General features: G+C 71.5%; 43 protein-coding genes, 1 tRNA gene and 2 pseudogenes (2 of these 46 cut by a window edge). 15 read left to right on the plus strand and 31 right to left on the minus strand.

The features are described 5' to 3' along the window. The 8 genes from AAFN69_RS06710 to AAFN69_RS06745 form a co-directional block, all read right to left on the minus strand. A protein-coding gene (locus AAFN69_RS06710) for a siderophore-interacting protein (protein ID WP_347727376.1) crosses the window boundary here: on the minus strand, positions 1 to 422 show its 5' portion. The gene continues 469 nt to the left of window position 1, outside the view; the window shows 422 of its 891 coding nt (coding positions 1-422); the start codon lies at positions 420 to 422; the stop codon falls past the left edge of the window. 3 nt (positions 423 to 425) lie between these two features. After that, entirely contained in the window at positions 426 to 2,312 is a 1,887-nt protein-coding gene (locus AAFN69_RS06715; protein ID WP_347727377.1) for an ABC transporter ATP-binding protein, read from the minus strand. Then, positions 2,309 to 4,009, minus strand: coding sequence for an ABC transporter ATP-binding protein (locus AAFN69_RS06720; RefSeq protein ID WP_347727378.1), 1,701 nt, complete (start codon positions 4,007 to 4,009; stop codon positions 2,309 to 2,311). The genes AAFN69_RS06715 and AAFN69_RS06720 overlap by 4 nt, the downstream gene beginning before the upstream one ends. Then, a complete protein-coding gene (locus AAFN69_RS06725; protein ID WP_347727379.1) occupies positions 4,006 to 4,848 on the minus strand; it encodes an ABC transporter ATP-binding protein in 843 nt (280 codons plus the stop codon). The genes AAFN69_RS06720 and AAFN69_RS06725 overlap by 4 nt, the downstream gene beginning before the upstream one ends. 38 nt (positions 4,849 to 4,886) lie before the next feature. Then, positions 4,887 to 5,966, minus strand: a complete 1,080-nt coding sequence (locus AAFN69_RS06730; RefSeq protein WP_347727380.1) for an iron chelate uptake ABC transporter family permease subunit — start codon at positions 5,964 to 5,966, stop codon at positions 4,887 to 4,889. 32 nt (positions 5,967 to 5,998) lie between these two features. Continuing rightward, positions 5,999 to 7,081 (minus strand): iron chelate uptake ABC transporter family permease subunit, encoded by a 1,083-nt coding sequence (locus tag AAFN69_RS06735; RefSeq protein WP_347727381.1) that lies wholly within the window; start codon positions 7,079 to 7,081, stop codon positions 5,999 to 6,001. Positions 7,082 to 7,127: 46 nt separating this feature from the next. Next, complete coding sequence (locus tag AAFN69_RS06740) at positions 7,128 to 8,234, minus strand: iron-siderophore ABC transporter substrate-binding protein (protein ID WP_347727382.1); 1,107 nt, start codon at positions 8,232 to 8,234, stop codon at positions 7,128 to 7,130. A 149-nt stretch (positions 8,235 to 8,383) separates the two neighbouring features. Continuing rightward, entirely contained in the window at positions 8,384 to 9,352 is a 969-nt protein-coding gene (locus AAFN69_RS06745; RefSeq protein WP_347727383.1) for an AraC family transcriptional regulator, read from the minus strand. A gap of 436 nt (positions 9,353 to 9,788) precedes the next feature. Here AAFN69_RS06745 and AAFN69_RS06750 point away from each other — a divergent pair, with 436 nt between their 5' ends. Then, a complete protein-coding gene (locus AAFN69_RS06750; RefSeq protein WP_347727384.1) occupies positions 9,789 to 11,048 on the plus strand; it encodes an SGNH/GDSL hydrolase family protein in 1,260 nt (419 codons plus the stop codon). A 301-nt stretch (positions 11,049 to 11,349) separates the two neighbouring features. Continuing rightward, positions 11,350 to 13,065, plus strand: coding sequence for an ABC-F family ATP-binding cassette domain-containing protein (locus AAFN69_RS06755; protein WP_347727385.1), 1,716 nt, complete (start codon positions 11,350 to 11,352; stop codon positions 13,063 to 13,065). Positions 13,066 to 13,117: 52 nt separating this feature from the next. Here the strand turns inward: AAFN69_RS06755 and AAFN69_RS06760 are convergent, their stop codons facing one another. The 4 genes from AAFN69_RS06760 to AAFN69_RS06775 all read right to left on the minus strand — a co-directional run bounded on the left by AAFN69_RS06760 (position 13,118) and on the right by AAFN69_RS06775 (position 19,192). Next, positions 13,118 to 14,452, minus strand: a complete 1,335-nt coding sequence (locus AAFN69_RS06760; RefSeq protein WP_347727386.1) for a UDP-glucose/GDP-mannose dehydrogenase family protein — start codon at positions 14,450 to 14,452, stop codon at positions 13,118 to 13,120. 178 nt (positions 14,453 to 14,630) lie between these two features. Then, positions 14,631 to 15,863 carry a right-handed parallel beta-helix repeat-containing protein gene (locus AAFN69_RS06765; RefSeq protein ID WP_347727387.1) on the minus strand — a complete coding sequence of 411 codons (1,233 nt, stop codon included), beginning with the start codon at positions 15,861 to 15,863 and terminating at the stop codon, positions 14,631 to 14,633. A 90-nt stretch (positions 15,864 to 15,953) separates the two neighbouring features. Beyond that, positions 15,954 to 17,948, minus strand: a complete 1,995-nt coding sequence (locus AAFN69_RS06770) for a right-handed parallel beta-helix repeat-containing protein (protein ID WP_347727388.1) — start codon at positions 17,946 to 17,948, stop codon at positions 15,954 to 15,956. After that, the gene (locus tag AAFN69_RS06775; protein ID WP_347727389.1) at positions 17,945 to 19,192 is read right to left on the minus strand and encodes a glycosyltransferase family 2 protein; all 1,248 of its coding nucleotides are present in this window, start codon (positions 19,190 to 19,192) and stop codon (positions 17,945 to 17,947) included. Before AAFN69_RS06775 ends, AAFN69_RS06770 begins: the two co-directional genes overlap by 4 nt. A gap of 759 nt (positions 19,193 to 19,951) precedes the next feature. Between AAFN69_RS06775 and AAFN69_RS06780 the strand changes: the two genes are divergently transcribed. Next, complete coding sequence (locus tag AAFN69_RS06780; protein ID WP_347727693.1) at positions 19,952 to 20,635, plus strand: response regulator transcription factor; 684 nt, start codon at positions 19,952 to 19,954, stop codon at positions 20,633 to 20,635. A gap of 40 nt (positions 20,636 to 20,675) precedes the next feature. Then, entirely contained in the window at positions 20,676 to 22,073 is a 1,398-nt protein-coding gene (locus AAFN69_RS06785) for a HAMP domain-containing sensor histidine kinase (RefSeq protein ID WP_347727390.1), read from the plus strand. Here the strand turns inward: AAFN69_RS06785 and AAFN69_RS06790 are convergent. After that, positions 22,036 to 22,539: an SgcJ/EcaC family oxidoreductase gene (locus AAFN69_RS06790; RefSeq protein WP_347727391.1), complete on the minus strand. Its 504-nt coding sequence runs from the start codon at positions 22,537 to 22,539 to the stop codon at positions 22,036 to 22,038. The two genes, AAFN69_RS06785 and AAFN69_RS06790, sit on opposite strands and share 38 nt — an antisense overlap. A 390-nt stretch (positions 22,540 to 22,929) precedes the next feature. Between AAFN69_RS06790 and AAFN69_RS06795 the strand changes: the two genes are divergently transcribed. Together AAFN69_RS06795 and AAFN69_RS06800 are read left to right on the plus strand one after the other, a co-directional pair. After that, a complete protein-coding gene (locus tag AAFN69_RS06795; protein ID WP_347727392.1) occupies positions 22,930 to 24,060 on the plus strand; it encodes a serine hydrolase domain-containing protein in 1,131 nt (376 codons plus the stop codon). A 169-nt stretch (positions 24,061 to 24,229) separates the two neighbouring features. Further along, positions 24,230 to 25,744, plus strand: coding sequence for an alpha/beta hydrolase (locus tag AAFN69_RS06800; protein WP_347727393.1), 1,515 nt, complete (start codon positions 24,230 to 24,232; stop codon positions 25,742 to 25,744). Positions 25,745 to 25,993: 249 nt separating this feature from the next. Here the strand turns inward: AAFN69_RS06800 and AAFN69_RS06805 are convergent, their stop codons facing one another. From AAFN69_RS06805 to AAFN69_RS06815, 3 genes are all read right to left on the minus strand, one after another. Then, positions 25,994 to 26,167, minus strand: a complete 174-nt coding sequence (locus AAFN69_RS06805) for a CsbD family protein (RefSeq protein WP_347727394.1) — start codon at positions 26,165 to 26,167, stop codon at positions 25,994 to 25,996. A gap of 177 nt (positions 26,168 to 26,344) precedes the next feature. After that, positions 26,345 to 27,586: a cytochrome P450 gene (locus AAFN69_RS06810; protein ID WP_347727395.1), complete on the minus strand. Its 1,242-nt coding sequence runs from the start codon at positions 27,584 to 27,586 to the stop codon at positions 26,345 to 26,347. Between the two features lie 205 nt (positions 27,587 to 27,791). Continuing rightward, positions 27,792 to 28,286 (minus strand): ATP-binding protein, encoded by a 495-nt coding sequence (locus AAFN69_RS06815; protein WP_347727396.1) that lies wholly within the window; start codon positions 28,284 to 28,286, stop codon positions 27,792 to 27,794. Between the two features lie 388 nt (positions 28,287 to 28,674). Between AAFN69_RS06815 and AAFN69_RS06820 the strand changes: the two genes are divergently transcribed. The 3 genes from AAFN69_RS06820 (at position 28,675) to AAFN69_RS06830 (ending at position 31,981) form a co-directional block, all read left to right on the plus strand. Beyond that, complete coding sequence (locus tag AAFN69_RS06820; protein WP_347727397.1) at positions 28,675 to 29,304, plus strand: class I SAM-dependent methyltransferase; 630 nt, start codon at positions 28,675 to 28,677, stop codon at positions 29,302 to 29,304. Positions 29,305 to 29,543: 239 nt separating this feature from the next. Continuing rightward, positions 29,544 to 30,935 (plus strand): PAS domain-containing protein, encoded by a 1,392-nt coding sequence (locus AAFN69_RS06825; RefSeq protein WP_347727398.1) that lies wholly within the window; start codon positions 29,544 to 29,546, stop codon positions 30,933 to 30,935. 266 nt (positions 30,936 to 31,201) lie between these two features. Further along, complete coding sequence (locus AAFN69_RS06830; RefSeq protein ID WP_347727399.1) at positions 31,202 to 31,981, plus strand: sulfite exporter TauE/SafE family protein; 780 nt, start codon at positions 31,202 to 31,204, stop codon at positions 31,979 to 31,981. 15 nt (positions 31,982 to 31,996) lie between these two features. Here the strand turns inward: AAFN69_RS06830 and cobF are convergent, their stop codons facing one another. After that, positions 31,997 to 32,752: a precorrin-6A synthase (deacetylating) gene (cobF, locus tag AAFN69_RS06835; protein WP_347727400.1), complete on the minus strand. Its 756-nt coding sequence runs from the start codon at positions 32,750 to 32,752 to the stop codon at positions 31,997 to 31,999. A 71-nt stretch (positions 32,753 to 32,823) separates the two neighbouring features. On the opposite strand from cobF, the gene AAFN69_RS06840 reads away from it, so the two are divergent. Genes AAFN69_RS06840 through AAFN69_RS06850 form a run of 3 tightly spaced genes read left to right on the plus strand, consistent with a single transcriptional unit; the run spans position 32,824 to position 35,662 of the window. Next, positions 32,824 to 33,549, plus strand: a complete 726-nt coding sequence (locus AAFN69_RS06840) for a (Fe-S)-binding protein (protein ID WP_347727401.1) — start codon at positions 32,824 to 32,826, stop codon at positions 33,547 to 33,549. Further along, positions 33,546 to 34,973 carry a lactate utilization protein B gene (locus AAFN69_RS06845; protein WP_347727402.1) on the plus strand — a complete coding sequence of 476 codons (1,428 nt, stop codon included), beginning with the start codon at positions 33,546 to 33,548 and terminating at the stop codon, positions 34,971 to 34,973. Before AAFN69_RS06840 ends, AAFN69_RS06845 begins: the two co-directional genes overlap by 4 nt. Further along, positions 34,970 to 35,662, plus strand: a complete 693-nt coding sequence (locus AAFN69_RS06850) for an LUD domain-containing protein (RefSeq protein WP_347727403.1) — start codon at positions 34,970 to 34,972, stop codon at positions 35,660 to 35,662. Before AAFN69_RS06845 ends, AAFN69_RS06850 begins: the two co-directional genes overlap by 4 nt. Here AAFN69_RS06850 and AAFN69_RS06855 read toward each other — a convergent pair. Beyond that, a complete protein-coding gene (locus tag AAFN69_RS06855; RefSeq protein WP_347727404.1) occupies positions 35,659 to 36,177 on the minus strand; it encodes a DUF309 domain-containing protein in 519 nt (172 codons plus the stop codon). The two genes, AAFN69_RS06850 and AAFN69_RS06855, sit on opposite strands and share 4 nt — an antisense overlap. A gap of 126 nt (positions 36,178 to 36,303) precedes the next feature. Here AAFN69_RS06855 and AAFN69_RS06860 point away from each other — a divergent pair. Further along, positions 36,304 to 36,377, plus strand: a tRNA-Pro gene (locus AAFN69_RS06860). Positions 36,378 to 36,465: 88 nt separating this feature from the next. Here AAFN69_RS06860 and AAFN69_RS06865 read toward each other — a convergent pair. Both AAFN69_RS06865 and AAFN69_RS06870 read right to left on the minus strand, forming a co-directional pair. Beyond that, complete coding sequence (locus AAFN69_RS06865) at positions 36,466 to 36,633, minus strand: hypothetical protein (RefSeq protein WP_347727405.1); 168 nt, start codon at positions 36,631 to 36,633, stop codon at positions 36,466 to 36,468. Between the two features lie 486 nt (positions 36,634 to 37,119). Next, on the minus strand, positions 37,120 to 37,311 hold the full coding sequence (locus AAFN69_RS06870) for a hypothetical protein (protein WP_347727406.1): 192 nt from the start codon (positions 37,309 to 37,311) through the stop codon (positions 37,120 to 37,122). A 537-nt stretch (positions 37,312 to 37,848) separates the two neighbouring features. On the opposite strand from AAFN69_RS06870, the pseudogene AAFN69_RS06875 reads away from it, so the two are divergent. After that, a pseudogene (locus AAFN69_RS06875) lies at positions 37,849 to 38,103 on the plus strand (winged helix-turn-helix domain-containing protein); the annotation flags it as partial. Between the two features lie 329 nt (positions 38,104 to 38,432). Here AAFN69_RS06875 and AAFN69_RS06880 read toward each other — a convergent pair. After that, entirely contained in the window at positions 38,433 to 38,945 is a 513-nt protein-coding gene (locus tag AAFN69_RS06880) for an FBP domain-containing protein (protein WP_347727407.1), read from the minus strand. A 705-nt stretch (positions 38,946 to 39,650) separates the two neighbouring features. Between AAFN69_RS06880 and AAFN69_RS06885 the strand changes: the two genes are divergently transcribed. Then, a complete protein-coding gene (locus AAFN69_RS06885; RefSeq protein WP_347727408.1) occupies positions 39,651 to 39,962 on the plus strand; it encodes a hypothetical protein in 312 nt (103 codons plus the stop codon). 684 nt (positions 39,963 to 40,646) lie between these two features. On the opposite strand, the gene AAFN69_RS06890 is transcribed toward AAFN69_RS06885, so the two are convergent. From AAFN69_RS06890 to AAFN69_RS06935, 10 genes and pseudogenes are all read right to left on the minus strand, one after another. Then, positions 40,647 to 41,357, minus strand: coding sequence for a ribonuclease H (locus AAFN69_RS06890; RefSeq protein WP_347727409.1), 711 nt, complete (start codon positions 41,355 to 41,357; stop codon positions 40,647 to 40,649). Between the two features lie 191 nt (positions 41,358 to 41,548). Further along, on the minus strand, positions 41,549 to 41,710 hold the full coding sequence (locus AAFN69_RS06895) for an FBP domain-containing protein (RefSeq protein WP_347727410.1): 162 nt from the start codon (positions 41,708 to 41,710) through the stop codon (positions 41,549 to 41,551). A gap of 318 nt (positions 41,711 to 42,028) precedes the next feature. Then, positions 42,029 to 42,505 (minus strand): hypothetical protein, encoded by a 477-nt coding sequence (locus AAFN69_RS06900; RefSeq protein ID WP_347727411.1) that lies wholly within the window; start codon positions 42,503 to 42,505, stop codon positions 42,029 to 42,031. A gap of 53 nt (positions 42,506 to 42,558) precedes the next feature. Continuing rightward, positions 42,559 to 43,095 (minus strand): sporulation protein, encoded by a 537-nt coding sequence (locus AAFN69_RS06905; RefSeq protein ID WP_347727412.1) that lies wholly within the window; start codon positions 43,093 to 43,095, stop codon positions 42,559 to 42,561. 55 nt (positions 43,096 to 43,150) lie between these two features. Next, a pseudogene (locus AAFN69_RS06910) lies at positions 43,151 to 43,432 on the minus strand (transposase); the annotation flags it as partial. 606 nt (positions 43,433 to 44,038) lie between these two features. Continuing rightward, positions 44,039 to 44,869, minus strand: coding sequence for a phytanoyl-CoA dioxygenase family protein (locus tag AAFN69_RS06915; RefSeq protein WP_347727413.1), 831 nt, complete (start codon positions 44,867 to 44,869; stop codon positions 44,039 to 44,041). 11 nt (positions 44,870 to 44,880) lie between these two features. Further along, positions 44,881 to 49,941, minus strand: a complete 5,061-nt coding sequence (locus AAFN69_RS06920) for an amino acid adenylation domain-containing protein (RefSeq protein WP_347727414.1) — start codon at positions 49,939 to 49,941, stop codon at positions 44,881 to 44,883. A gap of 131 nt (positions 49,942 to 50,072) precedes the next feature. Beyond that, positions 50,073 to 54,074: an amino acid adenylation domain-containing protein gene (locus AAFN69_RS06925; RefSeq protein ID WP_347727415.1), complete on the minus strand. Its 4,002-nt coding sequence runs from the start codon at positions 54,072 to 54,074 to the stop codon at positions 50,073 to 50,075. Between the two features lie 43 nt (positions 54,075 to 54,117). Next, positions 54,118 to 55,893, minus strand: coding sequence for an ABC transporter ATP-binding protein (locus AAFN69_RS06930; RefSeq protein ID WP_347727416.1), 1,776 nt, complete (start codon positions 55,891 to 55,893; stop codon positions 54,118 to 54,120). After that, on the minus strand, positions 55,890 to 57,671 hold the 3' portion of the coding sequence (locus tag AAFN69_RS06935) for an ATP-binding cassette domain-containing protein (RefSeq protein WP_347727417.1). Its footprint extends 63 nt past the window's final position; only the last 1,782 of its 1,845 coding nucleotides appear in the window; its start codon lies off the right edge, out of view; its stop codon occupies positions 55,890 to 55,892. The genes AAFN69_RS06930 and AAFN69_RS06935 overlap by 4 nt, the downstream gene beginning before the upstream one ends.

Consider the following 57,671-nt stretch of genomic DNA (forward strand, 5'->3'; position numbering starts at 1 on the left):
CCCGTCAGATCCGCCACCAGAATCTGGCGGACGACGTCCTCGGGCGGGTCGTAGAGCCCGGTGGGGGCGTTGAGGCCGATCGGGTCACCCGGCTGCGCCGCCGCCGCCCAGCCGGCGGCCACCCCGTGCTCGTGCACCACGAAGTCGATGTCGATCTCGCCGGGTTCGGGCCGCACCGCGCGGATCGTATAGGTGCGCATGGGCGCGGTGGGACGCCCCTCGGGGGTCTCCCAGCCCGACTCGGTCGGGACCGGCAGGGACAGGTCGTGACGGTCGGGGCCGTGCGGGAAGAACAGCCGTACGTACTCGTCGCCCACCCCCGTCGAGGTGAACGCCGGCAGGTCGCCGCCGGTCAGCGTGACACGGATCATGGACGCGGTGAGGGGCCGCACCCGGGCGACGACTGCTCGGTAGATCTCCACGGTTCAGTGCTCCTTGTCGGTTCCGGCGGCCGTGTCCGGCGCCGGTGCGGTGCTGTCTGACGTGCTGTCCGCGTTCGTGTCCGTGCGCGCGCCGGCCGCGGCCGGCTCCCCGGACCCGCCGGTGTACGCCCGCCACAGCGACGCGTACTCGCCCCCCGAGGCCAGCAGGGCGTCATGGGTGCCCTGTTCGGCCACCCGGCCGTCCTTCAGGAGCACGACGCGGTCGCACTCCCGGGCCTGTTCCAGCCGGTGGGCGACGATCACGCTCGTCCGGCCCCGGGTGACGCGTTCGAGCGCCGCGCCGAGGAGAGCGCGGTTCGCGGGGCCCGACTCCGCGGTCGGTTCGTCGAGGACGAGGACGGGCGGATCGGCCAGCAGCACCCGGGCCAGCGCCAGATGCTGGACCGAACCGTCGTCCAGGGCCGCGCCGTCCGGGCCGCCGAGTACCGCGTCGAGCCCGCGTCCCGGTTCCAGCGCCCAGTCCGCCCCGGTCTCCCGCAGCGCCGAGGTGAGTTCGGCGTCCCCGGCCCCCGGCCCGGCCAGCCGGAGATTGTCGGCGAGCGTGCCGCCGAAGAGATGGACCTCCTGGGTGACGAGATACCGGGGACCGTGCTCCGGCCCGGATCCGACGCCGATCACCCCGCTGTCCGGGATCCCGGACCCCGCGATGAGCCGCGCCAGCGTGCTCTTGCCCGAACCGCTGGCGCCCACCAGGGCGACCGTCGCGCCGGCCGGGATTGTCAGGGTGATGTCGCGCAGCGCCTCGCGGGCGGCACCGGGATAGGTGTAATGGACCCCGGTCACCGCGATGGCCGGCGGCCCGGCGGAACCCGCCGCGGGCGCCGGATCCGCCGTGCGCGGCGGCGCCGCGTCCGTGACGCCCACCAGCCGGGCCAGGCCCACCGTCGCCCGCTGGATGTCGTCCAGACTGGTGAGCAGCAGACCGATCGGGCCGAAGAGCCGGTGGAAGTAGAGCGCCGCCGCCGTGGCCGTCCCCAGGGTGATGGCGCCTCGGCCGAGCAGTACGTACCCGGTCGCCAGCAGCGCCGCCAGGCCCACGAACTCGGCCGTGTTCAGCAGACCGTAGAAGCTGTTCCGCAGCTTCGCCCCGTCCCGCTGCCGGTCGATGGCCCGCTCGCCCCGGTCCGCGAGCTCCGCCAGATGGGTGTCCTGGGTGCGGTACGCGCGGATCGTCTCCGCGCCCCGTACCGCTTCGATGACGGTCTGCCCGCGGCCGGCCTCCAGCAGCCGGATGTCCGCGTACACCCGGTGCGAGCGGGTGAGGAAGCGGCGGGTGGCGTACCAGTGGAGCGGTACGCAGGACAGCCCGGCGAGTGCCAGCCGGGGATCGAGGACGGCGAGGCCGGCCACGGTGAGGACCACGGTGAGGCCCGCCCCCGTGATGTCCGGCAGCACGCCGGAGGCCGCCTCGGAGACCGCCTCGACATCGCCCGTGACCCGGGAGACCACATCGGAGCTCCCCGATGACTCCAGGGTGTCGGCGGGCAGCCGCATCGCCGCCTCGAACACGTCCTCGCGGAGTCCGGCCAGGGTGTCCTGGACCAGGCCGACCAGCATCCGGCCGCCGGCGTAGGTGAGCACGGCGCTCACCAGGGAGGCGCCCGCCAGGGCCGCCCCGAGGGCGATCACCCGGCCGCGCCCCGACTGGCCGGCGACCGCGTCGACCACCGCGCCGAGCAGCGGCGGGGTGGTGAGGGCCGCCGCGGCCCCCGCCAGCAGTACGAGCAGGGTGAGCGCCAGCCGTCCGCGCCGCAGGGCGAGCCGGCGGACGATCTCCCGCCGGGTGCGGGCCGGGCTCGCGACGGGGAGCCGGGCCGGGTCCGGGGCGCTGGTGGTGTCCGTGATTGGCACGGTCGCGGGCGGGGTCACCGGAGGGATCCGTTCGGCTCGTTGTCTCGTGTGGTGTCGTCCCCGGGGGTGTCCGTGAGGTCGACCACCCGGTCGCAGGCGGAGAGCAGGATGCGGCTCGCGGTGATCAACACGGTGGTGCCGGGGAGTTCCCCGAGCCCCCGCGCGATCCGCGCCTCGGTCACCGGGTCGACCGCCGTGGTCGGTTCGTCCAGGACGAGTACGGCGGAATCGGTGTGCAGCGCCCGCGCGAGCAGCAGCCGCTGGCGCTGGCCGCCGGAGAGCCTGCGGCCGTGTTCGCCGATCTCGGTGTCCGCGCCGCCGATGTGCTCCAGCACGTCGTCCAGCATCGCCGCCCGGATCACCGCGGGGTCCGGGGTGCCGTCCCGCGCGGTGAGATTGGCGCGCAGGGTGCCGGTGAAGAGGGTGCCCTGGTGGGGCGGGGCCGTCAGATGGGCGCGGACCGCCTCGGGGCCGAGGTCGACGGCGTCCGCACCGTCGATCAGGAGCTCTCCCCGCTCCGGCGGGACCCGCCCGGCCAGCCGGTCGCTGAGCCCGCGCGCATGCGCGGGATTCCGCGGCACCACCCCGATCAGCGCGCCGGCCGGCAGCTCCACCGGCTTCCCGTGCCCGGGCGGATGCCAGACGACCGGGACGGTGCGGGAGTGGCCGCGGGGGCCGGGAACCGGCGGTGCGGGGGAAGCCGGCGCCGGCGGGGTGACCAGGGGCGGTTCGGCCAGCATGGCGCCGATCCGCCGGGCCGATGCCCGCTTGTGCGCCCAGTTGGAGGCGAAGGTGCCGACATGGGCGAGGGAGCCCTGGAGGAACTGGGCGAGGCCCAGCACGGTCACCAGCTGGCCGATGGTCAGCCGGCCGTCGAGGGCCAGCAGACCGGACGCCCCGGCCAGCACGGCGAGGAAGACACCGGAGAGCAGCAGGCTGAGGGAGGAGTACGCGAGGACGGCGCGCGACGCGGCGACGGTGCCCCGCTTCGACTCGTCGCTCGCGGCCCGGTACCGGGCCGCCGCCTCCGCCCGGGCGTTCATCCCGGTCAGCACCCGCAGCCCGGTGATCATGTCGGTGGCGACCTCCCCGGCGCGTGCGGCGGAGCCCTGTTCGGCCAGCCCCCGCGCCTCCAGCGGCGCCGCGAGCCGGCGCATCAGCAGCAGGAAGAGCACCGTGCCGACGATCACCCCGAGGCCGAGCGGGACGGAGATGAGCAGCAGCGCCGCCGACGCCGTGAGGATCGCGGTGACGGTGGCCGCCTGCTGGGTGACGCTCCAGGAGACGCCCGCGACACGGTAGGTGTCGGAGGTGACCAGGGACAGGGCCTCGCCCGGTCCCGGGCGGCGGCGCATCCCCCAGGGGTCGAGCAGCCGGGTCACGGCCATCCGGCGCAGCTCCTGCTCGGCGTAGCCGTAGACACCGACCATCGCCGCCGCGGCCCGCTGATACGACAGCGACAGGGTGAGGAACACCCCGGCGAGCACCCCGAGCCACAGGAACAGGGCGGCGGAGTCGCCCGGCTCCAGCGCCCGGTCGATGACGACGCCGATGAGGATGGGGACCAGCGCCTCGCAGAGCTGGTGGAGCATGAACGCGAGGGTGGTGAGACCCAGCCGCAGCCCCCGCCCGCCCCGCAGCAGCGCGATCCTGAAGAGCTCCCCGGTGGGTATCCCGGGCTCCCGGCCGCCGCCGCCCTTCTCCGTCCGGCTCACGCGGTGTCCCGCCGGCGCGCCAGCGGTACGACCATGGGGGTCCCGGTCTCCGGGTCGGGGACCACCCGGCACGGCAGCTCGAACACCTCGCGCACCAGGTCGGCCGTCATCACCTCGGACGGCGGGCCCTCCGCGACGACCCGGCCGTCGCGCATGGCGATCAGATGGGTCGCGTAACGGGCGGCGTGGTTCAGATCGTGCAGCACCGCGACGAGGGTGCGCCCGGAGCGGTGCAGATCGGTGAAGAGCTCCAGCAGCTCGATCTGGTGGGCGATGTCGAGAAAGGTCGTCGGCTCGTCCAGCAGCAGGACGGGGGTCTGCTGCGCGAGCACCATGGCGACCCAGACGCGCTGGCGCTGCCCGCCGGAGAGCTCGTCGACCAGACGGCCGGAGAGACCGGTGACGGCGGTCGCGGCCATCGCCTCCGCCACGGCCCGCTCGTCCTCGGCCGTCCACTGGCGGGTGAGCGTCTGATGCGGATAACGGCCCCGGGCGACCAGCTCCGCGACGGTGATCCCGTCGGGGGCGAGAGAGGTCTGCGGCAGCAGACCCAGCCGCCGCGCGACCTCCTTGGAGCGGTACTCGGCGATCGGCCGGCCGTCGAGCAGCACCTGCCCGGCGCTGGGGGCCAGCAGCCGGGCCACCGCACGCAGCAGGGTCGACTTGCCGCAGGCGTTGGGGCCGATGATCGCGGTGAAGGAGCCGTCCGGGATCCGGAGGTCCAGATGCTCGGATATGGGGCGGCGGGCGTAGCCGAAGGTGGCGTCCCGCACCTCCAGCCGGGCGGGCGCCGGCTCGGGCGCGGTGTGCGGCCCGGGGTGGTCGGTCTTCGGGGGCATGAGAGGTCCTCGGGAACGGGAGGGCGGCGGGGCGGGGTTCATCGGCGGGCCGTGTACTGACGGGCGAGCAGCCAGGCGAGATAGGCACCGCCCACACAGACGGTCACCACCCCCACCGGCAGCTCCAGCCGCTGGGCGGCGAAGTCCGCGGCGACCAGCACGGCCGCGCCGGTGAGCGCGGCGGGCACGATCCGCAGCGTGGTGGAACTCCTGGTCAGCCGCTGGGCGATCTGCGGGGCGGCCAGGGCGATGAAGGCGATCGGGCCGACCGCGGCGGTCACCAGGGCGGTGAGCGCCACCCCGACGACGGTCCCGGCGAGCCGCGCGCGGTTCGCCCGTACCCCGAGGGCCGCCGCCATGTCGTCGCCCATCTCCAGGTGGACCAGCGGACGGACGGCGGCGACCGCGAGGAGCAGCAGCACGGCGAGAACGACGGCGGTGGGCGCCAGCTGCTCGAACCCGAGCCCGCCGAGCGAACCGGCCGCCCAGGTGGCCGCCAGCATCGCCTGCTGGGGATTGACCGAGAGCAGCATCATCGACGTCAGTGAACTGAGCCCGGCGCCGACCGCGATACCCACGATGATCAGCCGGAACGGATGCAGTCCGTTCCGGTAGGCCAGCAGATAGACCAGCAGCGCGGTGACGGCCCCGCCGATCAGCGAGCCGGCCCCGACCGCCGCATAGTTGGCGGTGCCGAGGAACAGCATCACCACGGTGGCCCCGGCATAGGAGCCGGACGAGAAACCGATGACGTCCGGGGAGCCGAGCGGATTCTTGGTGAGCGACTGGAAGAGCGCCCCGCTGATCGCCAGCGCGGCGCCGCAGACCAGCGCGAAGAGCAGTCTCGGCAGCCGCCAGTCCACGACGACCAGCCGCGCCCGGCGGTCGGATTCCGGGTCCAGGAGCGCGGTCACCACCTGCGCGGGGGAGAGCGAGATGGACCCGGTGCCCAGGGTCACCACACCGAGTACGAGGATGACCGCGGCGAGCGCGCCGCAGACCAGCACGGAGCGGCGGTCCACGCGCAGCGCGGCGCCCGCCCGCCGCCAGGTCCAGACGGTGCGTCCGAAATCGACACGGGCCTTCCCGGCGGCGGGCGCGGTGCGAACGGAGGTCATGACGGGTCCGGGCTCCCGGGTGGGGTGGCTGCTCACAGTCCGCTCACATTCCGCCGCCGGACCAGGGCGACCAGGACAGGGGCGCCGATCAGCGCGGTGACGAGGCCGACCCGCAGCTCCCCGGAGGGCAGGACCACCCGGCCGGTGATGTCGGCGGCCAGCAGGAAGGCGGGGGCGACGATCAGGGTCAGCGGGAGGATCCAGCGCTGATCCGGGCCGGTGAACCAGCGCACCACATGCGGCACCATCAGCCCGACGAAGGCGATGGGACCCGCGACGGCGACACCGGTCCCGGCCAGCAGGGTGACGGCGAGGACCACCGCGGCCCGGGTGGTGCCGAGGCGGACACCCAGCGAGCGGGCGCTGTCGTCACCGAGCGCGAGAGCGTTGAGCGAGTGGGCGCTGAGCAGGCCGAGGATGATTCCGGTCCCGATCAGGGGAAGGGCGACCGGGAGGATGTCGAGCGAGCGCCCGCCGATCGAGCCCACACCCCAGAACCGCATGAGGTCCAGGGTCTGGAGGCTCTTGAGGGTGAGCGCCGAGGTCAGCCCGCTGAAGACGGCGGTGAGCGCGACACCGGCGAGGGTGAGTTTCACCGGGGTCGCGCGGTCGGCGCCGAGCGAGCCGAGGACGTACACCAGGATGGTCAGCACGAAGGCCCCGGCGAGCGCGAACCAGACGAACTGCGCCGGGTCGGTCAGACCGAGCACCGCCACCGCGAAGGTCACGGCGAAGCCCGCGCCCGCGTTGACCCCGAGGACTCCGGGATCGGCCAGCGGGTTGCGGGTGAACGCCTGGATGAGGGCACCGCACAGCCCGAGCGCCGCGCCCACCAGGAGTCCGATCACCGTGCGCGGCAGCCGCAGCTCGCGGACCATCACATGCTCGTCGGCGCTGCCGTCGTAGTGGAACAGGGCGTCCCACACGGTGCCCGGAGGGATCGCGCGGGCGCCGACCATGACACTGAGGACGGTCATGGCGAGCAGCAGCGCGACAGCGGCGATGAGCACCAGGGAGCGGTGCCGGTGACGCGGGACCGGGCCCGTACCGGAGTACGGGCCCGGCGCGTCACGCCGTGCGGTGGTGGTCTCACCGGGGGGTGGAGCGGTCGTCACGGGTGATTCCTCGCGAGTGGGGCGGTGGGCCGGGCGTTCGGGTGGGTCAGGAGCCGGCGGAGCTGACCGCGCCCTTGCCGGCGACCGCGTCGGCGAGCAGCGGCACGTACCGCTCCATGGCCCACGGGATCGACAGCACGCTCGGGCCGCTGGTGGCCATGCCGAGGGGTGCCTCGTCCACGAACGCGTAGTTCTTGTTCTTGATCGGCGTCCACCGCTGGAAGAGCGGGTCCTTCAGGGTGTACGGCACCTCCTTGGGGTCGTACGCCCAGCCCACGAAGACATCGGCCTTGATGTCGTCGAGCTTCTCCAGGCTGACGCCGCCGTAGAAGTTGGTGCCCTTGACGGTGTCCGTGATGGCCTTCATCGAGGGGGTGTTCTCGAAGCCCATCTCGGTGAGCAGCCGGACCCGGGGGTCGTAGTCGACATAGAGGCCGAGGTCGGTGGAGCCCGGGGTGAGGGAGGTGCCGTAGGTGAAGGTCTTCCCCTTGAACTGCGGGTTCTCCTTGGCGACGGTGGCGAGGGTGCCCTCCACGTCGGTGATCACGCTCTCGGCCTTCTCGTTCTCGCCGAGAGCCTTGCCGATGGTGCGGGTCATGTCCTGCCAGGAGCCCCCGTCGAAGGGCCGCTCCAGGTAGGGGAGCGTGGGCGCGATCTCGCTGAGGCGCTTGTAGTCGACATCGGTGATGCCGGAGTACAGGCCGACGATGAGGTCCGGGTCGAGGGAGAGGATCTGCTCGAAGTCGATCTCCCCGGAGTCCCCGTAGTTCAGGGTCTCGGGGAGCTTGCCGCCGAGCTTCTCGACCTGGGTGCGGAACCAGGGGGTGTGGCCGTCCTTGTCGCCGCCCCACTGCTTGTCGACGCCGACGGGGACGGTGCCGAGCGCGGCGACCACGTCGTGGTTCATCCAGCTGACGGTGATGATCCGCTTGGGCTTCTCGGGGATCTCGGTGGTGCCGTGCGCGTGCTTGATGCTGACGGGGAAGGCGCCGGCCGAGGCCGCGCCGGCGGCCTTGGTGTCGTCGCCGGATCCCGAGGACGAGGTGCCGCAGCCGGTCAGGACGAGGGCGGCGGTGACAGCCAGTCCCGCGACACGGGTCCAGATCCTGGCGGGGCGGGCCGCCCGGGTGGGGGCGGCCGTGGACAGGGACATGGTTCTCCTTGATTCTGCGCACCGCGAGGGATGCGACGGCGGTCGGGGGTGCGAGCCGTCACAGCGGTGCGGGACGTACACGCGCGGCCGGGACAGGGGGCGCCCGGCCCGCCATGCCCGAGGTTAGGTAACCCTCACTTCGGCCAACGTTAGGGCATTCGGCGGCCGGTGGGCGTCGTGCCCCGGCCATGGTGCGTCGCGAATCGGCCAGTGGGTGGCCGGTCGCGGTCGCCGTCGAAGACTTCCGGGCTCTCCGCCGGACGGCCGGCGGGCGCCGGTACGGAACGCTCGCGCAGGTACTCGGTCGGGCTGACACCGGTGACCCGGCGGAACGCCGCGCTGAAGGCGCTGGTCGTGGAGTAGCCGCAGCGGTGCGCGACGAGATTGACGGGCCGGCCCTGCGCGAGCAGTGCCGTCGCCGCGGACATGCGCAGCAGGGAACGCCAGCGGGTGAACGACATCCCGATGTCACGGCTGAAGGCCCGGGTGACCGTCCGCACGCTCAGCGAGTGCCGCGCCGCCCACTCCTCCAGGGAACGATCGCTCTCCGGGTCGCGCAGGACGTCGTCCGCGAGGGCCTGAATGCGCCAGTCCGCCGGGAGCGGGACCTCCAGCACCGGCAGCGGATCGTCCTGGAGCATCTCCAGAATGACCCGCTGGGTGCGGAGCCGGAGGTCGTCGGGCATCGGGGTCGCGTCGAGATGGAGCAGCATCTCCTGGAGCGCCCGCCCCACCCTGACCGCCCGCAGCGAGGTCCACGCGGCGGGGATCGCGGCCTCGGCCACATAGGTGTAGCAGGCCACCCCGCCGGGGTCGGCGCCGGAGACGTGCGGGGTCCCGGGCGGCACCCAGATCCCCTGCCCGGGCACCAGCCGCCGCACCCCGGCCGGGGTGTGCAGGGTCATGGATCCGGCGTGCGGCCATGCGAGGAGCGCGTCGGGATGGGTGTGCGCTCCCTCGAAGACCGGCCCCATGGGCTCACCGCCGTCGAAGACGGCCGTGGTCAGCAGGTACGGCGAGGAGACCTCGGGCCCGCCGACCACCGGCGCGGACCACCGCGGTGAGACGGCGGACGCCGCCTCTGCGCGGTCGTGGCCGGAGTCATGAGCAACCAACATGGACTTAGGTTAACCTAACCTTTCTTTCCGGCCGGGGGCGGGGTCCGTGAACGGCGCATTCCGGGACGGGGCACGGTGATTCGGGGCCGGGCGGAGGGTGCGCGCGAGGGGCGCGGGCGGTGTCGGGCCACCCGGTCCGGCCGCGGTGTGCGGGCTCCTCGGGCGGCTGTACGGCGCCGGCGCCGGCCGGGTTGCCGCACCCCGCGGTGCCCTCGCCCCGCACGGGGCGCGCGCCGGATCCGTGTCCCCGTCGCCCCCGGGCGAACCCGGCTGCGCAACGGAGTGAAACCCGTGGCCGGAATCCCCGCGGAGATCGCCGCGCCGGGCGTACGATCCCGGAGTTGATCTCGAACTCGCTTACGGGGTGGGCCCGTTGAGGGCCCGGGAAAGGCGGCACGGACTTATGCGGCGCTCGGCGATCCGGCATCTCCCGGCCATGGCCCTCGCGGTGGCCACCACCACCGCACTCGTTCTGACCACCACACCCGCGACCGGCGCCGGCCCCGCGCCGGCCGACAGGGGCGGCTGGGCCGGCAGCTGGGGAGCCGCGCATCAGCGGCCGACCGTGCCCCCGGGGTGGCCGCCCAACTGGTCGGAGGAGGGGTTCTCCGCCGAGAGCGTCCGGCAGATCGTCCGGATCAGCGCGGGGGGCTCCCGGATACGGGTACGGGTCTCCAACCGATACGGCACCCAGCCGCTCGTCGTCACCGCCGCCACCGTCGCCCGGACCGCCGAGGGCGCCGCCGTGCGGCCCGGCAGCCTGCGGACGCTCCGCTTCGGCGCGGCGCGCGGGGTGTCGGTCGCGCCGGGGAGAGAGCTGGCCTCGGACCCGGTCGCGCTGCGCGTACGTCCCCTGGAGCGGCTGACGATCACCCTCCACTTCGCCGGGCCCACCGGCCCCGTCTCCTTCCACTCCGACGGGCTGACGACCACCTACCGCGCGCCCGGCGACCGGACCCGCGACATCTCCGGGCAGGCGTTCGCCGGCGCGGTCGAGGAGTCCTACTCCTACTACGCGGTCTCGGGCGTGGAGGTCTCCGAGCACCGCGCCGAGGGCACCGCCGTCGCCTTCGGGGACTCCATCACCGACGGCGCCGGCTCCACCCCCGGCGCCGACAACCGGTACCCCGACCAGCTCGCCGAGCGGCTTCATGCCGGCGGGTCCCGGCTCGCCGTGGTCAACTCCGGCATCAGCGGCAGCCGGCTGCTCTCCGATTCGCCCTGCTTCGGGGAGAAGGCCCTCACCCGCTTCCGGCACGACGTCCTGGACCATCCCGGTGCGCGCGCCGCCGTCGTGCTCATCGGCATCAACGACATCGGCAGCTCGGGCAGCCCGGATTTCGGCTGCGGCGCCGCCCCCGAGATCACCGCCCGGCAGCTCATCGACGGCCACAAGGCCCTGATCCGGATGGCCCGCGCCCGCGGGATCACCGTCATCGGCGCCACGCTCACCCCCTTCAAGGGCGTGGAGTGGGGCTACTGGTCCGAGGCGAAGGAGGCGATGCGCAAGGAGGTCAACACCTGGATCCGGACCAGCGGCGCCTATGACGCGGTCGCCGACCTCGACCGGGCGCTGCGCGACCCCGCGGACCCGGACCGGCTGCTGCCCGCCTATGACTCGGGGGACCGGCTCCACCCCAATGACGCCGGAATGGACGCCATCGCCCGCGCGGTCCGCCCGCACCTGGCGGACTGACAGGACTGCCGGTCCGCCGGTCCGCCGGACCGCCGGACGCCTCGCCGGGCGGGATAAATGTCTCGCCCGGCCCGGCCCCCTTCGGTACGCTGAATCCGGCGCTGATCATTCGCCTGTGATCATTTACCGAGGAGAGACAGCAGACGTGGTGGGTGACGACGACATCACCGGGTGAGACCCGGTCCTGACGGCCACCGGCCGGTGCCCCGGAGCACCGCCGAGCGTGGCCGCCCTGTCGTCCCCTTTTTCCCCACCGCCGGGGCGGAAGTCCGCCCCGCCCGTCCTCCCCGAGGTCTCTTCCATGTCCGATGCCTCCATCGTCTGCTCGAATCTCTCCTTCGCCTGGCCCGACGACACCCCGGTCTTCACGGACCTCTCCTTCACCGCCGGCGCCGGCCGTACGGGTCTGGTCGCCCCCAACGGCGCCGGCAAGTCCACCCTGCTCCGGCTGATCGCCGGGGAGCTGCGCCCCCGCGCCGGGTCGGTGTCCGTCGCCGGCACCCTCGGATACCTCCCGCAGACCCTTCCCCTCACCGGCGGGCTCACCGTCGCCGAGGTTCTCGGCGTGGACACGGTGATCCGCGCCCTGGACGCCGTCGAGTCGGGGGATGTGAGCGAGGAACACTTCACCGCCATCGGTGACGACTGGGACATCGAGGAGCGCACCCGCGCCCAGCTCGACCGGCTCGGGCTGGGCGGGCTCGCCCTGGACCGCAGGCTGAGCACCCTCAGCGGCGGCCAGATCGTCTCGCTCGGGCTCGCCGCCCGGCTGCTCGGGAATCCGGATGTGCTGCTGCTCGACGAGCCCACCAACAATCTCGACCTCCCCGCCCGCCGCCGGCTCCAGGAGGTGCTGGAGAGCTGGACCGGCTGCCTGCTGCTGGTCAGCCACGACCGCGCCCTGCTCGACCGGATGGAGCGGATCGCCGAGCTCGACCGGGGGGAGCTGCGCTTCCACGGCGGCAACTTCACCGCGTACGAGGAGGCCGTACGGGCCGGGCGGGAAGTCGCCGAGAAGAACATCCGCAGCGCCGAGCAGGAGCTGAAGCGGGAGAAGCGGGAGATGCAGCAGGCCCGTGAACGCGCCGAGCGCCGCGCGGGCAATGCCGCCCGCAATCTCAAGAGCGCCGGCCTGCCCCGTATCTTCGCCGGGAACATGAAGCGCGGAGCGCAGGAATCCGCCGGCCGGGCGGGACAGATCCACGCCGGCCGGCTGGGGGAGGCCCGGGCCCGCCTGGACGAGGCGGAGCGGGCGCTCCGGGAGGATCAGCGCATCACCGTCGAGCTGCCGGACACGAGTGTGCCCGCCGGGCGCACCCTCTTCCTCGGCGAGCGGATGCGGGTCCGGCTCGGCGGCCGGGACGTCTTCCGCGATCCGGGGGCGGACCTGGCGATCCGGGGCCCGGAACGCATCGCGCTGACCGGCCCCAATGGCGCCGGCAAGACCACCCTGCTGCGTCTGGTCAGCGGTGACCTCACCGCCGAGAGCGCCGAGACCACCGAGACCGCCGAGACCGCCGAAAGCGCCGCCGGCCCCGGGAGCGCCGGGAGCGCAGAGCACCCGGACAGCGGCTCGATCAGGCGCGCCGACGGCCGGATCGCGTATCTCTCCCAGCGGCTCGATCTGCTGGACCCGGACCGCACGGTCGCCGAGAACTTCGCCGCCGCCGCGCCGCACCGCCCGGAGGCCGAGCGGATGAATCTGCTGGCCCGCTTCCTCTTCCGGGGAGCCCGGGCCCATCTGCCGGCCGGGGTCCTGTCCGGCGGTGAGCGGCTGCGAGCCACCCTCGCCTGTGTGCTGTGCGCGGAGCCCGCTCCCCAGCTCCTCCTGCTGGACGAGCCGACCAACAATCTCGACCTGGCCGGCACCGAACAGCTGGAGAGCGCCCTGGCCTCCTATCAGGGGGCGTTCATGGTGGTCAGCCACGATGAACGATTCCTCGCCAGGATCGGGGTGAACCGATGGCTGCGGGTGGCCGGCGGCGAGCGCACCGTGACGGGAGCGCCCTCCGTGTGACCCACCCGCCGCGGCCCGTGCCCCGGACACCGGGGCACGGGCCGCGCGCGCGTCAGGGGCGGCCCAGGGCCCGGTACTCCCACCCGGCCGCGCGCCACTCGACCGGGTCGAGGGCGTGCCGGCCGTCCACGATGCGCCGCCGGGCCACCACCGCGCCCATCGCATGCGGATCGATCTCACGGAACTGCGTCCACTCGGTCAGCAGCAGCACCACATCGGCCCCGGTCGCGGCGCTGATGGCGTCCGTGCCGTACTCCAGCTCCGGGAAGGCACGGCGGGCGTTCTCCGTCGCGGCCGGGTCGACCACCGTCACCCGGGCACCCGCCCGGTGCAGGGTGCGGGCCACGTCCAGCGCCGGGGCGTCGCGTATGTCGTCGGAGTTGGGCTTGAAGGCGGCCCCCAGCGTGGTCACCCGCACACCTTCCAGCTCGCCGCCGGTCAGTTCGCGGACCAGGTCCACGGTTCGGGCGCGCCGCCGCTGATTGATGCCGTCGACCTCGCGGAGGAAGGCCACGGCCTGCCCCACGCCCAGCTCCTCGGCGCGGTGGGTGAAGGCGCGGATGTCCTTGGGCAGGCATCCGCCGCCGAAGCCGAGGCCGGGCTTCAGGAACCGGGCGCCGATCCGGTCGTCGTGGCCGAGCGCCGTCGCCAGCGCCGTCACATCGGCGCCGGTGGCCTCGCAGACCTCCGCCATGGCGTTGATGTACGAGATCTTGGTGGCCAGGAAGGAGTTGGCCGCGACCTTGACCAGTTCGGCGGTGGGCAGATCGGTGACCACGACCGGGGTGCCCTGCTCGATCACGGGCGCGAAGGCGGCCCGCAGCCGCTGCTCAGCCCACTCCGACGCCACCCCGAAGACCAGCCGGTCGGGCCGCAGACTGTCCTCCACCGCGTAGCCCTCGCGCAGGAACTCCGGATTCCAGGCGAGCTGGACATCCTTCCCGGCCGGGGCCACCCGCTGGACCAGCTCGGTCAGCCGGGCGGCGGTGCCCACCGGCACGGTGGACTTGCCGACCACCAGCGCCGGCCGGCGCAGATGCCGGGCCAGGGCCTCCACCGAGCTGTCGACATGCGACAGGTCGGCCGCGTGCGAGCCCTTGAGCTGCGGTGTCCCCACGCAGATGAAGTGGACGTCCCCGAACTCCGCCGCCTCCGCCGGGTCGGTGGTGAAGCGCAGCCGGCCCGAGTCCAGCGCCTTGGTGAGCAGCTCCGGCAGCCCCGGTTCGAAGAAGGGCACCTCACCCGCGGTCAGCCGTTCGATCTTCCCGGGGTCCACATCCACACCCAGGACGTCGTAGCCCAGAACGGCCATGCAGATGGCGTGGGTGGCACCGAGATAGCCGGTGCCGATGACGGTGATACGAGGAGCGGGAGCGGGAGCGGTCATGCTTGCCTCCGGGTCTGTGGGATCTGGTCGGTGTGTGCGGAGGGGGGTGACGGTGCGGTACCCGGACCGGCCGGCCGCGGAGTCGCGCCGGGTGTACGGGGGTGTGACGGCTCACCGCACCGGCCGCCGGAGACGGCGGCCGGTGACGTGACGAGGTGGGGGAGAGGGCCGGCCGGGGTCAGGAACCGCAGTCGACGTTGGCGAGGCCCTTGGCGGCGTCGGTCACCTTGTTGTCGCAGGTGACCTTGTTGCCGTCGGAGGTGAGACGGAAGCCCCAGCCGGGTCCGTCCACGATCGCGGTGTTGCCCTTGAAGGTGTTGCCGGTGCCCCAGCCCTTGACGATCTCATGGGTCTGGAAGCCGTCCTCCCGGGAGTTGCGGCCGGTGTTCCCCTGGATCAGCCAGCCGTTGCCCTTGATGTCGACCCAGGAGTCGTTGTGAGAGCCGGAGAGCTTCGCTCCGTCGAAGGAGTTGCCGACGATCTTGCCGCCGGTGGTCCCCTCCTTGATGTCGACGGCCTCGGCCGTGGTGCCGGTGATGTCGTTGTCGATGATGTCGTTGTCGTTGCTGTTGTCCGGCTTGCAGTCGGAGACCGTGCACCAGTTGGACTTGGCGGTGCCGATGTACACACCCTCGCCGAACTTCGGCTTCCGCAGCCCGGTGGCGCGGATGGTGTTCTCCCGGATCACATTGCCGGAGCTGAAGTTGCGCAGATGGATGGCCTCGTCGCCGATCCGCTCGACCGTGAGGCCCTGGATCACGGTCCCCTGGACCTTGTCCGCCATCACGCCCTTCTGGCCGTTGGTCACGGTGAAGCCGATCAGCCGCCAGTGGGCGGCGCCGTTGAGGTGCAGCGCGTATCCGCCCTTGATGCCGCCGCCGTCGATGACCGCGCCCGCGCCGCCGCACAGGAAGACGGGCTTCTCGGCGGTGCCGGCGGCCGTGGCCACGAAGCGGCCCTCGTACACACCGTCGCTGAGCCGGATGCTGTCCCCGGGCGCCGCGCCGGCCAAGGCCTCCTTGAGGGCGCGGGCGTCGCTCACGGTGACCGATGCGGTCGGGCAGTCGACATTCTCGGAGGGCGCGGGCGGGACGCTGCCGCCGGTGCCGGCGCCCGTGGACGCCGCCGGGTCGTCGCTCACCACCGGATCGGGCTCCCCCGGATCGCTGGGCACGATCCCGGGCCGTACGGACCAGGTCTCCTTCGGGCCGGCGTTGGTCGCTCCCGGTTTCACCGCGCCGGAGCCGTCACCGCTCCCGGCGATGGCCACGGCGAGGGCGATCAGGGCGACCAGGAGCGCGCTGCCGGAGAGCCAGACGGCGGGGCTGCGGGGAATCCCCGGCCGTCCGGGCGGTGGGGAGTCCGGCGGCTGCTGGGGCGGCTGCGACGGCTTCGGCGGAACGGATGACATGGTCGGTAACTCCGGCTTCGCGGGGACGTGTTGTGGGGCCGGTGGTCGGGTGCGGGCCCGGTCGTTTCCGGCCGGGCCCGGAGCGGGGTGCTACCGCGAACCGCGGCCGACCGTCATCGCCGGCATCCGGTGGCGCCCGCCCGGCCTGGTCTCGTCGTCCTCGTGACCGGGCTCCACGGCGACCTCGGTGGCGGGTGCGCTGGGCAGTGGCATCTTGTCGGCGTACGGGTGGGCGCCCAGCTGAATGCCGCCCCGGCGGTTCCTGCGGCGGGCACCCAGGATCGCGGAGACCAGGATGAGCAGCAGGATCGCCGTCCAGAGCAGGGTCATCGGGCTGGCGTAGTGACGGAACTTGATCCAGAAGGTGCTGGTGTCGTGCCAGGCGAAGGTCTGGTTCTGCTTCAGCGTGATGTCGCCGCGCGCCCGGCTGACGTCCAGCGCGCTCGGGCCGACACCGGCGACGACGTTGTACGTCACGATGGACTTGCCGACCCCGCCCACCAGGGATATCCCGTGCTCGGTGGCGTCCTGGACGGTGTTCCCGCGCACCTCGGCCCGCGAGTCGCGGACATAGACGCCGGTGTCCGTGCCCTCGATGAGGTTGCCGCTGACGGTCGCGCCCGACACCCCGTCCCGCACCGAGATGCCCTGCCGGGCCTGGCCGGTGAGGTGGTTGCCGGTGATGGCGACCTTGCTGGCGTTCTCCCGGGCCACTATGCCCATGTCGCCGCCCTCGACCTTGTTGTCCTGCACTCCGACGTTCGCGCCGCCGAAGACCTCGATGCCGTAGCGGCCGTTGTCGACGGCGGTGCTGTGGGAGACCGAGTTCGATCCGTAGCTGGCGATCGACTCACCGGCGGCCGAGGGGCCGTCGGCCAGCGGCCGGCCGCTGAGCGTGAAGCCGTTGCCGCCGTTGGAGAGGGCCTTGGAGCCGGTGACCCGCACCTGCTGGGTGGCGCGGGAGAGGACGAAGCCGTCGCCCTTGTTCTTCTCGGAGACACTGCGGTCGACCACCACATTGGTGACGCCGCGGTGCAGCACCACACCGTCCTCCAGGCTCTTGTCCACCCGGGTGCGGGTGATGTTGACCCCGCTGGCGCCCGAGACGAACATCCCGAAGAGATTGCCCGTGATGCTGGAGTTGCTGATCTCCGCCGAGAGGTAGGAGAGATCGGGGACCGAGAAACGGCCGTCCGGGGTCGACAGCTCGCCGGCGGGCTCGGCGATCACTCCGCTGCTGCGGGGTGTCTGCTCGTCGCGCCGCTCGGCCTTGTCGTCGGCCGCCGACTGCTCGCGCTGGTTGAGATCCTCGCCCGAGTACTTGATGTTGCCGGTGTCGGGACGGTCGGTCCCGGTGAGGCTGAGCCCGCCGGTGCGCCCGCTCCAGAAGCCGAGGTTGGAGACCCGGGTGTGGGTCATGGAGAACTGGCCGCCGATGGCGCGCAGATAGGCCCTGCCGTCGCGCACGTCCAGGTCGGGGTCATTGCTGCGGGTGTCCGAGCTGGTGACCCGCATCGGGGCCTGGGGAGTGCCCTCCAGGTCGAGCCGGCCGCCGAAGGAGACGATGGAGACGAAGCCCTTGGTGTTGCTGGCCAGCCGCAGATGCAGACCGCCGGGGCTGGACAGCTTCAGCTTGGCCCCGGTGTTGAGATAGATGTTCTCGGTCAGCAGATAGGAGCCGTCCCGCTTGCGGACGAAGGTCTGCGGGGCGAGCTTGAGCAGATCGGAGACGCCGTACGGCTTGGTGCGCTGGGTGAGTACCAGGGTGTAGCCGCCCTGGGTGTCCAGCCGGTACGGCCGGGTCCACTGCGGGCCCTTCAGCGGGGCGACGGCGGCCACCGCGCGGACCTGGTCGAGCCGGTGGTCCTCGGCGGCCACGAGGGTGGCCTGGTTCTCCGCGTCCTCCGCGGTGAGCTCCAGGTCCCGGGGATCCACATCGGCCGGCGCCGCGGCCGGTGCCGACTCCGGCGCCGCCGACACGGACGAGGGCGCGGCCAGGAGGAGCGATCCGGCGACGGGCAGCGTCACCAGGATGCGTGCGATACGGGGGTTCCGCCCTGCGGACCATCTCTGCTGCTGTGTCACTGCTTTACCGCCCCTGCCGGAGAGGGCGCACCGGCCCGTGCCGCGTTGATGAGAGAGGCGGAGTCCTGTCCCTCGCCGCCGATACTCGTGCTGGTACGGGTCAGCCAGCCCTGCTTGTTCATGGTGATGAAGGCATACAGCTTGATCGGTAGCGAAATCATGATCACGACGAGTGCCAGCAGCGGCAGCAGGAAGATGTCCTGGGGGAATCGCCGCAGATGGGAGTAGCCGCGAATACCGCGTCCCACCACCAGCCAGATCACCACGAGCACCACACCGCGGCCATTGAGCTCCAGCCGGCTGAAGAGCAGATATCCCAGCGCCATGCCCATCGTCACCGGGGTCAGCAGAATCTGCAGCACGGTGATCTTGGTGACCAGGGGCGCCCGCCAGAGCCAGCCCTTGTAAAGGGCGGTCAGATAGCAGCGGTAGGAGTTGCGGCTCCAGCGCACCCGCTGCTTCACAAAGGCGGAGAAGGAGGACGGGAACATCGACAGCGCCCGTGCGGAGGACTGGTGGACGGTCTTGTAACCCGAGGCGAGCACCAGCCAGGTCAGCCTGCCGTCGTCCCCGGCGACGCATCTGCGGCCGAGGAAGAACTCGTTCTCCAGGTTCTCCAGCACCGGCTCGACCGCGGCACGCCGGTAGGCGGCGGTCCGGCCGGAGAGACACGCCACGGCTCCGGCGCGGCCCATGGCCGGGACGTAGTCGTAGTAGCGCAGATTGACCAGCCAGTCGGCCAGCCGCCGCCAGACGCTGGTGTGCCGGAGATAGACGTTCTGCTGGGTCCCGACCCCGCCGACCTCCGGGTCGGCGAAGGGCATCTGCACGGCCGCGAGCAGCCCGGGCTGCCAGCGGGTGTCGGAGTCGACCAGCACGATCAGCTCACTGGTCGCGGCCCTGATGCCCACCCCGAGCGCCGAACGCTTCCCGCGGTGCTCGAAGGCCAGCACCCGCACCCGCGGATCCTCCACCTGCGCCAGCCGGCGCAGCACCTCCGTGTCGTCCACATCCGGCACGATGATGATCTCGGTGGGGTCCTGTTCCAGCCAAGTGTCCAGGCAGTCCAGCAGAATCTGCGGGTCCTCCCGGTAAGCCGGAACAACCACGGACACCGTGGTGCGGAAATCATTCACCACCGGCTTCGCGAAGCGCGAGAGCACGGCCCGGTAGAGCCACAGCGCCCAGACGAATGCCCCCGCGATACCGAGGGGCATCAGCTCACGCCACGATGTTTCCCCCACTGCCGTGACGATCCACGACCAAACCTCATCGAAAAAACCCGACACCTGTCCCGGCCCCCCAGCCCACATGGCGATGACGGTGGAACTCAGAAGTCCACGCGATGCGCAACTGTACGGGAGAAATCACAGCCGAAAAGGGGATGCCTCCACACTTGATGCACAGAGTTCACTCGACCCACACCGCAAACTTCCATAACTCGGACAGAACTCACCGGTATTTGCCACACTGTGACCTGAGAGAGGGCGTCCGGGCGGATGTCGGCATCCGATTCGGCATCCGATCGGCCGATGGGAAGAGGTTCCACCGGCCGAAAAATGGCCTGGAATCGCCCTTGTCCACCGCTGCCCGGATTGCTCGGACCCGGGCCGGCCCCCGCACTTCCGGGCCGGGCTCCCGCGGCCACGGGACCCCGGCCGGACCGCGCCGGCCGGGAGCCGCCACAGGAGAACCTGTTTGTCGACGGTGCCGGCCGCCGTCCGTCGGGGGCGAAGGCCGGCCCGTACATCGCGGCCCGCCCGGCCGCGCCCGACCTCCGGAAGCGGCAGATCCGGCTTCCTCTCCGTACTTCGGATGAGTGCGCACCGGCCGCGCGGCAGTAGTCGCCCTGGTCGCGGAGCGGCCCCGGTGCGGCCCGCCGGCCGGTGCGCGGCACGTCCGGCGGGCCGTTCACACCCGGCCGGGGGCTCCGCGGGGCCGTCCGCGGCGAACGCTCGTACAGGGATCCGTGCTTCGCACACTAGGGTGCGTCCGTGCATGCATTGCGGGTACTCCTGGTGGAAGACGACGAGCCCGTCGCCGAGTCGCTCCGGCGCGGTCTGCTCCGCTACGGCTTCACCGTCGAATGGGCGAGTACGGGAACGGCCGCCCTCGCCGTCACCGATCCCTACGACCTGGTCCTGCTCGACCTCGGGCTGCCGGACACCGACGGTCTCGACGTCTGCCGGGAGCTGCGCCGGCGCGGCGATGTGCCGATCATCGTCATCAGCGCCCGCAGCGACGAGACGGACCGGGTGGTCGGTCTGGAGATCGGGGCGGACGACTATGTCTCCAAACCCTTCGGCGTCCGCGAGGTGATCGCCCGGATCCGCGCGGTGATGCGCCGGGTCCAGCCCGACCGCAGGACGGCGGGCGGGCCCGACCGGTACGGTCCCCGGCTGCTGGTGGACCGCAAGGCGGCACGGGTCCGGCTGGACGGGGCGGAGGTCGCGCTCACGCCGAAGGAGTACGACCTGCTCGCCTTTCTCACCGAGGAGCCCGGCGCGCTGATGTCGCGCGAGCAGATCATGGAGGCGGTCTGGGACGCCAATTGGTTCGGGCCCACCAAGACACTGGACGTGCACGTGGCCGCGCTGCGCCGCAAGCTCGCCGGAGCGGTGGTGATCGAGACGGTGCGCGGGGTCGGCTTCCGGCTCGTCCTCCCCGAGAGCGCGGACGCCGAGTGACCACCCCGGCCGGGGCCGCGGGAGCGGAGGGGGGAGCGGCATGATCCGGCGGCTGATCGTCAGCTATGTCCTGCTGGTCGGCGTGGCCCTGGCGGCCTTCACCGTGCCCGTGGCCTTCACCCTCACCGCCCAGCTGCGCGGTGACACCGAGGAGTCGGTGCGGCGCGAGGCCACCACCATGGCGCTGCTCCTCGGCGGCGACGCGGCGGCCCGGCAGGCGCTGGTCAGGGTCGCGGAGGCGTACGCGGGCGAGACGCCCGGCAGGGTCGAGGTGGTGTCCGCGGGCGGGGCGGCCGTACCGCCCCTGCGGACGCCCGGCCGCCCGGCCGACGCGGCGATCACCGGCGCCCTGCGCGAGGGCCGGATCACGGTCGACTGGGGCGACCGGCCGGTCTGGGGCCCGGAACTCGTCGTCACCGTGCCCGCGCACGCCCAGAGCGACGACCGCCGGATCGTCGGCGCCGTGCGCATCCGGTACGCGACGGACGACCTCACCGACCGGCTCTGGCGGATCTGGGGCTTCCGGGCCTTTCTGGCGGTCGGCGTCCTCGCCGTCGCGGCCGGGCTGGGCGCGATCGTCGCCCGGCTGCTCACCAAGCCGCTGCGCCAGCTCAACGACATGGCGAGCCGGTTCAGCGACGGCGATCTGACCGCCCGCTCACCGATCACCGGGCCGCAGGAGACGCGGACCCTGGCCCGGACCCTCAATCAGGGGGCCGAACGCCTGGACACGCTGGTGGCCGCGCAGCGGATCTTCGTGGCGGACGCCTCCCACCAACTGCGCACCCCGCTCACCGCGCTGCGTCTCTCGCTGGACAACATCGCCGACGGAGTGGACGACGAATTCGTGCGGGAGGACGTGGAGCAGGCGACCGCCGAGGTGGTCCGGATGAGCCGGCTGGTCAGCGGATTGCTGGTACTCGCCCGGGCGGAGGCGAAGGTGTCGGCGCCGGAGCCGCTGGCCCTGCGCGAACTGGTCGCGGACCGGCTGAGCGTCTGGCGGCCGGCCGCCGACGAGAGAGGGGTGCGGATCATGCTCATCGGCAGCGTCGACGAACCCCTGCACGTGCTCGCCGGACCCGGCAACCTCGATCAGGTGCTGGACAATGTGCTCTCCAACGCGCTGGAGGTCTCCCCGGACGGCGGCACCATCACCGTCCGGCTGGCGGTGCCCGGCGGCGACGAGGCGGTGCTGGAGGTCCTGGACCAGGGACCGGGGATGTCCGCCGCCGAACAGTCCCGCGCGTTCGACCGCTTCTGGCGCGGCCAGGGGCTGACCGGCCGCTCCGGCACGGGCCTCGGGCTCGCCGTCGTCCGGCAGCTGGTGACGGACGACGGCGGGACGGTGGCGCTGCGGGACGCGCCGGGCGGAGGGCTCTGCGTACGGATCGGCCTGCGGCTCAACCCGCGGCCGGGAGCACCGAGGAATGGTGGTTGATGATCAGCCACTTCCCGCCCCGCTTCTCGTACTGGTACGTGTAGCGGGCCACCACGGGGGAGGTGGCACCGGTCTTGGCGTCGGTGAGGTGGAAGCGGTACAGGCCCGCGTCGATCGCCGAGTTCTCGTCCAGGACATGGATGACCGAGCGGATCTTCTCGCCCCGGGGCTTCTTCTGGAGGAAGTGGTCGAAGTAGTCGACTATCTGCGTGCGGTTGGTGCGGATGTCCGGTGACACGGTGGGGAGGAGCACGGCGTCACCGGCGTACCGGTCGGCGACCGCCTTCGGGTCACCGGTGGCCAGGGTCGCGTTCCACTGCGAGAAGAGCGCGGCGATCTCCCGCTCGGTGACCTTGGCGGCGCGCTGGTCGTCCTTGTCCACGGCCTGGGCGACACCCACCGCGGCGATGGCGGCGACCGCGGCGGTCGCCGTGGCGATGACCGTACGGGAACGGAGGCGTTTCATGGGGGGACTCCTGCTCAGGTGGGGGTGAGTGCGGTTGCATCACCATCCCGGCAGGCGGGCAAGGGCCCGTACAGCGGACGGCAAGGCCGTGGCCAAGCCCCGCCCAAATCCGGTGGGAGCGGCGGTGCGGGGCGGGCACGGCCCCGTCCGGGTCGCGCGGGGCGATACGGACGGCCGGCCGGCCGCGGCCTCGAGAGCTGCTCGGCCCGGGAAAAAGACTGGCCCGGAGGCTCTGCCGCCCGTCAGGATATGGACCCGATAATCCGCCAACCACCTTTATTACGAGGTTTACTTGACGACAATACTTTCGAGTGAACAGCGGGATTCACGGCCGCGTCCGGCCCGCCGGCAACTCGGTGCTTCCGTACCCCGACGAGCAGGAGGCCGGGCATGACGGTTCTGCGGGGAGTGTGCGAGACCCGGTTCGACGGTGTGCGCGCCGCACTGGAGAAGAACCTTCTCTCCGGTGAGGAGACCGGGGTGTCCCTGGTCGTCGACATCGACGGCGAACCGGCCGTCGACCTGTGGGGCGGATTCCGCGACCGGGCCCGGACGGTGGCGTGGGACGAGCACACCATCGTCAATGTGTGGTCGAGCACGAAGGCCGTCACCAGCCTCGCCGCGCTCGTCCTCGCCGATCGCGGTGAACTGGACCTCCACGCGCCCGTGGCCCGGTACTGGCCCGAATTCGCCGCCGCCGGCAAACAGGACGTCGCGGTCCGCCATCTGCTCTCCCACACCTCGGGAGTCAGCGGATTCGATCCGCCCTCCGCGACGGAGGATCTCTACGACCACGAGCGGTCCGCGGCCCGGCTGGCCGCGCAGGCCCCCTGGTGGACACCGGGGTCGGCGTCGGGATACCACGCACTCACCTTCGGGCACCTGATCGGTGAGGTCGTCCGGCGGATCACCGGAAGGACCCTGAGACAGTTCGTCGCCGACGAGATGGCGGGGCCGCTCGGCGCGGACTTCCGGATCGGCGCCGCCGAGCGGGACTGGCACCGGATCGCGGAGCTGATCGCACCGCCGCCGGAGGAGTCCGGCCCGCTCGATCCCGGCGGTCTCACGGTCAGGACCTTCACCGGGCCGGGCGTGAGCGTGGCGGAGGCGTCCACCCCGGCCTGGCGCCGCGCGGACATCGGTGCCGCGAACGGACACGGGAACGCGCGCTCGGTCGCGCGCATCCTCTCCGTCATAGCCCGGGGCGGTGCCGCGGGCGGCGTCCGCCTGCTCGGGGAGCGGACGATCGATCACATCTTCGAGGAGCAGGCACACGGCACGGACCTGGTCATGGGTGTCCCCCTGCGCTGGGGCATCGGCTTCGGACTCCCCGAGCCGAGGACCCTTCCCTGGCTCCCCGAGGGGAGGATCTGCTTCTGGGGAGGCTGGGGCGGATCGGTGATCATCATGGACCTGGAACGGCGCATGACCATCGCGTACATGATGAACAACATGGCGCCGGGCCTCATCGGCTCCAGCCGGAGCGGTACCTATGTCCGGGCGGTCTACGACGCCCTGTGACGGCTTCCGGCGGCCGGGACGGCCGCCCCGCCCCCGGCGGCGTCGTGATCCTCAACGCCACTTACCGGACAGGGAGTTCGAGAATTCCGGACATGGTGAATGATGTGGGCGGCCCGTCGTGATCTGACGGGCCGCCCCGCCTCGTACACCGAACGGAAGGAACGACTCCGTGCAGGTAAGACGTCTTGCCACCGCGCTGGTGGTGAGCATGATCGCCACCCTCGCCCCGGCGCTCGGCGGCCCATCGGCCGCGGCCGCGCCCGCCGCGGACGGCCAGGAGCGGAAGCTCAGCTGGAAGGGGTGCGCCCCCGAGCTGCCCGCCGGACTGGAGTGCGCCACGGTCACCGTGCCGCAGGACTACCGGAACCCCGGTGCCGGGACGATCGGCATGGCGATATCCCGCCTGGCCGCGACCGACCCGGCCAAGCGCAGGGGAGCCCTGCTGATCAATCCCGGCGGCCCCGGCGCCTGGGGACTCGACATGCCCGTCTATCTCCAGGAGGCGTTCCCCGCCTCCGTGCGGGAGCGGTACGACCTCATCGGGTTCGACCCCCGGGGCGTCGGCAGCAGCGCGCCGATCACCTGCGGACTCTCCCCCGAGGAACTGGACGGCGAACGCGCCTGGACCCCGGCGGCGTTCCCCCGGCACACCGCGGTGACCCGCAGCATCGCGGACAAGTGCCGCGACAAGTACGGCGAGGAGACCCTCAGCCGGTTCAACACCCGCAACACCGCCCGGGACATGGACCGGATCCGGGCCGCGCTCGGCGAGCGGAAGATCAGCTTCCTTGGGTACTCCTACGGCACCTATCTGGGCGCCGTCTACACCCAGATGTTCCCCCGGCGCGTCGACCGCTTCATCCTCGACAGCGCGATCGACCCCGCCACCGCCTGGCGCCACAGCTTCCGGGTGTGGGGCTCCGAGGCGGAACGGGCGTTCAAGCGCTGGACCGAGTGGACCGCCGCGCGCTCCGCCTCGTACGGACTCGGCGACACCCCGGCAGAGGTCTCCCGGACCTTCTGGGACATCATCGCCCGAGCCGACCGTGAGCCCATCCGGCTGGGCGACACCCCCTTCAGCGGCGCCCAGCTCAGGGCGATGACGCGCACCAGGATCTTCAAGCTGCGCTCGGGAGCCGAATGGGTCGTGGAACTGAAGCGGGCCGCGGCCGGTGAGACCGTACCCGCGCCGTTGCCCCCGTACCTCTGGGACGACAACGCCACCGCCATGTTCTGGACCGTCGTCTGCGGGGACACCGCCTGGTCCCGGAACCCGGAGACCTACCGCAGGGAAGCGGCCCGCGACGCGGTCCGTCACCCCCTCTACGGTGACTACTCCGGCAACATCGCGCCCTGTGCCTTCTGGGGGGAGAACGCGGAACCGGCCACCCGGGTCGCCAACGGAGTCCCGGCGCTGATCCTCCAGAACGAGTGGGACTCCCAGACGCCGCTCTCCAACGCCAGGGGCCTGCGCCGCGCGCTCGACGGCTCCCGGCTGGTGACGGTCGACGAGGGCGAGGGCCACGGAGTGTACGGAACCTTCGTCAGCGACTGCGCGGAGCGGATCGCCAACACCTACCTGGTCACCGGCGTGCTGCCCGCCGGGGACCGGGTCTGTGAGCCGAACCCGGCCGCCGCTCAGCGTGCGCGGGCCGGATCCCGGGTCCCGGTGCCCATCCGCTGACCTCCGCCGCGTCCCCCGTCCGGACCGACACGGACGGCGGACAACCGCCGCGCAGGGCCTCCGGATCACCCGTGCGGCCGGAGCACTCCGGGACCGCCCCGGCCCGCGCCGGAGCGGATTCGCGATGCGGGGCCGGGCGGCCGGCGCGGTCCCCGGACCGCCGGCCGGTCCGATCACCCCGCGCGGATCGTGCGGATCGCGCACGACCGGGACGCCCGGCCCCATCGCCCGGTCCACGCGTGCCGGGGCTCAGTGCTTGAACGTGTCCTTGATTTTCTCCTTGGCCTGCCGGGCGTCGCCCTTGGCCTGCTCGGCCCGTCCCTCGGCGGTCATGCGCTCATTGCCCACCGTGCGGCCGGCCGTCTCCTTGACCTTTCCCTTGGCCTGTTCGGCCTTTGCCTTCATCTTCTCTCTGTCCGCCATGATGACTCATCCCTGTGGACTCGATCGGATATTCCGACGATACCAGTCCTCATTTTTCCCGCAGATTCTCGCGGAATTCAGCGAATAATTCTCTGCACGGGCACCGCTCCGGGATGAGGAATCGAGAAAATGCGGGACAATGGCTTTCCGCATGGCCGTGCGCGGCGGTGCGGAGCGTCAGCGGCCGGCCTCCCCGGCGGGACGGAGCACGACCGGCAGCTCGTGATGGCCGTTGGAGATGAAGCTCCGGACCGGGCGGAGGCCGCCCTCCGGCGGGGCGAGGGCGAGATCCGGGAAACGGTCGAAGAGGCCGCGCAGGGCGATCTCCGCCTCCATGCGGGCGAGCGCCGCGCCGAGGCACACATGGACGCCGTAGCCGAAGGAGAGATGGGTCTTGTCCTCGCGGGTGGAGTCGAATTCCCCGGCGGTGGGGCCGTGCAGATCCTCGTGCCGGTTGGCCGCCGCGTAGGAGGCGAGAATGGCGTCTCCCTTGCGGATCGTCAGATCGCCGAAGGAAATGTCCTCGATCGCGAATCGCATCGGCAGATGCGCGACCGGGGCCTCGAAGCGAAGGGTCTCCTCGATCACATCGGACCACTGGACGCGCCCGGTGCGCAGGAGTCGGAGCTGATCGGGGTGGGTGAGCAGGGCCGTGATCGCCTGGTCCAGCAGATTGACGGTGGTCTCGTACCCCGCGGTGATCACCAGCAGCAGGGTGTCGCCTAGCTCCGCCTCGGTCAGCCCGGCCCCGTCGCCCTCGCTGTCCCGGGCGGCGATCAGCTCCGAGGCGAGGTCGTCACCGGGGTCGGCCCGTTTCGCCGCGAGGAGTTCGCCGAGGATCTCGTACATCCGCCGGGTGTTGGCATCGGCCTCCTCGGCGCTGAGGCTGGTGGCGAAGATGTTGTCGACGACGCGCCGGAACGCGGGCCGGACCTCCTCGGGCAGGCCCAGTAAGTCACTGATGACCCCGATCGGGAACGGAAAGGCGAAGTGCTCCCGCAGATCGACGGGTTCGCCGGGCGGGACCTCGGCGAGCCGGTCGAGCAGTCCGGCCGCGATCCGCTCGATGCGCGGGGCGAGAGCGGTCATCCGGCGGGCGGCGAAGGCCGGGCTGACGATGCGGCGCAGCCGCCGGTGTTCCTCCCCGTACGCGGTGAACATGTTCTCCACGGCCACCCAGATCGCGAGCGGCCAGACGCCGATGATCCGTTCGGGGTACGCGGGCCAGTGGCGCCGGGCGTCCTTGGAGACGCGGGGGTCCAGCAGCAGCCGCCGGAGCAGCGCGGGGTCCGTCACCGCCCAGGCCGGCACGCCCAGCACATCGACCCGGGCCGCCGGGCCGCGGGCGCGCAGTCCGGCGTTCTCGCCGTCACGGTCGGCGCTGTCCGGGTCGAGAACGATGACCGGCTGTTCGTCCATGGGTGCACTCCTCGGAGGGTGAGAGGTGCGGCGCCGCGGGCGCGGCGGGATCGGGCTCCCGGGGTGTTCCCCGAGCGGTTCTCCGTCTCCCCCGGTGTACGGGCCGCGGTGCACTTCCTTCCCGCCCGGCCGGGAAGGGAACCGGGGATCGGGCAGCCGCCTCGCGGGACGGCCGGATCCCGGACCGCGCGGCGGACGGACGCCGTCAGCGGCCGGCGTCCGGGGCGCGCAGCCCGGCCCATACGGTGTGGCCCTCCCGGTCGTTGAAGTTCCCCCATGCCTCGGCGGTGCTGTCGACCAGGTGAAGACCCCTGCCGCCGGTGCCCAGATGCTTCTCCGGCGCTCCGGCGGGCCACTCGCCCGACGGGTCCAGCCCTCCGCAGCGGCCCTCGTCGCGGACCTCGATGCGCACGGCCGTGCCGTCGGGCCGGCGGGGGCGCGGCCGGCGGAGGGTGAGGGTGACCGGGCCCTGGGTGTGGACCAGGGCATTGGTCACCAGCTCGGAGGTGATCAGCAGCGCCTCCTCGGTCAGCCCGGACAGCTCCCAGGCGGCGAGCTGCCCGCGGACCAGACGGCGGGCCGCCGCCGCGGCCGTGAGGTCCGGCAGCAGCTCCCAGGAGGCGGAGAACGCGGCGGCGGGACCGGTGCCGGCTTCCGCGGCCGTCTTGCGGCCCGACGGGGTGAGCGTGACGGTGTCCATGATCGGTGTTCCGGTGGGGGAGGGGGCGGTCGTGAGATCGGTGCCGTTCCCGGTCCATACGCCGTACGGTGCCGGGCCGGCATGCTCCCTGCGCGGGTGAGGAGGGTGGGGCATCGTGGTTTCTTTCTCCCTCCGGGCCGTGTGCGCGGCCCATTCGGTGCTCGGCAGGGATCCGTACTGCCAGAGTGCTCGTGAAGGGGCCCCCGGGGCAGGCTCCGGAGGTCGCGGTCATGGCGCATCCGCCAGAGAAATAAATAGGGCATCTATTGACAAAGCGGTGAAGCTGCTCTACCCGCCCCCGGCCGGCCGGTGATCGTCGCGGCATTGTCCGGGAGGGGGTGGGGAAGGACGGGTACCGATGGGAGTGATCCCGACCAGGAGGCAGCACATGACACACCGGAACACACCGGCGGCCGAGGTATTCGACTCGCTGGGGGCCGAATACGAACGGGCTTTCGCCCACGCCCCCGGGCATCACGAGGCGCTGCGCTGGCTGGCGGAGCGGCTGCCCCCGGGCAGTGAGGTGCTCGATGTCGGCAGCGGCACCGGTTATCCCACCGCCCACGCCCTGGCCGGCGCCGGGCACCGGGTGCTCGGGGTGGATGTCTCCCCCGTCATGGTGGAGCTGGCCGCCCGCCGGGTGCCCGAGGCGGTCTTCCGCCGGGCCGACGCCCGCACCCTGGAGATCGCTCCGGCGAGCCTGGACGCCGTCTGTGCCTTCTTCTCCCTGCTCCAGATGGACCGGGCCGACCAGCGCGCCCTCGTGGAGCGGATCGCGGGCTGGCTGCGGCCCGGCGGGCTCTTCGTCACCGCGACCGCCGTGCTGGACGTGGAGCGCGCGCCCTTCACCTGGATGGGACACGACGTCGAGGTGACCAGCTTCGCCGCGGGTGACTATCTGGGGCTGCTGGAGGCCGCTGGGCTGACCGTGCTCGAATCCCATGAGCGGGAGTTCACACCGGACGTGGAGTCGCCGATCACCGAGTCGCAGCTCTTCGCGTACGCCCGGAAGCCCTGAGCCGCCGGCCCCGGGCGCCGGGCCGCTCCCGCGGCCTCCCACGACCGGGGCGGACCGTCCACTAGACTCCGATACGAGGCTTTTGGGGTACATTCCTCGCCCTCCCGGTGACGGCGGGGCGGTGCCGCGCTCTCCGGGGCCACGGAGACAGGGTGGCCGGAGCCGCTGTACGGGCCCGGTGGGCGCGCCGCGCCCGCCGGTGCTCCGTGCGCGGTGCGTCCCGCCGGAGCCGGGACGTCATGGAGGGTCTTCGTGGGCGTGACGGATTCGTGGGCGTGACGGGCCGGCCCCCGGGCGAGGGCCCGGCGGACACACTCTTCGGTCTCTTCATGGACCACAACCCGGCCGTCACCTTCCTGGTGGACCCCGAGGACCGGGTCATCTGGGCCAACCAGAGCTTTCTGGCCTGGCTGGGCCGGCCCCTGGCGGACGTCGCCGGCAAGCATCCCGACGAGGTCCACGGACCCGGCGCCGCCGCGCAGTTCGCCCCCTCCACCCGGCAGGTGCTCCGCACCGGCCGGCCGTTCGCCATGGAACAGACCGTGCACTTCGACGACGGCCGCGAGATCCATCTCGCCGGTCACAAGTTCCCCGTGCCCCAGTCGGACGGGACGGTCCTGGTGGGCGGCACCTTCGTCGACGTCTCCGACCGGGTGCGGGCCGAACGCGCCCGGCAGGAGGCCGAGGAGCGCTTCCGGGTCTTCATGAAACTGCTGCCCGCCATGGCCCACACCAAGGACGCCGGGCTCCGCTACACCTGGGCGAACCCCGCGTATCTGCGCACCGTCGGACGGACCCTCGACGAGATCACCGGCCGCCGGGCCGCCGACATCTGGCCGGACGCCCGGGAGCAGGAGCAGGAAGAGGCCGCGGTCGTCGCCGAGGGCCGCCCCCGTACCTTCCGGGACCGCCTCACCCTCGCGGACGGATCCCTCGGCCATGTCTTCGGCTACCGGTTCCCCCTCGCCGGGCAGGGCGAGGACGCCGTGGCCGGAGTCTTCGTCGACGTCACCGGGGAGGTGACCGTCCGGGACCGGATGGCGGAACGCGAAACCCGGCTCGCCGCCCTCTTCGAGCGCTCGCCCATCGGGATCGCCGTCACCGGACTCGGCGGTGAACTCGTGGACGTCAACCCGGCCCTGGCCGGTCTGCTGGAGAGCAGCCCCGCCGAACTCCACGGGATGAGCCTCGCCGACCTCACCCCCGGCGAGGAGACCGAGCGGGAGGAGCCGCTGCTGCGCGAGATGCTGGACGGGCGCCGCTCCCAGTACAGCTTCGACAAGCATCTGATCCGCCGCTCGGATCTCTCACCGGTCCCGGTCTCCGTCCGCCTCACCCTCATCCGTGACGCCCGGGGGAAACCGCAGGAGATCATCGCCATGGTCAGCCCGCGGACCGCACCCCGCCCGCCGGCCGCGCTGCGCTGCACGGAGGAGGAGATCGCGATCCTGACACTGGTCGCCGGAGGAGCCTCCGACGCCCAGGTGGCCAGGACCCTCGCCCTGGGCGAGTCCACCGTCCGGCTCAGACTCGGCGCCCTGAAGCGGCGCCTCGGGGCGGGGAACCGGGCGCATCTCGTCGCCCGGGCCTACCGGACCGGAGTCCTCCGCCCCGATCAGCCCTCGGCGTGATGTGCGCCGACGGGCGGTGACGTGTGCTGACCGGCGGTGATGAACGCCGATGGACGGTGGCGACGGGCGATTGACGCAGGGCGATCCGTGACGGCCCGCGCGGCCGCTCATGACGGCCGCCGCCGGCCCGCCGCCCCACTCGTCCGCCGCCGCGCCCGTCCGGAGCGACCTGCCCGGCAACGACCTGCCCGGAGCGACCCGGCCGGGATCGGGCCCGCCCCGGCCCCGGTTCCCGTGACCCCCGCCGCGTACCATCGCGTCCTGACATGGACACAGTTACCAGCTGGGGGTTGGCCGCACTCGCCCTCGCCGCCGTACTCGTCGGCTTCTCCAAGACCGCGGTGAGCGGTGCGAACACCGTCAGCCTCGCCGTCTTCGCCGCCGTACTCCCCGCCCGCGAATCGACCGGTGTCCTGCTGCCGCTGCTGATCGCCGGTGATGTGTTCGCCGTCGCCGTCTACCGGCGCCACGCCCACTGGCCCACCCTGCTGAGACTCCTCCCGGCCGTCGCCGCCGGAGTCGTGGCCGGAACCCTTTTCATGGTCTGGGCCGGCGACACCGCCATCCGCACCTCCATCGGCGCGATCCTGCTGCTGATGGCGGCGATCACGGTCTGGCAGCGCCGGCCCGCCGCCGGCGCCCGGCCGGCCTCGCCGGACGAGCCGCCCGCCTCCCCCGACAGGCCCGGCGGACGGCTGAAGGCGGGCTTCTACGGGATGCTGGGCGGCTTCACCACCATGGTGGCCAACGCCGGCGGGCCCGTCCTCTCCCTCTATCTGCTCTCCGCGGGCTTCCGCAAGCTCGGCTTCCTTGGCACCGCGGCGTGGTTCTTCCTGATCGTGAACACCGCCAAGGTGCCGTTCAGCGTCGGACTCGGGCTGATCGACGCCCAGTCCCTGCTGCTGGACGCGGTGCTCGTGCCCCTCGTCCTGGCCGGCGCTCTCCTCGGCCGCGCCTGCGCCGACCGGATCGATCAGGTGCTCTTCGACCGGCTGGTCATCGGCGCGACCGTGCTCGGCGGCCTCCAGCTGCTGCTCTTCGCCTGACCGGGCCCCGCCCGCTCAGCCGCGCCGCAGGAGATAGGTGTCCATGATCCACCCCTTGCGGGCGCGGGCCTCCTCGCGCAGCCGCTCGATCCGCTCCGACACCTCGGAGAGCCGCCCCGACACCAGGATCTCGTCCTCCGTGCCGACATACGCGCCCCAGTAGATGAACAGATCCTGATCCAGATGGCGGGTGAACGCCTGCCGGGCGTCCAGCATCACCACCACGTCGTCCACCCCCTCCGGCCAGCCCTCCGCGAGCCGCCGGCCCGTGGTGATCTGCACCGGGCGGGCCACCCGGTTCAGACCCGTGCGGTGCCGGGCCAGCAGCGCGGAGACACTGCTGATGCCCGGTATGACCTCATGGTCGAAGGCGACCGAACCCCGCTCCAGGATCTCCTCCAGGATCCCGAGCGTGGAGTCGTAGAGCGCGGGATCGCCCCATACCAGGAACGCCCCGCACTCGTCCTCGCCGAGATCCTCCGCGATGAACCGCTCGTACAGATCGGCCCGGCGGCTGCGCCAGTCCTCCACCGCGGCGGAGTACTCCGATGTCTCACGGTCCCGCTCCGGGTCGCGCGCCTCCACCAGCCGATAGGAGCCGGCCCGCGCATGCGCGTCCAGGATCTCCCGCCGCAGCCGGACCAGATCCGACTTCTCCTCGCCCTTGTCCAGGATGAAGAAGGCGTCCGCCGCGCTCAGCGCCTTGACCGCCTGAAGGGTCAGATGGCCGGGATCGCCCGCACCGATACCGATGACATAGATTTTCCTCACCCCGGAAGTCTCCCCCACACCACCTCGCGGCGGAGCTACCGGGGGGCCGCCCCCGCCCCTATCCTCCGACCATGCGTGTCGCCCTCTTCGTCACCTGCGTCAATGACGCGCTCTTCCCGGCCACCGCTGTCGCCACCGTGAGACTGCTGGAGCGACTGGGAGCGGAGGTCGCCTTCCCCGCCGCGCAGACCTGCTGCGGACAGCCCCAGTTCAACACCGGCCACCGGCGCGAGACCCTTCCGCTGATGCGCCGCACCGCCCGCGCCCTCGAGGGGTACGAGTATGTCGTCACCCCCTCCGGATCCTGCGCGGCCATGATCCGCGAGCAGTACCCGGGGCTGGGGGAGACCACGCTCGCCGCCCGCACGCACGAGCTCACCGAATTCCTCACCGACGTCCTCGGCGTCACCGATGTGGGCGCGCACTTCCCGTACACCGTGACCTACCACCCCTCCTGCCACGGTCTGCGCACCCTGCGCCTCGGCGACCGGCCGCTGCGGCTGCTGCGCGCGGTGCGCGGTCTCGACCTGCGGGAACTCCCCGGCGCCGAGGAGTGCTGCGGATTCGGCGGCACCTTCGCGGTCAAGAACCCCGATCTCTCCACCGCCATGGGCGCGGACAAGATCCGTGCCGCCCGCACCACCGGGGCAAGGGTGCTCTGCGGAGCCGACAACTCCTGTCTGATGCATCTCGGCGGCATCATCCGCCGCCGGGACGAACCCCTGCGGCCCCTGCACATCGCGGATATCCTCGCGGCCACCGAGGAACACCCCTGGACACCGGAGCCCTCCACATGAGCGGGACCTTCCTCGGTATGCCGGCCTTCCCCGACGCGGCCCGGGAAGCCCTCCGCGATCCGACCCTGCGCGCCAACCTCCGCCGTGCCACCCACACCATCCGCGACAAACGGGCCCGGGCCGTCGCCGAGCTCAGCGACTGGGACCGGCTCCGCGAGGCCGGAAAACAGATCAAGGACCATACGCTCCGCCATCTCGACCGCTGTCTGGAACAGCTGGAGGCCGCCGTCACGGCCGCGGGCGGCACCGTGCACTGGGCCGCCGACGCGGCCGAGGCCAACCGGATCGTCACCGAACTGGTCCTGGCCACCGGCGAGCGCGAGGTGGTCAAGGTCAAATCGATGGCCACCCAGGAGATCGGCCTCAATGAGGCGCTGGAGGCCGCCGGGATCGCCGCGTACGAGACCGACCTCGCCGAACTCATCGTGCAGCTCGGGCGGGACCGGCCCTCCCACATCCTCGTCCCGGCGATCCACCGCAACCGGGGCGAGATCCGTGACATCTTCACCGCCGAGATGGGCATCTGGGGCAGAGCCGCCCCCGACGGCCTCACCGACGACCCCGCCGAACTCGCCGAGGCCGCCCGCCTCCATCTGCGGGAGAAATTCCTGCGCGCCCGGGTCGGCATCTCCGGCGCCAACTTCATGGTGGCCGAGACCGGCACCCTCGTCGTGGTCGAGTCCGAGGGCAACGGCCGGATGTGCCTCACCCTCCCCGACACCCTGATCACCGTCGCGGGCATCGAGAAGGTGGTGCCCACCTGGCGCGATCTGGAAGTCTTCCTCCAGACCCTGCCCCGCTCCTCCACCGCCGAGCGGATGAACCCGTACACCTCCATGTGGACCGGCACCCATGACGAGGACGGCCCGCGGACCTTCCATCTGGTCCTGCTGGACAACGGCCGCACCGACGCGCTCGCCGACGCGACGGGGCGGCAGGCGCTGCGCTGCATCCGCTGCTCCGCCTGCCTCAATGTGTGCCCGGTGTACGAGCGGGCCGGCGGCCACGCGTACGGCTCCGTGTACCCCGGCCCGATCGGCGCCGTCCTCACCCCGCAACTGCGCGGCATGCACAGCGGAATCGACGCCTCCCTGCCCTTCGCCTCCACCCTCTGCGGCGCCTGCTACGAGGTGTGCCCGGTGGCCATCGACATTCCCGCGATCCTGCTCCATCTGCGGGAGCGGGCCGCCGGGCGGCCCGGCCCGGGCCGGCGGATGGAGAAGGCGGCGGTCAGGGCCGCCGGATGGCTCCTCGACCACCCCGGCGCCCTCGCGGCGGGGGAGCGGCTGCTCGGCGCGACCCGTGCGCTCCACCCGGCGAGACCTCCGGGCGCGGGCGCCTGGACCGCCGGCCGGGAGCTGCCCGAAATGCCCGCCGAGCCGTTCCGCGTGTGGTGGAGAAAGAACCGGGAGGGAACCGGATGAACGAGGCGAATCACTCCGATCGGGGGAGTGCGCACACGGCCGGCACCGCGCGGGCACGCGTCCTCGCCCGGATCCGGGCCGCCGTCCGCGACGCCGCCGAGGCGCCCCCGGTCACCCGCGACTATCTGTCCGCCCACACCCCCGACGACCCGGCCGCGGCCCTCGGCCTCCTCCACCGCAACCTCGCCGACTACCGGGCCGGCGTCCACCGCACGTCCCCCGACGGCCTCCCCGCCCTCGTGGCCGCCCTGCTCACCGCCCGGGGCGCCCGCTCCGCGGCCGTACCCGCCGGAGTCCCCGGCCACTGGCTCTCCGCGTGCACCGCGGTTCTCCACCACGACGACGGAACCCTCACCGCCCGCGCACTGGACACGATCGACGCGGTGATCAGCGGCTGTGCCCTCGCCATCGCCGAGACCGGCACCATCGTCCTGGACGGCGGCCCGGCCCAGGGACGGCGCGCCCTCACCCTCGTACCCGACCTGCACATCTGTGTGGTCCGCACACCGGACCAGGTCGTCACCTCGGTGCCCCGGGCCATGCCACTCCTCTCCCCGACCCGCCCGCTGACCTGGATCTCCGGCCCCTCGGCCACCAGCGACATCGAACTGACCCGGGTCGAGGGCGTCCACGGCCCCCGCACCCTGGAAGTCATCCTGCTGGCAGCCGGCCCCCCGGACCCGCCCTAGGCAACCACCCGCACCAGCCGGGGCGCCTCCGCCCGGGCGTCCACCGGACCGGCGCCCTCCCGGCCGACCCTGACCGCCAGCTCACCCGCCCACGCCGCCAGCCCCGGCCCGTCGATCCCGTACGGAAGCCCCGGCGGGCCGCCGGCCGCGTACCGCTCCCCGAAACCCGCGATCCGCTCCGCGCCCCGCAGCAACAGCCTGGCCCCGCCCCGCGTATTGCCGCGCGCCGCGTGGGTCAGCCCGACCGCCAGCTGCGCCAGCCCCTGCCACAGTTCGCGCTCCGCCGCCGGCCCGCTCTTCCAGGCGTCCTCGAAGACCTCATGAGCGTGGAACGGCATCCCGGCCGCCAGGAGCCGCTGCGCCTCCGCGAGAGTCTCCCCCGGCGACCGCACCACCCCCTCCGGCTGCCGCTCGACCCCCGGCTCCCCATGCCCCAGCGGACGCCCGAGCCCGTCCCGGGGCCGGGCGTTGCGGGCCCGTCCCTCACTGTCGCGGTCCCTCGCTGCGTCACCCATGATCTGATTCTCGCCGATTCCACCACCGATCCGGCCGAACGTGCCCGGACCGTGTGACGAGACAGCCCCGCACGTGGGGTAATCTTCTTCTTGCGCGCCCGGCACAGAGCCGACAAGGGCGGGCAGCGGGACGTGGCGCAGCTTGGTAGCGCACTTGACTGGGGGTCAAGGGGTCGCAGGTTCAAATCCTGTCGTCCCGACTTGTGTTTTCGCAGGTCGCAGGCGGTATCGGAGAAATCCGGTACCGCCTTTCCGTCGTTCTTGGGGACCATTTGGGGACCACACGGTCTAGCGGCGCCTTCCGGGGAGTGGCTGGACGGCGAGGCTGAGGGGTGCGCGGACGGGGTTGAGGTGGGCGGTGAGGGCTGTCCCGGCGTTGGTGATCTGGGACATGTCGGGGTGGAGGTAGCGCTGGGTGGTGAGGAGGGAGTCGTGTCCGGCGGTCTTGCGGAGCATGTGGGCGGGGGCGCCTGCGTCGGGGGACGTGGCGGGCGCGTTTGCCCTTGGTGTTCTTGTCGACGGGGCCGCCGGGTGCGGGGGTGGTCTGCCGACGGACGGTCCGGATCCAGTTCGCCGTGTCGATGCCTGTGGCGGGGACGCCGGAGACTTCGCCGATGCGGGCCGCGGTGGCGGCGGCGAAGACGACGACTTCACCCCACCCTCGATCATGGCCGTGGGAGCGTTCCACGGGCGCCTGGGCGAGGCGGAGCAGGGTGGGCCAGTCGGGCAGGGCGAGGGCGCGGGGGTTGTCGAGTTCGTCCTCGGCCTGTTTGTACTCGCGCTGCCGGCCGGTGACCCGGGCCGGGTTGACCGTGATGAGCCCGTCCCGGACGGCCTGCTCCATCACACGGACCGGAACGGCGAGGCTGTTCTTGACGGTGGAGCGCCTCTGCTCGTCGGCGATCCAGCCGTGAACGGTGGGGTCGACAGCACCATCGCTGATCATCGGACGGGAAAGTGCCCGAGCGCGGGAACCACCCGGCGGCGCCAGCCCGCCTCCGCTGCCTTGAGGGTGCCCGAAATCCACTCCTCGGCCTCATCCAGGGTGTTCCTGCCCTCGGAATGGGACCTGCGGCGTTCGGCGGGCCAGGTCTCCACATCGCGGGCGCTGTAGAGGATGACGCGCCCGCTCACCGGAATGTACGGGGGGCCTTGCCGGGGATGCGCGGTCCGCCGGCGTCGGAGCGTGGAGGGATCGACGCGGAGAAGTTGGGCGAGCTCTCCGGTTGAGTACCAGGCACCGGAGAGTTGTCCGTCCGGCTCGGTGTGGGGGATAGGCCGGATGGAGTCGAACGAGAGGCCGTGAAGTCCTGAGAAGAGGGCTGGACGGGCGGCAGTGAGCGGGCGGACGAAGGGGGTGTGTGCGGGTAGTTCATCCTTCAAATCTCTGCAAGGTCCCCGGTTAGCGAAACCGGCGATCACCTGCTACGAAGCCACCCGCGGGCGTCAGGAAGGCCAATATCCAACGGACGCTGGACAGCCCGTCATGGATGGCCAAGACCCCAGCGTCTGTTCCTGCCTCTTTCGACCGGGTGTTGGCCGGTGAATGGTCCGCATCTCGGGCTTGATCGGGTGGATCCATCATTGGTGACGGCCCATCTACGGGGGCAGTCATCCGAGGGGCCTTGGGTCAAGGCCCCATCCTGACCCACCCGGCCGGTCGCGGGGCGCCCGGTCGTTGCCGCCGAGGCCATGGCCGCCGTCCTGGGCCGCACCCGGCTCGACGCCCTGCGCCTCCTCGCCGAGCCGCACACCACGACATCGCTGGTGCGCGCCCTGCGCGTCAGCAACGCGACGGCTTCGTCCCATGCGGCGGCGCTCAGATCGGCTGGCCTGGCGACGACGACCCGCACCGGCCGCTCGGTCACACACCTGCGCACGGCCCTCGGCACGCTGGTCGCGGGCGGTGCAGCCCGTACGCCCTAACCCGCCTGCGCCCGGTCGCCGTCGGCCCGGTAGCCGGGATCGCCCCGGCGGCGGCGCCCGTTGATCCGGAGGTACAGCAGAGTCACTGATTCCCCGGCTCCGTGATCGAGGCGCTTCACGACTTTCCCGAGCGGATTCCGGAGCCGGCCGCCGGGCATCCGTACCCCCAGCGGCCGTCCGAACAACTCGCGCTGGCACTCGTCGGGTTCGCCCCGGACCGTGCTCGAACCCTCACGCGGTGGGGAGTGTCGCGGTCCGGTCCGCGCGGGCGGCCCGTGCCACGTGGCCGAGCTCCGAGTGTGCTCGGCCACGATGGATGGGCGACCCCGTCACCTTTTCCGCCGAGTGGTCCGTTCTCTTTCGGACACCGAATGGATGAAGGTGATTGTGCGGGAACGCATGCCCACACGGCGTTGCTCGACGATTTCCCCGCCCGGGGGATCTAAAGGCCCGCGGATCGGCTTGCTGTGCAGCTTCACCGCGCAGTCGAGGTCGGTGCAGAGGAGGAGGCCCACCGTATTGAGACGCTTGCGCTTGTCCCGGGATGGGCGTCGGGCGGTGAAGAGTGACACCTCGTTGAACCGGCGGGTGAACCGGCACAGGTCGCACATCATCGCGCGCGAGCCGTGTGCCGCGTCGTTCGGCGCCTGCCGCAGCAGTACTCCCAACGCCTGGTCGTCGGCCTCGGTGACGAGGTAGGCCCGTTGCGGGGAGCGCAGGTCCCGCCATCCGAGGTAGTCGATTCGGTCCCACCGGACGTCGTCGAACCAGGTGGGCAGCCGAACTCTGTTGTCGGTTGCGTCCGGGTTCACGATCGCGCCGCGTATTTCTTCCCTGGTCATCGGACGCATGGCAGCTCCCGGCGGGTTGCCCGTACGCGGATGAACGCGCCGGCCGGGAAGGTGCGCGGAAGGGGTGGGAGAGTCCTTGGGGTACTGGACACTCGGGGTGCTCCTTGCTGAGAAGTCCGTCATGACAGCAAGAGCAGGCCGAGCGGCTCGGCGAAGAGGCCCACCCGTTCGCCGCGATATACGTGCGGACTTGGAGGCGTGGGCTGGTTCAGCGCACCGGAGACTCACGTCCGGTCCGCCGTCCGGCAAGGACGGCGGCAGGGAAACGGACGGCTAGGCGGTGCAGCGAGGCGCGCTCGGCGCGGGCCGAAACATAAAAATCCCTCTTCCAGGGCACAGCCCAGAACAGATCAACGGAGCTCCGCCAGGTTAACAACAGCCCCCGGAGCGGTGGCAACCGATTTACTGGCCACCTCCTCGGCTCCGTGGGAAGACGGCGGCCGGGACCGACCGGTTCCCGAGTGTGTGGAGGCCAGTCGGTATGGGGATCACTCCGCTCGGCGCGGTGGCTTCCAGAGGTCGTCGAGGCGGCGCGGCGCGGGCCGCGGTGGGGCCACGAGGGCTGACGGCAGTACGGTGTACGACCGGCGAACGCTCTCTCGGCCGCAGCACCGCGAAAACCATAGTGACGCGCATACGCCGCGCACGGAGAATGCCCACAGACATACGGACAGTCGAAGACCGAAAGGCAACACAGTGGCATTGGCCAAGAAGGGTTCCCGCCGCATCGTGGTCGACGGCGTCGAGTACCGCTGGCATGTGAGCAGGAAACACTTGTGCTGCGACTCCGAGGGCAGCACCTTGGGCTACGTGGCGGAGGACGCGACCCGCCCCGGAACGACGCTCGTCGTGGAAACCGGCCGGCCGGCCGTCCTCTACCCGGACAGAGTGCCGGATGAGGTCGTCCTGCCGCGGGAAGTCGCCGCGGGCATTCGGGCCGCGCGGTCGAAAGGCTGGACACCCAACTCCAGCGGTTCGCCGTTCAAGCTGCACCTGTCTGCCGCTTGACCGGGTCGTTGCGGTTGCGCCCGCTTCGGTCGTGTCGTGCGTGGAGTCCTTCTCCACCGGCTCCAGGATCGCCACGCACTCCACCTGGTGCGTCATCTGGAAGAGATCGAAACCGGACGTGCCGGGAGACGTCGCAGGTCAGGGGGCCATCTGGTGCCGTCTCGTGCGGAGATTCTTGGGCCCTGAGCGTCAAGAGGCGGGAGGGGCGGATGGGGTTCCGGAGCCCGCCGCTTTCCCTGTCGAAGGGCGCCTGGTCGCACTTCGTCGCCCACGCGGGCGGCCCGAACGCCGTCTGACCGGCCTTCCCTCCGCCCGCCCGGCACTGCGGCCCACTTGCCCGGGGCGGACCCCGACTGGCCGACGTACGCGACCAGATGGCCGCAGGACATCGATGGGCACGGAAACGGTTCCGTGGACGCCCGGTCGTGGCAGACCAGAGTGTCCCGTACCCCGGACGAAGCGCTGCCCGTGGAACCCGCGACCTCACGGGCACCACCCCGAAGCCGGAAGCCCGGAAGCCCGGAAACCCAGTTCCAGGCCGGGGGCGGGGAGGCCGTTGGGCGCGGAACAGGGCTTGCGGGCGGCGCCGGCCCCGCTGCGGCGCCCGGCCCGCCGCGGCCGCCGGGAGGGCCGGCCCTTGAGCGGGCCCGGCGGCGGTACGGTGCCCCGGCGCCGCACGGGGCGTCACCCGTCGCCGGGTTCCTGCTTCCCGGCCGCGCACGCGGTGTGGCCCCAGCCCGCGCCGACCTTCGTGATCCGGCTCCCTGCCGCGTAGGACGTACCGCACGGGCAGCGGCCGGCGAACTTGGCGGTGATGGTGGGCGCCTTGCCGCCGGTCCGCGCCGTGGCACCGCGGCCGTTCGCGTCGGCGGCGCTGCGGCGTGCGGTGGCGGTACGGGCCGGGACGGGGACGGGCAGGTCGTGGTCGCCGTGTGCGGTGCCGGCCGGCTGCTGGCTGGTGGCGGCGTCGCTCGCCGCCCGGTCGGCGATGGCGTTGAGCCGGTCGCCGTCGGCCCGGTGGGCGGGCACGTACACGAGCTTCACGTCCCGTCCGGTCAGCAGCCCGTCGATGTGCTCCACGAGGTCGCGGTTGGCGACCGGGCTGCCGCCTGTGGTCTTCCAGCCCTTCCGTTTCCAGCCCGGCAGCCACTCGGTGACGGCCTTCATGGCGTACTGGGAGTCCATCCGGACCTCCAGCGCGGCCGTGTCCGGTACGGACTCCAGCAGCCGGGCCAGGGCCGTGAGCTCGGCGACGTTGTTCGTGGCGGTGCCCAGCGGGCCCGCCTCCCACCGCTCCGGCGTCCCCTCCGTGTCCGCGAGGACCCAGGCCCAGCCGGCCCGGCCGGGATTGCCCTTCGAGGCTCCGTCACATGCGGCGATGATGCGATCAGACATGCCCCGATCATCCCAGCCGCCACGGCCCGCTCCGGACGGGCTCGGCGGCGGAGGGGCGGCGCCTGCTTCCGTACGCACCCGGCGTCCCGGCCGTCCCCGGACCGTTCCCGCGGGCCGGCGGCGCGGGGCCCGGGGCGGGCCTATGCCTCCGGGGCGCGGTCGGCCGGATCCGGCGGAAACGGCGCCGGCGGTCAGCCGGCGGTGCCGCGAACCTCGGCGAGGAAGCCGCCGAGGCTGCCGAGGGCACGGGCGGTGCGTTCCTCCACGGTGAGGGCCTCTTCGTCGCGGCGGACCCGCAGGGCGGGCTGCCGCCTGCCCCGGAGGCAGGGCGAGCAGGCGAGGTCGGCGCACATATTGGCCCCGGCCGAGTCGCCCTCCCGTCCGCAGGCGCCGGCGCGCGGGGCGACGAAGAGGGAGACGCCGGAGGAGGCGTGGCCGGTCAGACAGTCCGAGCAGAGGCTAGACCGGACGGGCCTGCGGGACCCTGAGCAGGATCCCCACGGACCCGTCCGGTCCCGGGGCGACGGCGGCGGCCCGCAGCGGGGCCCCGGGGTGATCCCAGCCGAGGAAGTCCGGGTCGGTCCAGTCCAGTGCGGGAAATGCCGACCGTACCCGCGGCCGGGCACCGGATCATCCGGTCTTTCCCCCCGCCCCGGGGCGGGGGGACCGTCTCAGCCCTTGGTCACGTCCCCGGCCGTGCCCCGGTCCGTTTCCCCGGCGGCGCCCCCGGGCCCGTGCCGGTCGAGGTCGTGGAAGCCGTACGAGGTCAGGACGCCGTGGTCGGCCCGTCCCGAGAGGATCATGTCCACGAGGCCGGGGCGCGGGTCCGGCTCCTCGTCCGCGGCGGGCGGGAGACCGGGCACGCCTGCCTCCCGGAGGCGTTCGAGGGCCTGGTCGCGGCGCTTCCACGCCAGGGCTTCCAGCCAGCCGGCCGCCTCGCGCGGCAGCCCCGGTCCCCCGGCCCCGTCGTGGGGAAGCTCGAAGGTGACGTTGTTCTCGCGGAGGGTGTATGTGCGGTGGCGGACGAACATGGCGGGGGCGAGGTCGACGAGGAAGCCGCCCTCCCGGGAGGCGAGGTGCAGGACGATCCGGCCGGTCAGGGCGGCCAGGCCGGGGGGCGGGTCGAGCAGCGTCTCCTGGCGGAGCATCCAGCGCCTGTCCGCGGTGAAGCCTCCGCTCCACACCTCCGAGGAGTGGAAGGTTATCCGAGGCCGAGGAACGTCCGGTAGACCGCGTCCCAGGCGGGCGGCGGCGTGACGGCGACCGTGGAGCCGGACGTGTGGTCACGGGCCCTGCGGAGGTCGGCATCCGCCCGGACGCCGAGGAAGCCGCCGAGTTCCTGCCCATGGAGGCCCGGCACCGGCAGCCATGCCGGCAGGGCCAGCGTGAAGGGCAGGGTCCGCTCCTCCCCGGCGGCGATTTTCCCGGCGGCGCCGGGGACGCGCTCGGCGAGCAGATCCGTGTCCGACGAGGGCCTTCTCGCCCATGACGTCCGGGGGCGCGGGTACCGGCCGCCCTCCGCCACCTCCCGGGGCAGGGCCGGATAGTGCGCCAGTTGCGCTGTGAGGGTCAGCCGGACGGAGTCGACCGTGACGGGAACCGTGCCCGCGCGCAGGACGACCGTGCCAGTCAGGCGGCCTCCCGGTTCCGCCGGTTCGGCGCTCTGGACCACCTCGGCGGCGAACCCTCCGTTGCCGCCCGTCAACCGCTGGAATCCCATGGTTCCCCCCTTGATCACCGGTCCACACCTTCCCACACGGCTCGTGCCGAGGAGTATGGATCCGCCGCCTGGTTGCGATCCGCCGCATGGTCAGTCCGGGCAGATAGGCCACCTCGCAGCCCATGTCCTGCGCGACTGCGAGGGGCAGGGCGCGGATCGACGCGGGCTGGTCGACCACGACGAGCACGGTCCCTTGCTTGGCCTGGAGTTTCGCGAAGACCTCGCGCGGTTCCGGTTCGCTGTTGGGCAGGTGCTTGTCGAACCTCTTCTTCCCGGCCAGAGTGACGGCGGTGGCGGGGTGTTCGCCCTTGCCGACGTCCAGACCGAGGTGGTCGTCGATGTCGCCGGTGTCGATCACGTGTGTCCTTCGGTCGTGCCCGCCCTGCCGCCATTGGCACCGATCGCCACATCCACATGACGAAGAGCCCCCCTGCCTCCCGGAGGAGTCGGTGGTCGTGCCCCTGACCAACGGTCTGTCAGTGCCTCCGGTGACCGGCCCCCGGCGATACCTTCAACAGGGGGAGCAGTCATGCAGAGCCGGAAGCCGGGAGCCCCATTTGCGGGACCACCGAGAAGGCAATGCGGGGAGGCAACAGTTGGACGGATGCGTTGCCTCGGGCAAGTGCGCGTGGTGCGACAGCACCCTTCACACGGTCCGTTCGCGGACTGAACGTGTTGGCCGGACAGGACTTGTGGTGGAACCTCACCGGATGCTCCAACGAGGAGATTTTCCCGACCCGTTCGGATGGGATGACCGGCTCCTGCTTCGGTCGATGTGAAGGGTGCGATGGTGGTCCGCCGGCTGCTCCGAAATTGCCGCCGGGGCCGTGAAGAAGCGTGGGCGGTGCGCTGATCTGGTGTTTGATGAAGTGGTGTGCCCCGATTCTCGCGCGTAGGCGTACCGTCCCGGCGGAATATCCATGCGGGCGGGTCGGATGGGTCACCTGATCCATACCCAAGATCATTGGAAGACGGGCTGCAGGGCCAGCCGGTCGTCGTACCGGGGTACCAGGGGGGTTGTGTCCCGCGCGACCAGGAACTCCGGCCGGGTTGTACGGGTCGGCGCGTTCTTGACGGGGTTGTAGGTCACCACGAGCAGGGCCCGACGGTCCGGGGATGTGTTCCGTGACGAAGCGTGCACGATGTCCGGATCGAAGGCATGGATGGACCCGGCGGGCCCGGTGACGGCGGTCCGGCCGAGTGTCCCGGCCAGTTCCTCGGCGTGGTCCGGGTCCACCGTGTACGCGAGATCGGCTGCCACATGGGTGCGCCAGTCGCCTCGTCTGTCCGTGATCTCCGGCGGGTTCAGCGTACCCAGCCGGTGGGATCCGGGAATCACGATCAGTGGACCGTTCTCCTCGTGGGTGTCGTCCAGGGACACCGCGATGTTGACCGCGTCGGGGCGGGGCATGCCGTCCTCGGTACTCCAGAAGGTGAAGTCCTGGTGCCAGGGCCAGGCAGCCCCTGCCCGCGCCTGTTTGATGTTCACCTTGAACTGATAGACGTAGACCCGGTCCCCGGTCAGCATCTCGGCCAGGGCCACCAGATGAGGATGCCGCACCAGCGAGGTGCACAGCTCATCGAAGGTGTGGCAGCCATGTATCGCGCGAACCGTTCTATTGTCCTCTTCGTGAACGATCTCCGGCCGCCGCTGGCCGCTCAGGCACTCCACGCGTTCCCGCAGCAGTCGGACGGACCTATCGCTGAAGCGATAGGGGAAGCGACACCACCCAGCCTCGCGATAAGCGGAGGCAACGCCGTCGGGGAGGGGGCCGGATACAGTTGTGGGCATGGAGGACTCCTTCACTTGCCGGTCGGGGCGGGACGCATTCGGCGCAGGGCGGGACGTACCTCTGCCCGCCCGTCCCCCGCGGTGAGACGGGCAGCGAGGTTCCGCACGGTCGGCCCGTCGAAAAGAACGCGTATGTCCAGCTCGCAGCGGAGTTCGGTGCGGATACGGCTGATGAGCCGGGTGGCCAGCAGGGAGTGACCACCAAGGTCGAAGAAACTGTCCTGCGCACCAACCTCAGGTACATCGAGCACCTCCGCGAAGAGTCGGCACAGCACCTTCTCCTCGGCGGTGACCGGCTTGTCGCCATGCGACCCGGCCGTGTAGTCGGGAGCCGGAAGCGCCTGCCGGTCCACCTTGCCGTTGGGGTTGAGCGGCAGCGTGCCGAGGAGCACCACGGCGGACGGAACCATGTAATCGGGCAGGAAACCCGCTGCCGCACGGCGGAGTTCCCGGGGGTCGGGCACCGTCCCCGGCCGGGCCACAACATAGGCGACGAGCCGCTTGTCGCCGGGCCGGTCCTCACGCACGACACAGATGACATGTGCAACCGTCGGCAGTGCGGCCAGCACTGCCTCCACCTCGCCTGGTTCCACCCGGAAGCCGCGGATCTTCACCTGGAAGTCGGTGCGGCCGATGAACTCCAGGTTCCCGTGGGAGCCCCAGCGGGCGAGGTCACCGGTGCGATACATTCGGGTGCCGGGCGGGCCATGGGGATCGGCCACGAAACGCCCCGCAGTCAGGTCCGGCCGCTGGAAGTATCCCCGGGCAACCTGATCGCCCGCCAGGTAGAGCTCACCGGGAACTCCCATGGGAACAGGCTGGAGGGCCGGGTCGAGGACATAGGTCCGGGTGTTCCAGATCGGCGGGCCGATCGGCGGGGTCCGCCCCGAGGCGACAGCATCTGCGGTGAGCGTGCAGCCCGTCACCACATGGGTCTCCGTCGGGCCGTAGTAGTTGTGCAGGCGCCTTCCCGGTACTGCCGCGCAGAACTCTTGCAGCGCGGGACGGAGAGTGAGCGCCTCGCCCGCCTGTGCGATATGGACGAGATCCGGAAGTCCGAGCCCCAGGGCCCGGGCGGTCTCCGACACGCTCTCGATTACGGGCATGGGGGCGAAGATCTCATGGACCCTGTACTCCGTGAGCCAGCGCAGCAGCGCCTCGGTGTCCTTGCGGATGTCGTCCCGCGGCACGGCGAGGGTCTTGCCGGAGGTCAGTGCGGAGAAGGTTTCCTGGGCGGCGGCGTCGAAGCTGAGCGAGGCGAACTGGGCGGTGATGGTGCCTACGGAGCCGGTCATGACCTTGGCATGCCAGGCCAGGAGGTTGACCAGCGCCCGGGAGGGCAGGACGACCCCCTTGGGCCGTCCGGTCGAGCCGGACGTGTACAGCACGTACACCGGATGCTCCGGGCGGAGCGGCGTGATGCGTACCTCATCGGTGATATCCGCGTCGGCGAGGGCGGCCAGGGCGTCGCGGGTCCCCTCACTGTCCACGACGAGCGTGCGCGGGCTGTCCGGTGCCCTCGCTGCCATGGCCCGTGTGGTGATGACACAGACCGGTTCGCTGTCCTGGAGCATGTAGGCGGCACGCTCGGCGGGGTAGTCCGGATCGACCGGGAGGTAGGCCGCGCCCGACTTCACCACCCCCAGGAGCGACACGATCTGTTCCAAGGAGCGCTCGCAGACCAGGGCCACCACGGTTTCCGGGCCCACCCCCCGGGCGACCAGGAGACGTGCCATCCGGTTGGACCGGGAGTGCAGTTCCGCGTAGGTCAGCGTCTGTCCCTCGTGAACGACTGCCAGGGCCCCCGGGGTGCGCTCGGCCTGGAGCCGCAGCAGGTCCGGCAGGGTGGCCGGGCCGACCTCACGGGTGGTCGCGTTCCAGCCGTGCAGCAGTCGGCGACGCTCCTCCTCCGGGAGGACGGCGAGTCGGCTGATCGGTGTCTCGGGACGCTCCATGGCTGCTTTGATCAGCCGTTCGAGGTAGCTGGCGATCCTCTGTACGGTGGTGTGGTCGAACAGATCGGTGGCGTACTCGATCCGGACATCGAGTCCGCCGGCTCCCTCGGCAGGCGCCCGCCTCTCCTCAAGGCTGAAGGACAGGTCGAACTTGGCCATGTCCAGGGTGGGTTCGTTCATCTCGCTCACCGGGCCGTCCGTGCTGAGGAGAGGACGCTCGTTGTCCTGGGCGACGAGGAGCACCTGGAAAAGGGGGTGGCGGGCGAGCGACCGGGCTGGGTTGACCGCCTCGACCACGGTCTCGAAGGGGACATCCCGGTTCGCGTAGGCGTCAAGGTCCGTCTCCCGCACCCGGTCCAGGAGAGTGCGGAATCCGGGGTCACCGGAGGCATCCGTGCGCAGTACCAAGGTGTTCACGAAGAATCCGATGGAATCCGCCAGCGCTTCGTCGTCCCGGCCGGCGACCGGGCTGCCGATCGGGATGTCTGTCCCGGCTCCGAGGCGGCTCAACAGCGTCACGAGTGCGGTCTGGAACGCCATGAAGGAGGTCGCTCCCGCCGAGTACGCCAGATGCCGCAGCCCTTGGTGGGTCTCGGCATCAAGGGAGAGCCGCACCGTACCGCCCCGGTAGGAGGCCTGTGGCGGCCGGGGCCGATCGGTCGGCAGATCCAATTCTTCCGGAGCGCCGCTCAGCGCCCTCCGCCAGTACGCCAGCTGTCGCGCGCTGAGGCTGTCGTCCCGGTCGGGGCTGCCCAGCACCGTGCTCTGCCACAGAGTGTAGTCGGCGTATTGGAGAGGCAGTGAGGGCAAGCTCCCGGCGCCCCCGGCGCGCCGGGCGGCGTAGCAGGAGAGGAGATCGCGGGCGAGGACGGCCAGCGACCAGCCGTCACAGGCGATGTGGTGGATCGCGAGCAGGAGTACCGGTTCGGCGGTGTCCGACGTGACGAGGCAGGCGCGCAGGGGTGGCTCTGTGGACAGGTCGAAGCCCTCCCGGAGGAAGGCCCTCCGCTGCCGCTCCGCCAGGGTCGGATCGTCGGTCTCGACGGCGGTGAGGCCGACCACCGCGTCCGCCGGATCCAGAATCCGCTGCCAGGGCTCGCCCTCGATGTCGGGGAACACGGTTCGGAGGCTTTCGTGCCTGGCCACGAGGTCACTGAGGGCGGCTTTCAGCGACTCCTGGTTCAGCGGTCCGCGCAGCCGTAACTCCAGGGGCATGACATACGTGGCGCTGCGTCCCTCGAGTCGATCGAGAAACCACAGTCGCCGCTGGCCGGGGGAGAGAGGTATCCGCTCCGGTCGCGGCGCGGGCGCGGGCGCGGGGCGAGTCACGGTGGGTTGGCTGAGCCGAGCGGCCAGGCCCCGCACCGTGGGGGCATCGAAGAAGTCGCGGATGCCCGCCTCCAGGCCGAGTTCCCGGCGGATACGGCCGAGCAGCCGGATGGCCAGAAGGGAATGGCCGCCCAGTTCGAGGAAGTTGTCCTCCGGGCCCGGGCAATCGATGCCGAGAACATCGGCGAAGAGCCGTGCCAGAAGCTCCTCCCGGGCATCGGCGGGTCGATCGGCGGAGGCCGGCACGGGGCGGTCCGGTGCCGGCAACGCGGCGCGGTCCACCTTGCCGTTGGGGGTCAGGGGGAGTCGCTTCAGAACCACGATGGCGGAGGGAACCATGTAGGGAGGGAGCAGGGCGGAGAGCTCCCGGCGCAGGTGCCGTGGGTCCGGCGCTCCCTCGGGCGCGCGCAGCGCGTAGACGGTCAGCCGCTGGTCGCCGGGCCGGTCCTCACGGAGCATGGCTACCGCCCGGGCTACATAGGGCAGTCGTGCAGTCGCCGTCTCCACCTCGCCCAACTCGACCCGGAAGCCGCGAATCTTCACTTGGTCGTCGGTGCGTCCGGCGAACTCAAGCGCACCGTCGTCCCGGATCCGCGCGAGATCGCCGGTTCGGTACATTCGGGTCCCGGGCGGGCCGTAGGGGGCGGCTACGAAGCGCCCGGCGGTCAGACCGGGCCGGCCGAGATAGCCGCGGGCCAGCCCGGGTCCGGCGAGGTACAGCTCTCCGGTGGTGCCAGGGGCGCAGCGTCGGAGTGCGTCGTCGAGGACGTACGCGGTGGTCCGCCCCAGGGGTCTGCCGATGGAAGGGGGACCGGGCCGCTGGCCGTGGCCGAGCGTCATGGCCGTGGACCAGATGGTCGTTTCGGTGGGGCCGTACGCGTTGGTGACCTCCGCTGCTGCCGTCCGAAGGCGGTCGGCGAGCGGACCCGGAAGTGCCTCCCCGCCCACCAGCGCGCGCACCCCGGTGAGATCGGCTTCCCCGGTGTCGAGGACGGACTGCCACAGGGTGGGGGTCGCCTGCATGACAGTGATGGGGTGGTGTGTCAACAGGCGTGCGAGACGCACGGGGTCACCCTGGTCCGCCTCCCCGGCCAGGACGACGGCGGCTCCGCCGAGCAGTGGGAGGAGGAGTTCGAGGCCGGCGATGTCGAAAGAGGGTGTGGTGACGGCGAGCAGACGGTCTTCGGGGGTGAGTCGCAGCAGGATCTGGAAGGCGTGGAGCAGATGGATGAGGCCGGCGTGGGTGACCACCACCCCCTTGGGGTCCCCGGTGGATCCCGAGGTGTGGATGACATAGGCGGGATGTCCAGGGTGCGGAGGCGCGGTGCGCTCGGTGTCGGTGAGATCCCCGGTGCCGCGTCCCGGGTCCGGTAGCCCGTTGCCGAGGACGATGATCGGAACCTCTGTGGCCTGGAATCCGCCTGTTTCCCCAGGGGCTGCGGGGGGACGGTGCCGGTCGGTCAGGATCAGAAGGGGCCGGGCGTCCCGGATGACCCGGGTTCTGCGCGCCGGGGGGTGATCCGGGTCGAGCGGGACGTATGCGGCCCCTGTCTTGGTGACGGCCAGGAGGCAGACCAGTAGCTCTTCGGAACGCGTCAGTGACAGGACCACCCGGTGTTCCGGGCCGGCCCCTCGCTCGGTCAGTAGCCGTGCGACCCGGTTGGCACGGATGTTCAGCTCGGCATAGGTCAGGGTGCGCTCACCGCAGATCAACGCGGTATGTCCAGGCGTCCGGCGAACCTGCCGCTCGAAGAGTTCCGCTACGGTTCTGGCACCGTTCGACTCCATGCTTCACCGGCCTCCGCTCGGGGAACCTGCTGCTTGGAGAAGGCGTTGCCACTTCGTCAGCTGTGCGGGCGCACGCCGCTCATTGCCGGACAGGACCTGCGACGCCGCGTCGGCGCTGCCGGAAGGGCTGTTCACACGGGCTCCCGAGGAGTCGGTGGTGCGATGCTTTGCAGAACGGCGGACAACAGTGCGCCAGTGGTGGCGGCACCGGTGGTGAGCATGGAGTGGTGGTCGCAGCTGGCCCTGTGCTCGCTGATCTCTCCGGTGGTGTAGGGCCGCCAGGCGGGAGCTCCGGCGCCTGGGAGGTCGGCGGTGATCAGGGTGAGATTCCCGTCGAAGACATCCGGGACGAACTCGCGTTGCAGACGCAGATTGTTGATGCCCACGTTGAGCACGGAGCGGATCTGCTCGGTGCCCGCGTCGGCCAGTGGCGGGAAGCCCTCGCGGATCCGGTTGAGATCCCCGTTGGGCCCGAACTCGGTTTCGGGGTGTCCGGATCCCTCGAAGGGGCCACCGAGTAGATTGTGTACCGCCTCGGCCATCAGATTTTTCTCTTCGGCGGGGCCGGAAGGGTCCATAGGGCGGGAGAGCGTGGCCGGCAGCGGTGGATGACTGTCAAGCAATACCAGCAGGTCCACCGCCTCACCGGACCGACGCAGCCGTGTTGCCATGGCATGCGCGACACATCCGCCGTAGGACCAGCCGAGCAGGTGATACGGTCCGGTCGCCTGGACCTTCCTTATCTCGGCCAGATAGTCCTCGGCCATCTCGTCCACGGAACCCGGGAGCGTGACGGCGGGATCGCCCGGCGTCGCGATCCCGCGGCCTTGCAGCCCGTACACCGGACGGGTCGGGTCGATGTACTGCAGGAGACGGAAATAGCACCAGCTCAGTCCGGTTCCCGGGTGGACCATGAACAACGGGGCACCGACGCCCTGTGCGCGCAGCTCCAGCAGCACCCCGTACATGTCCTGGGTGGGCTGCGCTCCGGCCAGACTCCGGGCGAGGGTCGCGGGCGTCGGCCACCGGAACAAGCTCGGTAACGGAACATCCATCCCGAGCGTCCGTCGGATGATCCGGAGGAGAGGGACGGCCAGCAGAGAATGACCGCCCTGGGCGAAGAAGTCGTCGTCCGCACCGACACAGGGGACGCCGAGGACATCCGCGAAGGTCTGCGCGAGTAGGGCCTCCAGCGGTGTCCGCGGACGTGCCCCGCCCCTGGCGGCCGGCCGTGGGTCGTGGAGGGCGGTGCGGTCCAGTTTGCCGTTGGCGGTGAGCGGGAAGCGGTCCAGAACCGTCACGACGGACGGGACCAGGGCGGCGGGCAGCCGTTCCGCCAGGGCCTGCCGGAGCAGCGCCGGCTCGGGGGCTCTCTCTCGGGGATCCCTGGCGGCGTAGACGAGCAGCCGCTGGTCCCCGGGGCCGTACTCGCGGACCATGGCGCACGCCGCGGCGACCCCGTCCTGAGCGGCGAGCACCGCCTCCACCTCGCCGACCTCCACCCGTCGGCCGCGCAACTTCACCTGCCCGTCATCGCGGCCGAGGAAGTCGAGTGCGCCGTCCGGCCGCCGACGCACGATGTCCCCGGTGCGGTACATCCGAGTGCCCGGCGGGCCGTACGGGTCGGCTGCGAAGCGCGCCGCCGTGAGCGCCGGGCGGCCCAGATATCCGTCGGCGAGCTGGGCTCCTGCCAGATACAGCTCACCCGGGACCCCGACTGGACACAGCGCGAAGCCCGCGTCCAGCACATGGATCCGGGTGTTCCACACAGGGCGCCCGATGGGCACGGTTCCCCGGTCACCCGGCAGACACGGATGGTGGGTCACATCGACGGCGGCCTCCGTGGGCCCGTACAGATTCTCCAGTGAGACACCGGGCAACAGGCGGTGGAACTCCGCCGCCGTCTCCCGCCCCAGAGCTTCTCCGCTGCAGAAGACCCTGCGCAGCCCCGCGCAGGAGATCGGCACCGAGGGCTCGCCCAGAAACTCCCGCAGCATGGATGGGACGAAGTGCGCCACAGTGACCCGCTGCTCGCGGATGGTTCGGGCGAGCTGCACGGGATCCCGGTGCTCATCGGGGGCTGCGAGCACCAGTGCGGCCCCCACTCGCAGCGGCCAGAAGAACTCCCACACGGAAACGTCGAATCCGAAGGGGGTCTTCTGCAGTACCCGATCCCCCGGCCCCAGTGGGAAGGACCCTTGCATCCAGCGCAGCCTGTTGTCGATCGCCCGGTGCGGGATCACCACCCCCTTGGGCCGACCGGTGGAACCGGAGGTGTAGATGACATACGCCGGGTGGTGGATGCCCGGTGCGGAATCCGTCGCCGGACCACAGTGCTGGATCGGCTGGAAATGGGAGTGCCCGGCCTGGTCGACGACCACCGTGGGGCCGTCGGCCAGGGACAGTTCTCCGCGGCTGGACTCGTCGGTCACCAGGCATATGGGCTGAGCGTCGTCGAGCATCTCGGCGAGGCGCGCGTCGGGTTGGCCCAACTCCAGCGGTAGATAGGCACCGCCGGCGCGGAGAACTGCCAGCAAGGAGATCACCAACGAGGGGGAGCGCGGCAGCGCGACCGCCACAAGGCTACCCGCCCTCACCCCGGCCTGCCTCAGCAGTTCGGCCAGTCGTGCGGACCGTTCATCCACTTCTCGGTAGGTGTAGCGCTGTTGACCGCAGATCACCGCGTCCGCTTCCGGGGTTCGGCGCGCCTGGTCGATGAAGACTTCGTGCAGAGTGGTGGGCGGCAGTCTCCTGGCGCTCGCGGCCCGCTCTGCCAGCAGCCCGCTCTGCTCCGCGTCCGACAGGATCCCGATCCGCGCGACCAGGGTGTCCGGTGCCGTGGTGGCTGCGTCGAGTATCCGGGTGAGGCGGGCCACGAGCGATTCGGCCGTGCTCCGATCGTACAACTCGGTGGCGTACTCAAGGACCCCGCGCACGCCCCCCGGCACCCCACCTGCGCCGTGGTGCTCCGTCAGTTGAAAGGTCAGGTCCACCTTTGCTCCGGGCAGTTCGGCGTCCTCCGGGACCGCACGCACCCCGCCGAAGTCCGGCGCGGGCAGCGCGGTGTTCCCGAACGCGAGCAGGACCTGGAACAGCGGGTGGTGAGCGAGCGAACGTGGTGGGTTCACCGCCTCCACCAATAGTTCGAACGGCAGATCCTGATGGGCATAGGCGGCGAGATCGGCCTCACGGACCCGGCGCAGCAACTGGGCGTAGGACGGATGTCCCGCGAGGTCCACCCGCGGAACCAAGGTGTTGACGAACATGCCGATGACGCCGTCCAGATCCTCCTCCGTCCGGCCCGCGACAACCGTTCCCACGGGGATGTCGGTGCCTGCACCCAGCCGGAACAGAAGTGCTGCCAGCGCCGCGTGCACCACCATGAACAGCGTGCAGTCGTACCGCCGGGCCAGGGCGATCAGTGCCCGGTGTCGCTCTGCGCCCCAGCACACCTTCACGGCTTCGGCCCGGTGCCCGGCCACCGGGGGGCGTGGCCGGTCGGAAGGGAGTGTCAGCGCTGCCGGGGCACCCTCCAGGGCCGCCCGCCAGTAAGCCAGCTGACGGGCGTGCACACTGCCCGGGTCGGCGGGATCACCCAGCAGCTCTCGCTGCCACAGAGTGTAGTCGGCGTACTGCACCGGCAGCTCTGTCCAGGTCGGCGGGCCGGGCCCCGCGGTACGTTCCCTGTAGGCGGTCGCGAGGTCGTCGAGGAGCACGGTCAGTGACCAGCCATCGGCAACGATGTGGTGCATCACCAGCACGAGCAGTGGCTTCGCACCGAACGGCCGGAACAACACGGCGCGCAGCGGGGGCTCGTGTCCGATGGAGAAAGGAGCAGCGATGGCTGCACGCACCGCCTCGGCAAGACCTTCCGCCGTGACGGACACCACGGACAGCCCGGGCCGGGAAGGGTCCGGTTCGAGGATCAGCTGCGCCGGTTCTCCGTCCCGCTCCGGGAAGACGGTGCGCAGGGCCTCGTGCCGAGCCACCACATCCCCCAGTGCTTTCTCCAGTGCCGATTCGTCCAAAGAGCCGTGCAGCCGCAGGGCCGCGGGAAGGTGGTAGGTGCTGTCGGCGCCGTGCAACCGGTTGAGAAACCACAGCCTGCGCTGCGCAAAAGAAAGGGGGAACACCCAGTGTCTCCTTGCTGTCGGCTGTTGGCCCGTCGCAGGCCGGTCAGGTGTAGGCGCGACTCTGTACGCGGTACAGCTCGGCGTACTGACCGTCGAGCGACATCAGCTGTTCATGGGTGCCCTCCTCGGCCACCCGCCCCTGGTCCAGGACCACTATGTGGTCGGCAGCGCGAACGGTGGAGAACCGATGTGAGATCAGCAAGGTGATGTGCCCTGGGGCCCTGAGCACACTGCCGTTGGGGCGGGTGAAACGCTCGAAGAGGTCGTGCTCCGACTGGGGGTCGAGCGCCGCTGTTGGTTCGTCCAGCACGGACAGCAGGGGGCGACGCATCAGCGCCCGGCCGAGTGCGAGCTTCTGCCATTGACCATGGGAGAGTTCCGCACCGTCGAACGCGATTCCGAGCTGGCTGTCCAGTCCTTGGGGCAGACGGTCGACGACCCGCTGGGCATCGGCCGCCGCGACGGCGCGCGCTACCGCATCGTGGTCTTCGGCGCGGGGCAGATCTCCCACACCGACTGTATGGCGTGCGGTGGTCTGCAGCTTGCAGAAGTCTTGGAAGGCCGCGGAGACCCGATTTCGCCAGCTTGTCAGGACCAGTCGGCGGAGCGGGGTCCCGTCGACCAGTATCTCTCCCTCATCGGGCTCGTACATTCCGGTGAGCAGTTTGACCAGGGTGGTCTTCCCCGCTCCATTGATCCCCACTACCGCCACCGTGGTGCCGGCCCGTAGCCGCAGATCCACACCACGCAGGACTGGCGTTGCGGTGCCCGGGTAGGCGAAGGTGAGCCCGCGCAGGGTGACGCCCTCGTTGAGACGGTTCGGCGGCTCCAGGGTGCCGGTGTGGCGGTGCTCGGCGGTGTGGCTTTGCAGCCATCGGTACTGGCGCATGGTGTGCTCGCCTTCCGCGAGCTGCGTGGCGCCGCTGACCGTGGCGCTCAGCTGGGTGCGGAGGTAGCCGGAGATGCTGGCCACCATCAGCAGGTCACCCGCTGTGCCGTCGCCCCGGGCGACCAGGTCGGCCACGAGAGCGAGGGCCGCCACATACCCGGCGGCGAAGCAGGTCCAGCCGGCTGCCTGCCACACCGCGGCCTGACGCTGGGCCCGCACCAGATGTGATGTGGCCTCCGACCAGTAGGCGGAGGCCCGGCGGCTGATCTCCGCGGAACCCCCACTGATCCTGAGCTCCTTCGCGGCGGCGGCCCCGGTCGCCAGCCCGTGCAGATGTGCCTCACGGCGCTCGGCGTCGATGGTCAGGTCGCGAGCCCTGCCGAGCAGATCCGTGGCCCGCCGGGAGAACAGCAGGGGAGGGACGGAGAGCAGGACGAGGAGCGCGAGCGCGGGATGGACATCCATCAGGAGCCAGGCACTGAGGCCCAGGCTGAGCAGCGACGAGGCCGCGCCGACCGCCCCCCAGCAGGCGCCCGCGAGAGTCTCCGTGCTTGACCGAATTCCACTCAGCCGGTCGAGGTAGTCGGGCCGCTCAAGGTGTTCCAGGGTGGGTGTCCGCGCGATGAGGGTGTGCAGACGCTCCGAGAGCACCAGGTCCACCCGCTCGGTGAGGTCCACCTGGAGGTTGTGCTGGACCCGCTGCACCGAGGCGATCAGCGCGTAGGCGAGGGCCCCCACCGCCGCGGCCGGAAGCAGACCGCCGGAGCCGTCCGGGTCGGTGGCATCGGCGACCTCGCGTACGCTGAGCCCAGTGGCTGCGACCGCGAAGGCGTTGACGCAGGCCAGAAGAAGGACGGCCGTGGTGGCGCGTGTGTCGGCTGCGTAGGCGAGACGCACGATCTCCAGGGCGGTGTGAGGGTGCCGCTTCATCCCTCGGCTCCTTCCGCTTCGGGGTCCGCAGGTCCCGTGATGGTGTGGTCGAACCGGTCCGCCTGGAGTCGGTACAGGGCGGCGTATCGGCCGTCGAGTGCCATCAGCTCGTCATGGCTGCCGTTCTCGGTGATCCGGCCGCCATCCAGGAGGACGATCCGATCCGCGCGCCGCACCGTGGACAGCCGGTGCGATATGAGAACGGCGGTTACCCCGGAGACCGCCGAGACGATCTTGTCGTGGAATTCGGTCTCGGCTCGTACATCGAGGTGGGCGGTGGGCTCATCGAGTACCAGCAGTCGGCGTCCGTGTGCGACGGCGTACAACGCCCGGGCGATGGCGAGCCGCTGCCACTGACCGCCGGAGAGATCGACACCGCCAGAGTGCTCCCTGGTGAGCAAGGTGTCCAACCCATCGGGCAGATGCTGGATCAGCGTTCGCGCGCCCGCCGCGTCGATCGCGGCGAGGACGGCCGTGTCATCGGTCGCCGCTTCCGGCGCCCCCAGGGCGATGTTCTCCCGGACGGTCAGCGGATAGTGCACGAAGTCCTGGAAAACAGCGGTGATCCGCCGCCGCCAGGCATCGGCGTCCAGCTCGGCGAGATCCTGTCCGTTCACGGTCACCTGCCCTCCAGTCGGTCTTTGGAGGGCGGCGAGCACTTTGAGCAGGGTGGTCTTGCCCGCTCCGTTCTGTCCCACGATGGCGAGCAGTTCACCTGGGCGGATCTCCAGATCGAGCCCGTCGAGAACGGGTCGGTCCGTACCAGGATAGGTGAAGGAGGCTGAGTGAAAGCGTACCGTTGGTAAATCGGAGGGCGGTTCGGCCCCCTTTGTGCTGTCTGCCTCCGATCCGAGGCCGTCCTGCCGTAGCCGGTCCAGGGACCGCAGCGCTCCGAGCCCGTACTCGATGTCGAATGCCTCGTGGCCCATGGACCCGGCGGCGAACACACCCCAGGCGGCCAGAATCATCGTGATGAGTTCATCCTGACCGGTCCGGCCCGCTTCGAGTCCCGTGCCCGGCACATAGAGCGCGGCGAACCCCGCCCCGGCCGCCAGCATGAACGTCCACCACTGGCGGCGCAGAATCCCCCGTCGCTCCCGCCAGATCTCCTCCAACCATCCTTCCCCCTGGGAGAGATGACGGGCGGTGAGCCAGTCACCGAGTCCATAGAGCCGGACTTCCTTCGCCGCCGCCAGGCCGCTGACGGTGTCGGCCCAGTACCGCATGCGGTGCCGGTCGCCCGCGTGCCGGTCCCAGATCGCACTCAGCCGGATCCACTGACGGCGGATGGTCGCCCGCATCACCAGCGTCACGGTCAGAAGTGCGGCGCCCAATGCCGGTGTGTACCAGGCGATGACGGCGGCGCAGAGCGTCGCTCCCGTGAGCCGTCCGAGCAGGCTGAGCTGACCCACGGCACCGGTTCCCGGGGTACGGGTCCGCCAGCCGCCGAGTTCGCTGACGCGGGCCAGCTCCGTGGTGTAGGCGGTGTTGTCGAGATGGGCGATTTCCCGGGGAGCTGCGACACACAGCCGGATCTCCTTGCGCAGAGCACCGTCTACTCGCCGTGCGACCGCCAGGTCCAGGGGATCCCTGGCGATCTCCAGGATCTGGCCCAGCAGCACCAGCAGGGCAATCATCGACAGTGGGAACAGGGTGCCGCCCGTGCCGTCCTCCTTGAGGACCTGGGTGAGGAGCCAGCCGGTGGCGAGTGCCGTGGCGGGCGGTGTGAGCGCTGCCAGCAGATGGGCACCGAGGAGGGCTGACAGCAGCCTGGGGCC

This window comes from Streptomyces sp. CAU 1734 (genome assembly GCF_039888735.1).
GTDB lineage: Bacteria > Actinomycetota > Actinomycetes > Streptomycetales > Streptomycetaceae > Streptomyces.

What these genes read in the sequence shown, in the direction of transcription:
- AAFN69_RS06785 (WP_347727390.1), top strand. Translation starts at nt 20,676, where the DNA reads ATGATCCGGCGGCTGATCGTCAGCTATGTCCTGCTGGTCGGCGTGGCC.
- AAFN69_RS06820 (WP_347727397.1), top strand. Translation starts at nt 28,675, where the DNA reads ATGACACACCGGAACACACCGGCGGCCGAGGTATTCGACTCGCTGGGG.
- AAFN69_RS06805 (WP_347727394.1), bottom strand. Translation starts at nt 26,167, where the DNA reads ATGGCGGACAGAGAGAAGATGAAGGCAAAGGCCGAACAGGCCAAGGGA.
- AAFN69_RS06740 (WP_347727382.1), bottom strand. Translation starts at nt 8,234, where the DNA reads ATGTCCCTGTCCACGGCCGCCCCCACCCGGGCGGCCCGCCCCGCCAGG.
- AAFN69_RS06900 (WP_347727411.1), bottom strand. Translation starts at nt 42,505, where the DNA reads ATGCTCCGCCAGGAGACGCTGCTCGACCCGCCCCCCGGCCTGGCCGCC.
- AAFN69_RS06895 (WP_347727410.1), bottom strand. Translation starts at nt 41,710, where the DNA reads ATGTGCGCCGACCTCGCCTGCTCGCCCTGCCTCCGGGGCAGGCGGCAG.
- AAFN69_RS06810 (WP_347727395.1), bottom strand. Translation starts at nt 27,586, where the DNA reads ATGGACGAACAGCCGGTCATCGTTCTCGACCCGGACAGCGCCGACCGT.
- AAFN69_RS06725 (WP_347727379.1), bottom strand. Translation starts at nt 4,848, where the DNA reads ATGCCCCCGAAGACCGACCACCCCGGGCCGCACACCGCGCCCGAGCCG.
- AAFN69_RS06840 (WP_347727401.1), top strand. Translation starts at nt 32,824, where the DNA reads ATGCGTGTCGCCCTCTTCGTCACCTGCGTCAATGACGCGCTCTTCCCG.
- AAFN69_RS06745 (WP_347727383.1), bottom strand. Translation starts at nt 9,352, where the DNA reads ATGTTGGTTGCTCATGACTCCGGCCACGACCGCGCAGAGGCGGCGTCC.
- AAFN69_RS06750 (WP_347727384.1), top strand. Translation starts at nt 9,789, where the DNA reads ATGGCCCTCGCGGTGGCCACCACCACCGCACTCGTTCTGACCACCACA.
- AAFN69_RS06830 (WP_347727399.1), top strand. Translation starts at nt 31,202, where the DNA reads ATGGACACAGTTACCAGCTGGGGGTTGGCCGCACTCGCCCTCGCCGCC.
- AAFN69_RS06880 (WP_347727407.1), bottom strand. Translation starts at nt 38,945, where the DNA reads ATGACCAGGGAAGAAATACGCGGCGCGATCGTGAACCCGGACGCAACC.
- AAFN69_RS06730 (WP_347727380.1), bottom strand. Translation starts at nt 5,966, where the DNA reads ATGACCTCCGTTCGCACCGCGCCCGCCGCCGGGAAGGCCCGTGTCGAT.
- AAFN69_RS06795 (WP_347727392.1), top strand. Translation starts at nt 22,930, where the DNA reads ATGACGGTTCTGCGGGGAGTGTGCGAGACCCGGTTCGACGGTGTGCGC.
- AAFN69_RS06790 (WP_347727391.1), bottom strand. Translation starts at nt 22,539, where the DNA reads ATGAAACGCCTCCGTTCCCGTACGGTCATCGCCACGGCGACCGCCGCG.
- AAFN69_RS06765 (WP_347727387.1), bottom strand. Translation starts at nt 15,863, where the DNA reads ATGTCATCCGTTCCGCCGAAGCCGTCGCAGCCGCCCCAGCAGCCGCCG.
- AAFN69_RS06930 (WP_347727416.1), bottom strand. Translation starts at nt 55,893, where the DNA reads ATGAAGCGGCACCCTCACACCGCCCTGGAGATCGTGCGTCTCGCCTAC.
- AAFN69_RS06760 (WP_347727386.1), bottom strand. Translation starts at nt 14,452, where the DNA reads ATGACCGCTCCCGCTCCCGCTCCTCGTATCACCGTCATCGGCACCGGC.
- AAFN69_RS06845 (WP_347727402.1), top strand. Translation starts at nt 33,546, where the DNA reads ATGAGCGGGACCTTCCTCGGTATGCCGGCCTTCCCCGACGCGGCCCGG.
- AAFN69_RS06890 (WP_347727409.1), bottom strand. Translation starts at nt 41,357, where the DNA reads ATGTCTGATCGCATCATCGCCGCATGTGACGGAGCCTCGAAGGGCAAT.
- AAFN69_RS06915 (WP_347727413.1), bottom strand. Translation starts at nt 44,869, where the DNA reads ATGCCCACAACTGTATCCGGCCCCCTCCCCGACGGCGTTGCCTCCGCT.
- AAFN69_RS06850 (WP_347727403.1), top strand. Translation starts at nt 34,970, where the DNA reads ATGAACGAGGCGAATCACTCCGATCGGGGGAGTGCGCACACGGCCGGC.
- AAFN69_RS06825 (WP_347727398.1), top strand. Translation starts at nt 29,544, where the DNA reads ATGGAGGGTCTTCGTGGGCGTGACGGATTCGTGGGCGTGACGGGCCGG.
- AAFN69_RS06920 (WP_347727414.1), bottom strand. Translation starts at nt 49,941, where the DNA reads ATGGAGTCGAACGGTGCCAGAACCGTAGCGGAACTCTTCGAGCGGCAG.
- AAFN69_RS06865 (WP_347727405.1), bottom strand. Translation starts at nt 36,633, where the DNA reads ATGCTCCGCAAGACCGCCGGACACGACTCCCTCCTCACCACCCAGCGC.
- AAFN69_RS06855 (WP_347727404.1), bottom strand. Translation starts at nt 36,177, where the DNA reads ATGGGTGACGCAGCGAGGGACCGCGACAGTGAGGGACGGGCCCGCAAC.
- AAFN69_RS06755 (WP_347727385.1), top strand. Translation starts at nt 11,350, where the DNA reads ATGTCCGATGCCTCCATCGTCTGCTCGAATCTCTCCTTCGCCTGGCCC.
- AAFN69_RS06815 (WP_347727396.1), bottom strand. Translation starts at nt 28,286, where the DNA reads ATGGACACCGTCACGCTCACCCCGTCGGGCCGCAAGACGGCCGCGGAA.